Raw genomic sequence first — 56,498 nt, 5'->3', positions numbered from 1 at the left:
GTGTCCCCAATCCGCTGGAATTCGGCATCACCATCGTCGACGAGGGCGGCAAGGTCGAGCGCTTCCTGGAGAAGCCCACCTGGGGCCAGGTCTTCTCCGACACGGTCAACACCGGTATCTACGTCATGGAGCCGGAGGTCTTCGACTACGTCGAGCCCGATGTTCCCGTGGACTGGTCGGGCGATGTCTTCCCGCAGCTCATGAAGGAGGGCAAGCCCATCTTCGGCTATGTCGCCGAGGGCTACTGGGAGGACGTCGGCACCCATGAGAGCTATGTGAAGGCGCAGGCCGATGTTCTCGAGGGCAAGGTCGATGTGGAGATCGACGGCTTCGAGATCTCGCCCGGTGTCTGGGTCGCCGAAGGTGCCGAGGTCCACCCCGACGCGGTGCTCCGCGGCCCGCTCTACATCGGCGACTACGCCAAGGTCGAAGCGGACACCGAGATCCGGGAGCACACCGTCGTCGGCTCCAATGTCGTGGTGAAGAGCGGCGCCTTCCTCCACAAAGCGGTCGTGCACGACAATGTGTACGTCGGCCAGCAGAGCAATCTGCGCGGCTGTGTCATCGGGAAGAACACCGACATCATGCGCGCCGCCCGGATCGAGGACGGCGCGGTCATCGGTGATGAATGCCTGATCGGCGAGGAGTCGATCGTCCAGGGCAATGTCCGCGTCTATCCGTTCAAGACCATCGAGGCGGGCGCGTTCGTCAACACCTCGGTCATCTGGGAGTCCCGCGGACAGGCCCATCTGTTCGGCACCCGTGGTGTCTCCGGGATCCTGAACGTGGAGATCACCCCGGAGCTCGCGGTGCGGCTCGCCGGGGCGTACGCCACCACCCTCAAGAAGGGCTCCACGGTCACCACGGCGCGTGACCACTCCCGTGGTGCGCGCGCCCTGAAGCGGGCGGTGATCTCCGCCCTCCAGACCAGCGCCATCGATGTGCGGGACCTGGAGAATGTGCCGCTGCCGGTGGCCCGTCAGCAGACCGCGCGCGGCAGTGCGGGCGGCATCATGATCCGTACCTCGCCCGGGGTGCCGGACTCGGTCGACATTATGTTCTTCGACGAACGCGGCGCGGATCTGTCCGCCGCCCGGCAGCGCAAGCTCGACCGGGTCTACGCACGTCAGGAGTATCGCCGCGCCTTCCCCGGGGAGATCGGCGACCTCATCTTCCCGGCGAGCGTCTTCGACTCGTACACCGGGTCGTTGCTGCGGGCCGTGGATATCAGCGGTATCGCCGAGTCCGACCTCAAGGTCGTCGTGGACGCCTCGAACGGAAGTGCCGGTCTGGTGCTTCCGAGCCTGCTCGGCCGGCTCGGGGTGGACGCCCTGACGATCAATCCCGGTCTCAATGAGTCGCGTCCGACGGAGACCGCCGACGCCCGCCGCTCCGGTCTGGCCCGCCTCGGTGAGATCGTCGCCTCGGCCCGCGCGGCCTTCGGGGTGCGGTTCGACCCCGTCGGCGAGCGGCTCTCGCTGGTGGACGAGCGGGGCCGCATCGTGGAGGACGACCGGGCGCTGCTGGTGATGCTGGACCTGGTGGCCGCCGAGCGGCGCAGCGGGCGGGTGGCCCTGCCGGTGACCACGACCCGTATCGCCGAGCAGGTCGCGGCGTACCACGGCACCCAGGTGGAGTGGACGACCACGGCCGCGGACGACCTCACCCGGGTCGCCCGTTCGGAGACCACCGTCTTCGGCGGCGATGGCCGCGGTGGCTTCATCATCCCCGAGTTCAGCAGCGTCTTCGACGGTACGGCGGCCTTCGCCAGGCTGATCGGTCTGGTGGCGCGGACCCAGTTGACGTTGAGTCAGATCGACGCCAGGATTCCGCGTGCGCATGTGCAGCGTCGTGATCTGGCCACCCCCTGGGCGGTCAAGGGTCTGGTGATGCGGCATGTGGTGGAGGCCGCGGGCGACCGTTCCGTGGACACCACCGACGGTGTGCGTGTGGTCGAGGCGGACGGACGCTGGGTGATGGTGCTGCCGGACCCGGCCGAGGCCGTCACCCACCTGTGGGCGGAGGGCCCGGACGACGCCTCCGCGCAGGCCCTGCTGGACGAGTGGTCCGGCGTCGTGGACAGCGCGGGGCGCTGACGCGAGGCCGTTCCATCCCCTTTTCACGCGTCGGGGCGCCGCCTCCCGGCCCCGGATCCGGCACGCCGGTGGGGCCATTGGGTGACGGCGCCCACGACGTGCGACGATGTGCGGCATGTCGCAGCAGCCCCCCGTTCGGAGCACAGAATCGCCGCGCCCGCGCCCCCGGCTCGACGCGTCCATGTCGCTGCTGACCAATGTGATGGACCACAGCCTCGACGACGGTTACGCGGAGGCGGCCGCACGGCGCGGGGAGACGGGGCGTTCACGGCTGCCCCGGACACTGCGCGGCAGGCTGGGGCTGGCGTTCGGACTCGTGCTGGTGGCGGTCGTGGTGACCATCGGTGCCGCCGAGGCACGGATATCGGCTCCTACGCTGGCCAAGGAGCGGGGAGAGCTCATCGACCGTATCGAGCGGGGAAACTCGGACGCGGACAAGCTCGCCAAGAGCGTGGACAAGCTCCGCGGCGAGGTCGGGGAGAAGCAGCGGCAGGCGCTGGAGAAGCACGGCGGGGCCAAAGCCGAACTGATCGCACTGCTCGCGGGGGCGACCGAGGTGACCGGCCCCGGTCTGAAGCTGGTCGTCAATGACGCCAAGCACGCCGAGAGCGGCGGTGGGGGGCCGCGGGAGAGGCCCGACTTCTCCGACACCGGGCGGGTGCGCGACCACGATATGCAGCGCGTGGTCAATGGGTTGTGGGAGGCGGGGGCGGAAGCCGTCTCGATCAACGGACAGCGGCTGACCGCGCTGTCGGCGATCAGGGCGGCCGGGGACGCCATACTGGTCGACAACAAGCCGCTGGCGCCGCCCTATACGGTGCTCGCGGTGGGGGACGGCCAGCGGCTGAGCACCCGCTTCCAGGACAGTGCCGACGGACAGTATCTCCATGTCCTCAAGGAGAACTACGACATCCGCACCAGCATTACCGCCCAGGACAAGGTCCGGCTTCCGGCCGCGCCGAGTCTGATCGTACGTACCGCGGAACCGATAGCCGGTGGCGCAGGCAAGGGCGGCGCCGAATCCGCCGACACAGGGAAGGGCACATCGTGATCGCCGTATTGGGCCTCATCGTGGGAGTCGTGGTCGGACTTGTGGTCCGACCCGTGGTGCCGACGGTGGTCGAGCCCTATCTGCCGATCGCCGTCGTCGCGGCACTCGACGCGGTCTTCGGCGGCTTCCGCGCGATGCTGGACGGGATCTTCGATGACAAGGTCTTCGTCGTGTCGTTCCTCTCCAATGTGGTGGTGGCCGCGCTGATCGTGTTCCTGGGCGACAAGCTGGGCGTCGGAGCCCAGCTGTCCACGGGGGTTGTGGTGGTCCTCGGCATCCGGATCTTCTCCAACGCCGCCGCGATCCGGCGTCATGTGTTCCGGGCGTGAGGCGGATGACGACTGACGACACCCCCGAGAAGCCGGAGCGGCCGGAACCGCGACCGGAGCGGCCCGCGGAGTCCGAGCGGCCCGAGCCGTCCGAGCGGGCTGAACGATCCGAGCGATCCGAGCGTCGTGACGCCGAGGCCGGGAAGGATGAGCGACCGGAGCGGAACGGCAAGCCCCAGCAGCCCCATGCCCCTCGGCCGCCCCAGCGGCCGGGCGCCCCGGACCGGTCCGCCGGGGCCGCGGCCGGGCGACCGCTTCCGCCGGAGCGGCCGCACCGTGAGAGCGGAGAAGGCGAGCCCGGCGGCGCCCAGCCGCCGAGGGCCGGAGGCGAGCCGTCGTCGGCCACGTCCGGTGAAGAGCCCCGTAAGGGTGCCCATGACGCCGCGGGCCCCGGGCCCGAGCGCTCCGCCGAGGACGATGCCGACAAGCCGCTCACCGGTCGTCAGCGGCTGGTGAAGGGGCTGTGGCCGCCCCGGATGACCCGCGCCCAGCTGATCGTCGCGCTGCTCTTGTTCGGCCTCGGCCTCGGTCTGGCCATCCAGGTGCGCTCGACCAACGAGAACAGCGTGCTGCGCGGCGCCCGCCAGGAGGACCTGGTGCGGATCCTCGACGAGCTGGACGACCGCACCCAGCGGCTCCAGGACGAGAAGCGCCGGCTGGAGGGCCAGCGGACCGAGCTGGAGAACAGCTCGGACCAGGCCGAGGAGGCCCGTAAGCAGACGCTCCAGAAGGAGCAGCAGCTCGGGGTGCTCGCCGGTACGGTCGGTGCGCAGGGGCCCGGAATCACGATGACGATCAACGACTCCCGGGGGGCCGTGGAGGCCGACATGCTGTTGGACACGGTCCAGGAGCTGCGGGCCGCGGGTGCCGAGGCGATTCAGATCGGCAAGGTCCGGGTCGTCGCCAACACCTACTTCGCGGATTCCGGCGGAGGGGTGGAGATCGATGGACAGAGGGTGACGCGCCCGTACGTCGTCAAGGTGATCGGCAAGCCGGAAGATCTGGAGCCGGCGCTCAACATTCCGGGTGGTGTGGTGCAGAGTCTGGAGAAGGAGCAGGCCACTGTGGGCATCGTGCGGCAGAAGAAGATCGTTGTGGATGCCTTGCGGTCCACGAAGCGGCCTGACTACGCTCGGTCGTCATCACGGTGAGGCGGTTCGAAATGAAGGTCTCTCAGCGAGACCATGTGGACGCGGGGGGTCAACGCACCGGAAGAGTCCCGCGTGATGGAAACTGTCTGGTGGTCACGGACGTTGTGAGGGTGTCCGGACCGTCTGGTGTGTGCATCGAGGGTTTGTCCTGCCCCACGGGCGGGTCTGTTTCAGTCAAGGGGAATCGCCCGTGAAGTTGTTCGGGAAGTTGTTCGGCAAGAGTGCACGCCAGGATGGCGGCAGCAGCACCGCTCGCCACCGTGCCCCGCGTGCCGCGGAAGAGAGTGGAGGGGGGAGCGAGGAGCGGCCGCTGTTCCGGGATCAGGTCGGCGGTGCTCAGGGCGGCGACATTTCGGGCGGCCAGGGCGCGTCTTCTGTTGACCCCTCGGCGGCCGGGCGCATAGGTTTCGAAGAACCATCGACCTCGAGTGGTGGAGGGTTCGGCTTGCCTGTTTGTACGAGGTGCGGACATCGGAACGCCGAGGCCAGCCGGTTCTGCTCCAACTGCGGTGCGCCGCTGCGCGGCGGTACGCCCGAGCGCGCCTCCGAGACCACCTCGACCATCTCGATCTCCGGCCTCGAGGCGTATGACTCCGAGGTCACCGGGCAGACGCAGCTGCCGTCGCTCAGCCCCGAGGCCCAGGCCGCCGTCGAGGCGCTGCCCCTGGGATCGGCGCTGCTGGTGGTCCGCCGCGGCCCCAACTCCGGCAGCCGGTTCCTGCTGGACAGCGATGTGACCACGGCCGGCCGTCACCCGCAGAGCGACATCTTCCTGGACGACGTCACGGTCTCCCGCCGCCATGTGGAGTTCCGGCGCGGCCAGGACGGCAGCTTCACCGTCGTGGATGTCGGCAGCCTCAACGGGACGTATGTCAACCGCGAGCAGATCGACGCGCCGGTGGTCCTGGCCAGTGGTGACGAGGTGCAGATCGGGAAGTACCGGGTGGTCTTCTACCCGAGCCAGCGGGGTGCCGGCATCTGACCCGTCAGGGGAGGTCCATGCTTCAGACACCGTCGGGCGGTGCCGACACCGGCACCGCCCCCGCGGGCGGCCGGACGATGAGCATCGGCACCGTGCTGAATCTGCTGCGGGACGAGTTCCCCGAGGTCACCCTCTCCAAGATCCGCTTCTTGGAGTCGGAAGGGCTGGTGGAGCCGCGCCGCACCCCGTCCGGCTATCGCAAATTCAGCCAGAGTGATGTGGAGCGGCTCGCCCTGATCCTCCGGATGCAGCGTGATCACTATCTCCCGCTCAAGGTCATCCGGGAGCATCTGGAGGCTCTGGAGCGCGGTGAGCGGCCTCAGCTGCCCACCGGACGGCAGGGGGAGCAGCAGGGTGAGCTGCTCGACCCCACCGCCGAGGGGCTCCAGGACGGCCCTACGGCCGCCCGGCTGGGCCGCGCCGAGCTGCTGGCCGCGGCCGAGGTCAGCGAGGGGGAGCTGGCCGAATGGGAGTCCTACGGTCTGATCGCGGCCGCCGGGGACGGCGGATACGACAGCGAGGCGGTCACCGTCGCCCGGCTCATCGCCGAGCTGGGCCGTTTCGGTCTGGAGCCACGTCATCTGCGGATCATGAAAGCGTCCGCCGAGCGGGAGGCCGGGCTGGTCGAGCAGGTGGTCGCTCCTCTGCGATTGCATCGAAACCCGCAGACCAGGGCCCATGCGGAGGCCAGCGCGCGGGAGCTGGCCACCCTGTCCGTACGGCTCCATGCGGCCCTTGTGCAGACCGCTCTGCGGGCCCAGGCGCACTGAGCGGCCGGGCCCCGACTATCCAAACCGACCGCGCACGTCCTAGGGTTGCTGTGTGAACGAGCTCGACGTCGTGGGTGTCCGGGTGGAAATGCCCTCCAACCAACCGATCGTGCTCCTGCGCGAGGTGGGAGGCGACCGCTACCTCCCGATCTGGATCGGACCAGGGGAGGCGACGGCGATCGCCTTCGCCCAGCAGGGCATGGCACCGGCACGCCCGCTGACCCACGACCTCTTCAAGGACGTGCTCGAGGCGGTCGGCCAGCAGCTCACCGAGGTCCGGATCACGGATCTGCGCGAGGGGGTCTTCTACGCGGAGCTGGTGTTCGCCAGCGGTGTCGAGGTCAGCGCACGGCCCTCGGACGCCATAGCGCTCGCCCTGCGTACCGGGACGCCGATCTACGGCAGCGACGGCGTGCTGGACGACGCCGGAATCGCGATCCCGGACGAGCAGGAGGACGAGGTGGAGAAGTTCCGCGAGTTCCTCGACCAGATCTCGCCCGAGGACTTCGGCACCAGCAGCCAGTGACCTGCCGACACGACCGTGCCGACACGACTGGCCAGTGGCCGAGTTTGCCGGTTCTCGCTAGAGCATTCGAGTAGCCTTTCCCGGAAGAGGGACACGGGAAACCACCCTTAGGGTGATTATCACTCGGCGTGGCGAGTGTGGCGATCGTTGACGCACCCCGGGTGACTGCCTACCTTCAAGATGGCAGGTCGAGGACGGAGGTCGGCGTGAGAAGCACCGGCGACGGCACGGCAGCCGGCGGTCCGTTTGCGCTCCAGGGGGGCGCACCGGCCGATCCGGCACTCAAGGCTCGGGTCGCGGCACAGATCGCGCCACCCGGCGGGGCGCCAGCCGCAGGGGGGACGGAGCAGGTCGGCTACCGCGGGCCGACCGCGTGCGCGGCCGCGGGCATCACCTACCGCCAGCTGGACTACTGGGCCCGTACCGGTCTGGTGGAGCCCAGCGTACGGCCCGCCTACGGCTCGGGGAGCCAGCGGCTGTACAGCTTCCGGGACGTTGTCGTCCTGAAAATCGTCAAGCGGCTGCTGGACACCGGTGTGTCCTTGCAGAACATCCGGGCCGCCGTCCAGCACCTGCGCACCCGCGGGCTGGACGACCTCGCCCAGATGACCCTCATGAGTGACGGCGCGACCGTCTACGAATGCACCTCGCCGGATGAGGTCGTCGACCTCCTCCAGGGCGGCCAGGGTGTCTTCGGGATCGCGGTCGGCGTGGTGTGGCGGGATGTCGAGAGCGCGCTGTCCCAGCTGCACGGGGAGCGGGTGGAGACCGGCGAGACGCTGGTCGGCCACAATCCCGCCGATGAGCTGGCCCGGCGCCGTAACCGGGCGGGCTGACGCGAGGGACCCTTCGGCGCCCCGGCGGCGGACCGGGTCCCGGGGAATTGTCAGTGGCGTAGGGCAGCATCGGTAGATGTGAGGGCTGCGCCGACCATCCTGCACCTGGACATGGACGCCTTCTTCGCCGCGGCGGAGCAGGCGGCCAAGCCCAGCCTGCGCGGCAAGCCGGTGATCGTGGGCGGTCTCGGTCCGCGAGGTGTGGTGTCCACCGCGTCCTACGAGGCGCGGGTCTTCGGGGTTCATTCGGCCATGGCGATGGCGCAGGCCCGTCGGCTGTGTCCGAACGCCGCGTATCTCACCCCCCGCTTCACCTTGTACCGCCAGGTGAGTGACGCCGTGATGGCCCTGCTCCACACGTTGTCGCCGCTGGTGGAGCCGCTGAGTCTGGACGAGGCGTTCGTGGACCTGGAGGCGGGCGGCACCGAGCCCACCATCGAGGCGGCGCGGGCTGTGGCGGAGCGGCTGCGGGCCGATATCCGGGCGGGGACGGGGCTCACCGGCTCGGTGGGGCTGGCCGGGTCCAAGATGCTCGCCAAGATCGCCTCGGAGCAGGCCAAGCCCGACGGCCTGGTGGTCATCGAGCCCGGTACGGAGCGGGAGCTGCTCGACCCGATGCCGGTGCGCACGCTCCCGGGCGTCGGCCCGGCCACAGCCGAGGCGCTGCGCCGGGCCGGGATCCATACCGTGGTGGAGACCCGGGAGGCGGGCGAGGCGGAGCTGGTGCGGCTGCTGGGCAGGGCCCATGGGGCGTCGCTGTATCTGATGGCCTGCGGGCGGGATGAGCGCCCGGTGCTCGCCGAGCGCGATACCAAGTCCGTGTCCGTGGAGGACACCTTCGATGTCGATCTGACCGATCGCACCCGGGTGCAGCTGGAGGTGGCCCGGCTCGCCGACCGCTGTGTGGGGCGGCTGCGGGCGGCGGGCCACTCGGGGCGCACGATCGTGCTCAAGGTGCGGCGGTACGACTTCTCGACGATGACCCGCTCGGAGACCCTGCGCGGGCCCACCGACGACCCCGCGGTGGTGCGGGAGGCGGCGGCCCGGCTGCTGGAGGGCGTGGACACCACGGCGGGGGTGCGGCTGCTGGGCGTGGGGGTGAGCGGTCTGGCGGACTTCACCCAGGAGGATCTGTTCGCACAGGCGGCACAGGCGGCACAGGCGGCACAGGCCGCGCGGGCGGCACACGGGGCGGCGGAGGACGCGGCGGCGGACCCGGCCGGCGGGGGATCCGAAACCGCCGGAGCGGGCGCGGAGGAGGCCGCCGAGCACTCCGGCCCACCGCGCCGCTGGCTGCCGGGGACGGATATCCGGCACGGCGAGTTCGGCGCGGGATGGGTGCAGGGGAGCGGGGTGGGCCGGGTGACGGTGCGCTTCGAGACGCCCTGGTCCGAGCCGGGCCGGGTGCGGACCTTCGCCGTGGACGACCCCGCGCTGGAGCCGGGCGAGCCGCTGCCGCTGGTCGCGCCCGTGGAGGAGGGGGAGGCGGGCTCAGGCCCGCAGGACGGCCCCGGCGCCGCCGCGGCCCCGGACCAGGGCTCCGACCAGGGTCAGCCGGTGACGTCCAGTCCGTAGTGGTGGTAGAGCTGGAGCTCCTGCTCGGGCGAGAGATGGCGGCCGACCCCGAAGTCCGGGGCGTCCTTGATCAGCGCCCGGTCGTAGGGCACCCGCAGGGTGTCGCCGACCACCTCGCTCGGCTCCAGCGGTACGAACACATCGCGGCTGAACAGCCCGGTGCGTACCGCCGCCCATTCGGGCTCGCCGGTCGCGTCGTCGAGATAGACCTCGTCCACGGTGCCGATCTTGGAGCCCTCGCGGTCGAATGCCTTGCGGCCGATCAGGGTCCGCGGGTCGATATCGGTCTGCACGCTCTCTCCCACAGGTGGCAATTGTCCAGTGATAACTACAAAAAGCCACATCGCCGCGCCCGGCCACTCGAGCGGTCGGCACCCCGACCGTGCCACAGATGCGCTGGTACGCTGGCTGTGGCTGTAGACACCGCGCGGGAGAGCTCTCCGTCGATCGCTGTCGGAGGCGCCGAAGGAGCAAATCCTCCCCGGAATCTCTCAGGCACACGTACCGTGCGGGTGAGGTCACTCTGGAAAGCAGGTTGGGCCACGGGCGGGCATCGCTCCGAAACCCCTCCTCACCGACGGTGAAAGCCGGTCAGGCGGTACGCGGGCCGGTGAAGCTCTCAGGTTGATGACAGAGGGGGAGGCCGTCCGGGCACCGTGCCGTGGTGCCCCTCGTCGGTCGTTACAGACCAGGAGGCCCCCGCAGATGACCGCCAACCGCATCTCGCTCTCCGACCTGGAGCGCGGTACTCCGTTCGAGCAGCGCCACATCGGTCCCGACAGTGGGGCGCAGGCCAAGATGCTCGCCCAGGTCGGCTTCGGCTCGCTCGACGAACTGACCGAGACCGCCGTCCCGGACGTCATCAAGACCACCGAGGCGCTGGACCTGCCCCCGGCCCGCAGCGAGGCGGAGGTCCTCGCCGAGCTGCGCGGCCTCGCCGATCGCAACCAGGTGCTGCCGTCCATGATCGGCCTGGGCTACTACGGCACCTTCACCCCGCCGGTGATCCTGCGCAATGTGATGGAGAACCCGGCCTGGTACACCGCCTACACGCCGTACCAGCCGGAGATCTCCCAGGGCCGGCTGGAGGCCCTGCTCAACTTCCAGACCGCCGTCTCCGATCTGACCGGACTGCCCACCGCCGGTTCCTCGCTGCTCGACGAGGCCACCGCCGCCGCCGAGGCGATGGCGCTCTCGCGCCGGGTCGGCAAGGTCAAGGAGGGCGTCTTCCTGATCGACGCCGACTGTCTGCCGCAGACCATCGCGGTCATCCGGACCCGGGCCGAGCCCACCGGGGTCGAGGTCGTCGTCGCCGATCTGGCCCAGGGCATTCCGGACGAGGTCGCCGAGCGCGGTGTCTTCGGTGTGCTGCTCCAGTACCCGGGCACCTCCGGCGAGGTGCGGGACCCCCGCCCGGTCATCGAGCGGGCGCATGAGCTCGGTGCGATCGTCACCGTCGCCACCGATCTGCTCGCCCTCACCCTGCTCACCTCACCCGGTGAGCTGGGCGCCGACATCGCGGTCGGCAACAGCCAGCGGTTCGGCGTGCCGATGGGCTTCGGCGGCCCGCACGCCGGATTCATGGCGGTCCGCGACACCTTCGCGCGCAGCCTGCCCGGCCGTCTCGTCGGCGTATCGGTCGACGCCGACGGCGACAAGGCGTACCGGCTGGCCCTCCAGACGCGTGAGCAGCACATCCGCCGGGAGAAGGCCACCAGCAACATCTGCACCGCCCAGGTCCTGCTGGCCGTCATGGCCGGGATGTACGCGGTCTACCACGGGCCGGACGGACTGGCCGCCATAGCCCGCCGCACCCACCGCTACGCCACCGTGCTCGCCGAGGGGCTGCGGGCGGGCGGCGTCGAGGTGGTGCACGGCGCCTACTTCGACACCCTCACCGCCCGGGTGCCCGGCCGCGCCGCCGACATCGTGGCCGCGGCCCGTGAGGCCGGGGTCAATCTGCGGCAGACCGACGCCGACCATGTCGGTATCGCCTGTGACGAGACCACCGGGCGCGCCCAGCTGGCCGCCGTCTGGTCCGCCTTCGGCGTCGACGGCGGCAGCGGCGAGGGCACCGCGATCCCCACGGTCGACGAGCTGGACGCGGTCGCGGGCGAGGCGCTGCCGCGGGAGCTGCTGCGCGGCGACGGCTATCTGACCCACCCGGTCTTCCACCAGTACCGCTCCGAGACGGCGATGCTGCGCTATCTGCGGCGGCTGTCCGACCGGGACTACGCCCTGGACCGGGGCATGATCCCGCTCGGCTCCTGCACCATGAAGCTCAACGCCACGACCGAGATGGAGCCGGTCACCTGGCCCGAGTTCGGTGCCCTGCACCCCTTCGCGCCGATCGAGCAGGCCCAGGGCTATCTGACGCTCATCCGCGAGCTGGAGGAGCGGCTCGCCGCGGTCACCGGCTACGACAAGGTCTCCCTCCAGCCCAACGCCGGCTCCCAGGGCGAGCTGTCCGGGCTGCTGGCCGTGCGCGCCTATCACCGGGCCAACGGCGACACCCAGCGCACCGTCTGCCTGATCCCGTCCTCCGCGCACGGCACCAACGCGGCCAGTGCCGTGATGGCGGGCATGAAGGTCGTCGTGGTGAAGACCGGCGACGACGGCGAGGTGGACACCGACGACCTGCGCGCCAAGATCGAGCGGCACGGTGACGAACTGGCCGTCCTGATGGTCACCTACCCCTCCACCCACGGGGTTTTCGAGGAGCACATCACCGAGATCTGCGCCGCCGTGCACGACGCGGGCGGCCAGGTCTACGTGGACGGCGCCAATCTCAACGCGCTGGTCGGGCTCGCCGAGCCGGGCCGGTTCGGCGGCGATGTCTCCCACCTCAACCTGCACAAGACCTTCTGCATCCCGCACGGCGGCGGCGGGCCGGGCGTCGGCCCGGTGGCGGTGCGTGAGCACCTGGCCCCCTACCTCCCCAACCATCCGCTACAGCCCGCCGCGGGCCCGGCCACGGGCGTCGGCCCGGTCTCGGCCGCGCCGTGGGGCTCCGCGGGCATCCTGCCGATCTCCTGGGCGTATGTCCGGCTGATGGGCGGCGAGGGGCTGCGCCGCGCCACCCAGGTCGCGGTGCTGGGCGCCAACTACATCGCCAAGCGCCTCGAGCCGCACTACCCGGTGCTCTACACCGGTCCCGGCGGTCTGGTGGCCCATGAGTGCATCGTCGATCTGCGTCCGCTCACCAAGGCGACCGGCGTGAGCGTCGACGATGTGGCCAAGCGGCTGATCGACTACGGCTTCCACGCCCCGACGATGTCGTTCCCGGTGGCCGGAACGCTGATGATCGAGCCGACGGAGAGCGAGGACCTGGCGGAGCTGGACCGCTTCTGCGAGGCGATGATCGCCATCCGCGCGGAGATCGACAAGGTCGCGTCGGGCGAATGGGCCAAGGAGGACAACCCGCTGCGGAACGCGCCGCACACCGCGGCGTCGCTCGGCGGGGAGTGGGACCACGCGTACAGCCGGGAGGAAGCGGCCTTCCCGGCCGGGGTCTCGGCCGCCGACAAGTACTGGCCGCCGGTGCGCCGGATCGACGGGGCGTTCGGGGACCGCAACCTCGTCTGCTCCTGCCCGCCGCTGGAGTCCTACGAGGGCTAGATCCGGGGCTGGATATGCGAACGGGGTGCCGTCGGGCACCCCGGGATGCGGGGCCGGTTCGGCGAAGCGCGCCGGGCCGGCCCCGGTCTTTCTGCGCCGCTTCCGGTCGCGAGGGCGTCCGGTCGGCGATCAGGTGACGCCTAGGCGGCGGTCACGATGTGCTCGGAACCCCGCGGTCGGCACGGGGCGATGACCCGCCCGTCCGGCAGCAGCTCACCGGTGTCCTCGAAGAGCAGGACGCCGTTGCACAGCAGGCTCCAGCCCTGCTCCGGATGGTGCGCCACCAGATGGGCGGCCTCCCGGTCGGCTGAGTCGGCTGACGGACAGGGCGGTTGATGCTGGCACATGGCAGGGTTCTTTCGCTGCGGTGTGGTGAAGGTGCTGCGGTTCCTCGCGGCTTTCATGGCCGCCCCCCGTGGTGAGTTGGTCGGTTGCTCACAGTGTTGCCCTACGGGCGGGATTCCGCAGGGATTTAGCGGTACCGGTCTCGCTAGATAATGACGCATCACCCGACCGGACGGTTCATCGCGGCGGGACTGTTACGAGGACGCAGCGAAGCGCCCTGTGACCACCGGGTCACAGGGCGCTTCGCTCCTGGTGAAAGTGCTGGTCAGGCAGGTGTGCCCAAGAGCCGTGCCCGGGTGAGCCGCAAGGTGAGGGCGGGCAGAAGTTCCGCCGCGCGGTGGGCGCGGTGGGCGGCGATCCCGGGTGGGGCCGGGGCCAGTGGCACCAGCAGATCGCCCGCGCCCAGAGCGCCGTCGGCCGCGTCCGCCGCCGGGTTCTCATGCAGCCACAGCGTGACCATGTACATCTCCGGGATCGACAGCAGCCGCGGTTGGTACCGCACCGGCAGCGACTCCGCCTCGCGCAGGGCCAGTTCGGCCGATGCCACATACGGCCCCTCGGAGAAATGCGAGAACGCCCAGCCGTCCGCGGTGAGCACCGCCTCCGCGGCGGCCACCGTACGGCCCTCGTCACGGATCATGAAACGCCATCCATGGAGCCGGGTCCGCGGCGCTCCGGCGGGTGCGTCGATGGCGTCCAAGACATGGACGGGCAGCGGGAGTTCGGGTTCGAAGGGGCCCGGAAGGGCGGCGAGCCCCGGGGTGCGGACCTCATGGACGGCGGTGGGGGAACCGAGGGCCGTGAGGACGCTGCGCAGGGCGGGCGCGGGAGCCGGGGGCACGAGCAGCGGCATGGTGGGTGGCCTCTCACTCAGGAGACACGGTGAAGCGGCAGCGGAGCGATGGTGCAGACGACATCGACAACGCTGTCGGTGTGCGGGGGTCCTACGCGGGTCAGAGGGGGCCGGGACAAACTGTCCGGGCGTTATCTCTCCGCCTCGTAAACCGAGTTTATACGAACCATGTTCCCGGCATGTTTCCGCTAGCTGTGCGCAGTATTGCCCACAAGAGGTATTCAGGACCGCGCGGGCGTGGGGATTTTCCCCGATTCTATGCCAGATGCACGGATATGACCTGGCTTTTTGTCGTCACCGCGGTAGGCTGGATCTCGCCGGTGCATTTCCCCGGCCCATTGCGTCGTAGTTGAGAGCGTACCGGCTGGACAGTCCGCACGGGGCGTTATCGATCACATTGGTGGGCATCATCGAGCGTGGTGTACGCGGCTGAGGCCGGTGATCCACTCGAGGAAGGACGCTTCGATGGGGGAGAAGGTCGTAGCCGGTGAGTTCGACCCGTCCGGTCGGCAGCGGCAGCGCGGTCGGCTCCGGCAGTGCCTGGACGGGCTCGGCCGGCTCCTGGCGGAGAAGCGATTCGACCGCCCGCGCAATCTGATGGGGCTGGAGATCGAGCTCAATCTCGCCGGGGCCGACGGGATGCCCAGGATGATGAACGCGGAGGTTCTGGAGCGCATCGCGAGCCATGATTTCCAGACGGAACTCGGGCAGTGCAATCTTGAAGTGAACATCGTGCCCCACCGATTGCACGGGCGGGTTCTCGATCAGCTCTCCGAGGAGCTTCGAACCGGACTGTCATATGCCGACCGCAAGGCGCGGGAAGTGTCCTCCGAGATCGTGATGATCGGAATTCTCCCGACTCTCGCCGCCCGGGACCTGGGATCGGCGAACCTCTCCTACGACGACCGCTACAAACTTCTCAACGAACAGATGCTGGCCGCCCGCGGCGAGGATTTCCTCATCGACATCGAGGGCCAGGAGCGCTTCGGCTACGCCAGCGCCTCGATCGCCCCCGAGGCCGCCTGCACCTCCGTACAGCTCCATCTCCAGGTCACCCCGGGGCGGTTCGCCGCGGTGTGGAACGCGGCGCAGGCGGTGGCCGCGGTACAGATCGCGGTCGGCGCCAACTCCCCGTTCGTCTTCGGGCGGGAGGTGTGGCGGGAGTCCCGTCCGCCGCTGTTCCTCCAGGCCACCGATGTCCGTCCGCCGGAGTACGCCACCCAGGGCGTCCGGCCGCGCACCTGGTTCGGCGAGCGCTGGATCAGCGACGCCTATGAGCTGTTCGAGGAGAACCTGCGCTACTTCCCCCCGCTGCTGTCGGCCGGTCAGGACGAGGACCCGCTGCGGGTGCTGGACGAGGGCGGGGTGCCCGCCCTCCACGAACTGGTGCTGCACAACGGCACGATCTACCGCTGGAACCGGCCCGTCTACGACATCGCGGGCGGGGTGCCGCATCTGCGCGTGGAGAACCGGGTGCTGCCCGCGGGCCCCACCGTCACCGATGTCATCGCCAACGCGGCCTTCTACTACGGACTGGTGCGGGCGCTGGCCGAGGAGCCCCGCCCGGTGTGGTCGCGGCTGCCGTTCACCGCCGCCGCCAACAACTTCGACGCGGCCTGCCGCCATGGCATCGACGCGGTTCTCCAGTGGCCCAAGCCCGGCCGCTCGGCCGCCCTGGCGCGGACGCCCGCGGTCCGCCTGATACGTGAGGAGCTGTTGCCGCTGGCCGCGGCCGGACTGGACGGCTGGGGAGTCGAACCCGCCGACCGCGACCGCTACCTGGGAGTGATCGAGGAGCGCTGCAAGCTGCGGACCAACGGCGCGTCCTGGCAGGCCGCGACCTATCACCGGGCGCTGGGCAGCGGACTGGGGCGGGAGGCGGCGCTGGCCGCCATGACCCGCCGCTACTGCGCGCTGATGCGCACCGACGCACCGGTGCACACCTGGCCGACCGACCTGTCCGGCTGATCCGGGGCCGAGGGCCGGCGCGGGGTCACTTCTTGAGGGGCTGGGTGAAGCGCAGCAGGTTGCCCGCCGGGTCGCGGAACGCGCAGTCGCGGACGCCGTAGAACTGGTCCATGGGCTCCTGGAGCACCTCGCCGCCCGCGGCGCTGACGCGCTCGAAGGTGGCGTCGCAGTCGGCGGTGGCGAAGATGACGCCGCGCAGCAGGCCCTTCGCCATCAACTCGGCCATGGCCTGCTTATCGGCCGGGGAGGCGTTCGGGTCGGCGAGGGGCGGCTCCAGGACGATGTTGACATCCGGCTGCGAGGGCGCTCCGACGGTCACCCAGCGCATCCCCTCGTAGCCGACGTCATTGCGCACCTCGAGGCCGAGTACATCGCGGTAGAAGGCGATCGCCTTGTCGTGGTCGTCGACGGCGATGAAGCAACTGGAAAGAGTGATGTCCATGCCGCTCACGCTACGGCTGCGCGGCGGGGCGCGCTTCTCCGTTCCTGACCGGTCGGGTATGGATCTTGGCGATGCACGCCGGGATGGCGGCGGCGTGGTCATGGCTCCGGGCGCGGTAGGCGCTCGGGCTCTCGCCGACCAGCTGGGTGAAGCGCGAACTGAACGACCCCAGCGACGTACAGCCGACCGCGAAGCAGACCTCGGTCACCGTGAGGTCGCCGCGCCGCAGCAGCGCCTTGGCCCGCTCGATACGGCGGGTCATCAGGTAGCCGTACGGGGTCTCGCCGAAGGCGGCGCGGAAGCTGCGGGAGAAGTGGCCCGATGACATCAGGGCGCCGCGCGCCAGCGCCGGGACGTCGAGCGGCTCCGCGTAGTCGCGGTCCATCCGGTCACGGGCCCGACGCAGCCGGACGAGGTCGTCGAGATCCTGCCGTTTCACCGGATCAGTTTCCCACGGCGCCGGACGCGGGGAAACAGTTCGCCGGACCGGTCAGGATTGGAGAAGCGCCGGTCACCGGGGCGTACCTAGCCTGACGGCCATGGACTCGGCCTCGTCGGCCAGCCGGACCCTCGCCGCGATCGCGCGGGCGAACGGGAACCAGAAATACTGCACCCAGCCGGTCAGTGCGGGCCAGGCGATACCGAGACGGATGGAGAGACCATGAGCAAGGCCGAGAAGCCGGACAGCCGGTCGCCCGCGCCGCACGCCGCCGACAGCCACGACCTGATCCGCGTGCACGGGGCGCGCGAGAACAACCTCAAGGACGTCAGTATCGAGATTCCGAAGCGCCGGCTGACGGTGTTCACCGGAGTCTCCGGCTCGGGCAAGAGCTCGCTGGTGTTCAACACGATCGCCGCGGAGTCCCAGCGGTTGATCAACGAGACCTACAGCGCCTTCGTACAGGGCTTCATGCCGTCGATGGCGCGGCCCGAGGTCGACGTCCTGGACGGGCTGACCACCGCGATCACCGTCGACCAGCAGCGGATGGGAGGCGACCCCCGCTCCACGGTCGGCACCGCGACCGACGCCCACGCGATGCTGCGCATCCTCTTCAGCCGACTCGGCAAGCCGCATATCGGACCGCCGAGCGCCTACTCGTTCAACACCGCGTCCGTGCGGGCCAGGGGTGCGATCACCGTCGAGCGCGGCGCCAAGAAGACGGTGAAGGCGACCTTCAACCGCACCGGCGGTATGTGTACGCGCTGCGAAGGGCGGGGCACGGTCTCCGATATCGACCTCACCCAGCTCTACGACGACTCCAAATCGCTCGCGGAGGGCGCGTTCACCATCCCCGGCTGGAAGTCGGACAGCTTCTGGACCGTGCGGGTCTACGCCGAGTCGGGCCTGCTCGATCCGCATAAGCCGATCCGGAAGTTCACCAAGAAGGAGATGGAGGACTTCCTCTACCGGGAGCCGACCAAGGTCAAGGTCGAGGGCGTCAACCTCACCTACGAGGGGCTGATCCCCAAGATCCAGAAGTCGTTCCTCTCCAAGGACAAGGCGGCGCTCCAACCGCATATCCGGGCGTTCGTGGAGCGGGCGGTCACCTTCGCCACCTGCCCCGAGTGCGACGGCACCCGGCTCAGCGAGGGGGCCCGCTCCTCGAAGATCGAGCGGATCTCCATCGCGGACGCCTGCGCGATGGAGATCAGGGACCTGGCCGCATGGGTCCGCGGCCTCGCCGAGCCGTCGGTGGCGCCGCTGCTCACCGCGCTGCGGCACACCCTCGACTCGTTCGTGGAGATCGGACTCGGCTATCTCTCGCTCGACCGGGCGTCGGGCACGCTGTCCGGCGGGGAGGCACAGCGCGTCAAGATGGTCCGCCACCTCGGCTCCTCGCTCACCGATGTCACCTATGTCTTCGACGAGCCCACCACGGGGCTGCACCCCCATGACATCCGGCGGATGAACGAGCTGCTGGTGCGGTTGCGGGACAAGGGCAACACCGTGCTCGTCGTGGAGCACAAGCCGGAGACGATCGCGATCGCCGACCATGTCGTCGACCTCGGCCCCGGCGCCGGTACGGAGGGCGGCACCGTCTGCTTCGAGGGCACCGTCGAGGGGCTGCGGACCGGCGGCACCGTCACCGGCCGCCATTTCGACGACCGGGCCTCCCTCAAGGAGACGGTGCGGACGCCCACCGGCAGACTGGAGATCCGCGGCGCGACGGCGAACAACCTGCGCGACGTCGACGTCGACATCCCGCTCGGGGTGCTGGCCGTGATCACCGGGGTCGCGGGTTCCGGCAAGAGCTCCCTGGTGCACGGGTCGATCCCGGCCGACGAGGGTGTGGTGTCGGTCGACCAGAGCCCGATCCGTGGCTCACGGCGCAGCAATCCCGCCACGTACACCGGACTGCTCGACCCGATCCGCAAGGCGTTCGCGAAGGCCAACGAGGTGAAACCGGGGCTGTTCAGCGCCAACTCCGAGGGCGCCTGCCCCACCTGCAACGGCGCCGGGGTCATCTACACCGATCTGGCGATGATGGCCGGGATGGCCACCACCTGTGAGGACTGCGAGGGGAAGCGGTTCCAGCCCGCGGTTCTCGACTACCGGCTCGGCGGCCGTGACATCAGCGAGGTGCTCGCGATGCCGGTGACCGAGGCCGAGGAGTTCTTCGGCGCCGGGGAGGCGCGCACCCCGGCCGCGCACCGCGTCCTCCAGCGGCTCACCGACGTAGGGCTCGGCTACCTCACCATCGGCCAGCCGCTGACCACGCTGTCCGGCGGTGAGCGGCAGCGGCTCAAGCTGGCCACGCATATGGCGGAGAAGGGCGGTGTCTACCTCCTCGACGAGCCGACCGCCGGTCTGCACCTCGCCGATGTCGAGCAGCTGCTCGGTCTGCTCGACCGGCTGGTCGACGCCGGGAAGTCGGTCATCGTCGTGGAGCACCACCAGGCGGTGATGGCGCATGCCGACTGGATCATCGACCTCGGCCCCGGCGCCGGTCACGACGGCGGCACGATCGTCTTCGAGGGCACCCCCGCCGATCTCGTCGCCGCCCGCTCCACCCTCACCGGCGAGCACCTCGCGGAGTACGTCGGCGCCTGACACCGCGCGGTCCTGGCCCGCCCGCCCGGCAACCCCCGGGCTCACCGCACGTCCACCCCGGCGACCACGTATTGTCCGGTCGGGAAGGGCCGGTGAGGCCGGGGTGACCGGAGCCGTCCGGGGCGCGGACGGCGCGGGCAGCCCCGGAGGGAGTGGAGGCAGGAGTGCGGTCACAGGCGCGCGACGCGGAGCTGCCCGTGTACGGGGGCGGGCTCGCGCGGCGGACCCTGCGCAACGAGACGCTGCTGGTGCTGGCGTTGTCGCTGGGGGCGAGCGCGCTGTCCGCGCTGATCGACTTCATCGGCTCGGTGACCCGGCCCGGTGGGCTGAAGGACCAGACGGCTACCCTCAACGGCTCCGATGCCCCGGGGCGGCCCTGGCTGGACCTCGTCTGGCAGCTCTTCGGGATCAGCACCGCGCTGGTTCCGGTCGCGCTGGTGGCCCATCTGCTGCTGCGGGAGGGCGCGGGGCTGCGCGCGATCGGCTTCGACCGCACCCGGCCGCGGTTCGACCTGGGGTGGGGAGCCGTGGTCGCGGCGGGCATCGGCGGCACCGGACTGCTGCTCTACCTGGGCGCGCGGGCCGCCGGAGCCAATCTGACGGTGGTGCCCGAGGCGCTGCCCGACGTGTGGTGGAAGATCCCGGTCCTGATCGCCTCCGCGGTACAGAACGCCGTGCTGGAGGAGGTGATCGTGGTCGGCTATCTGCTGCGCAGGCTCGGGCAGTTGGGGTGGACCCCGATGGCCGCGCTGCTGGCCAGCTCGGTGCTGCGCGGCTCGTACCACCTCTACCAGGGGATCGGCGGCTTCTTCGGCAATATGGCGATGGGCGTGATCTTCGTCCTGCTCTACCGCCGGTGGGGGCGGGTCGGACCGCTGGTGGCCGCCCACGCGCTGATCGACATCGTGGCGTTCGTCGGTTACGCCCTGCTGGCGGGCCGGGTGGGCTGGCTGCCCACCCCCTGACCGGGCCCGTGCTGCCCACCCCCTGACCGCGCCCGAACGGGCGCGGTCAGGGCGCTGCGCCGGGCAGGGGCTCAGACCAGCAGCTCTCCGTCGATGACCGTGACCGCGCCGCCGGTCAGCAGGGTGCGGTCGCCGCGCAGCGCGGTGCGCACCAGTCCGGTCCGGGCCGACGCCTGGAGTCCGGTGAGCTCGGTGCGGCCGGTCCGGGCGGACCAGAACGGCGCGAGCGCCGTGTGGGCGCTGCCGGTCACCGGGTCCTCGTCGATGCCGACGGCCGGTGCGAAGACCCGTGAGACGAAGTCGTAGCCGCGGGCCGGGTCCTCGGCGGCCGCGGTCACGATCACGGCCCGTCCTGCCAGATGGGAGAGCGGCGCCAGATCGGGGGCGAGGGCGCGCACCGTCTTCTCGTCGGCCACCTCCACCAGGATGTCGCCGACGTGCGGACCGGTGTCATGGGCGGAGAGGACCTTCACCCCGAGCGCTTCGGCCAGAGCGTCCGGCACCCGCATTTCGGTCAGTTCGGCGGTCGGGAAGTCCAGAGTGATGGTGCCGGAGTCCTCGGCGGTCGCGGACAGCACCCCGCTGAGGGTGGCGAACCGGACGGTGCCGGTCGTGGTGCCCGTGGTGCCCAGGATGTGGGCGGTGGCGAGGGTGGCATGACCGCACATGCTGACCTCGGTGGTCGGGGTGAACCAGCGCAGCGCCCAGTCGGCCCCGGCCGACTCGGGCAGGGGGTGGGCGAACGCGGTCTCGGAGAGGTTGACCTCGGCGGCGATCCGCTGGAGCCGGTCGTCGTCCGGGAAGGCGTCGGTGTCGAAAAGCACGACCCCCGCCGGGTTCCCGGCGAAGGGGCGGTCGGTGAACGCGTCGACGATTCGTATGCGCATGGCTCGACCGTAGGCGGGCTCCGACGGTGATGACCATGGCCAATTTCCAGGGTGTGGCCCGGCCGGGTGATATCGGGACCTTGTCATTCGATCGGTTCCGATATATCGTCGAAGCATCGTGATGGATCGACGATGAAAGGAGCGTCACGATGCGTACCCAAGGACACCGACATGGACAGTGCGGACCCGGCGGCAGGGGCCGGGGTGAGAGCGAGGGGCGGCGTGCGGCCTTCGGCCCGTTCGGACCCCCCTTCGGCGGGCCCCCGTTCGGGGGCCGGGGCCGAGGCGGACCCGGCGGCGGGCGTGCACGGGGCCGGGCGCGGCGCGGCGATGTGCGCGCCTCGATCCTCGCCCTGCTGAAGGACCGCCCGATGCACGGTTACGAGATGATCCAGGAGATCGCCGAGCGCAGCGGAGGAGCGTGGAAGCCGAGCCCCGGCTCGGTCTACCCGACCCTTCAGCTCCTGGAGGACGAAGGGCTCATCAGCAGCGAGAGCGAGGGCGGCAAGAAGCTGTTCGCGCTCACCGAGGAGGGCCGTACCGAGGCCGAGGCCGGGGCGCGGGCCCCCTGGGAGGAGGCCGGGCGCGGCGTCGACTGGGAGGCGGCGCAGGAGATCCGGCAGGCCGGCTTCGGCTTGATGGAGGCGTTCGGGCAGGTCTGGAAGACCGGCACGTCCGAGCAGCGCAAGAAGGCCGTCGCCATCATCAACGAGTCGCGCAGGCGGATGTATCTGATCCTCGCCGAACAGGACGAGGAGGGCGGCGAGGACGGCGAGGGTGGCGGCCGCACCGCGAGCGGTGAGCGCTGATGCCGTAGGGGGGAGACGGCACGGAAAGCGCACGGGCGGGGGCCGGGGCCGAGGGGCTTCGGCCCCCGTCGGGCGTCGGGGGCGCCGGCCTCAGGCGACCAGGGCGCCCAGCTTGCGCAGTGACTCCTCCAGCGCGCCGGTCGCCGACTCCGTGAGCTTCCCGGCCATCAGGGATACCGCGCCCCCGGTGAACTGCCCGTCGATACGCACCGTGGTGGCATCGCCGTCCGGGGTGAGCGTGTAGCGCATCTGGAGGTTCACCCCCATCGGGCCCTTGCCGCGGGTGGCCAGCAGCCGGGCCGGTTCAAAGCTCTCCACGGTCCAGCTCACCTCGGCGGGAAAGCCCATGAGCTTCATGTTCTCCGCGTACGTCGTCGCCATGTCGAGGCGTTCGGGGCCGCCCTGCGGAAAGCCGGTGTGGGTGGCGTTCCAGTCCTTGTACGAGGAGAGGTCCGTGAGGGTGGCCCAGATCCGCTCGGCCGGTGCTTCGATATGTGCCTGCGCGCTGACCTCGGCCATGGGGCGGTCCCTTCCCTGTGCGGTACGTCCGCTACGCCGGGCGCCGCGGCTCGGGTGCCCCGGCGGCATCGCGCACCGTAGCCCCGGGGGCCTCAACCCTCAAGCCTGCTGGTGTGTCAGATCCGGCCTTCCGTGCGGCGGCCGCGCGGCGCGACGGCAGCGACATCCGGCGCCGGGCGGGCGGGCGCTCCAGCAGCCGGTCGACATGGTGGCGGCGCAGCCCGCGGCCCGGTTCGACCGGTATCAGCAACTGGTCACGCCGCCAGCGGGAGCGGCGCACCAGCCGGTCCGGCATGACGTCGTCGACCCAGGCGAAGGGGCGGCCCGCCGCGAACCGCAGGATCGGCGCCCACTTCCGTCCGGTCAGTAAATCCAGTACCGGCAGCTTGGGGTCGTCCGGCTGATCCTGGTAGCTGCTGAACTCCACGACCGGCAGCGTCGGCAGTTCGAGCAGTGGCGCGATGTGGCGGTTGGCCTCGTGCTCCCAGGTCGTCGCCCATACCAGGTCATAGCGGTCCGACAGCTCACCCAGCCAGTCGGCGTGGGTCGCCGAGAGCAGCACGGTGAAGTCGAGGATGTCGTATCCGGTGAACCCGTCGGCGGGCAGCACCGGGTTGAGTACGCCGTCGATGTCCAGGAACAACAGCGGCCGGTCGGTCATCGGACTCCTTCATGCGGCGTCGCGTGGCGGAATGGCGCGGTTGCCTCTGAGGGACGTCCGGTGGCCGGGCGGCGGTTGCAGTGCGGTGCACGCCGTTGTCCTCGAACCTCTCCTCCGGAAGGAGGAGATCCGGTCATTGGTGCACAACTACGGTGGGATGCCCACATGCTTCCCGGCGAGGATGCTCCGACCCCTCGGGGACTGATGGGGTGAGAGGGTGCGAAGTCGTACCCTTTCCACCGGCGCGGCCGCCGCCGGATTCGAGGACCGGCTCGGCGGGCGTCTGACCGCCGTGGTCGCGGGTGCCCGCAGAAGGGCGTTCCGCGACGGCGACAAGCACATCGACACCGCCCATCTGCTGCATTCCCTGGTCGAGTCCGACCCGCGGGTGCACGGCGCGTTCGCTGGCGGCCCGCCGCAGGTGGTGCGGCTGCTCGGCTATCTGGTGCAGCGCACCATCGGCTACGGCCTGGGGTGGAGCGGCAGGGTCGAGGAGTCCGGCGCGGGGGCGGCCGGGGCGCCGGGGCCGACGGGGGCGCGGGACGGCGGGTTGTCCGCGGCACCGGGCTGGGCCGCGCCCGGCTGGTCGCCCGCGGCGGCGGTCGCCCTGGAGGCCGCGGTCCGCCGCGCCGCGGCCCGCGGTGTGGCGAGCGCCGACGGCCCCGACCTCTTCGCCGCGCTCCTCCGTGACCGGGGCTGCCGGGCCGTGGAGGTGCTGCGCCGGTCGGGGATCGAGGTGGAGTGCCTGGTCATGAGGGTGGACGGAGAGCTCTGCCAGCAGTCAACGGGGTGACGGTCCTGACCGGAGCTGACATGATGTCCCGGTGCATGTATCGCAAGGTCGGAGTGGGAATCAGGAACGGAACGCGGCGTTGGGGCTCGCCCTGGCGTCGGCGCTCGCGTTCGGCGGGTCGGGGGTGGCCGCCAAACCGCTGATCGAGGCGGGGCTCGAACCGCTCCAGGTCACCTGGTTGCGGGTGATGGGCGCCGCTCTCGTCATGCTGCCCCTGGCCTGGCACCACCGTCGTCTGCTCATCCGGCGCCCCGCCCTGCTGGTCGGGTTCGGCCTGCTGGCCGTCGCGGGGGTGCAGGCGTTCTTCTTCGCGGCGCTCTCGCGCATCCCCGTCGGCGTCGCCCTCCTCGTCGAATACCTCGCGCCCGCACTGGTGCTGGGGTGGGTCCGGTTCGTCCAGCGCCGTCCGGTCAGCCGGGCCGCGGCGGTCGGTGTGGTGCTGGCCGTCGGGGGACTGGCGTGTGTGGTGGAGGTGTGGTCCGGGCTGAGCTTCGACGCCGTCGGACTGATGCTCGCCCTCGGCGCGGCCTGCTGCCAGGTCGGCTACTTCGTCCTCTCCGACCACGGCAGCGACGGTCAGGACCAGGCCGACCCTCTCGGTGTCATCGCCTACGGGCTCCTCATCGGCGCCGCGATGCTGACCGTCGTCGGGCGTCCCTGGCAGATGGACTGGTCGGTGCTGACCGGCCGCGCGGACCTCGGCGGCGCGCGGGTGCCGGCGGTGCTGCTGCTCGCCTGGATCGTGCTGGTCGCCACGGTCGTCGCCTATCTCACCGGCGTCCTCGCGGTGCGTCGGCTCTCCCCGCAGGTCGCCGGGGTGGTCGCCTGCCTCGAGGCGGTCATCGCGACCGTGCTCGCGTGGGTGCTGCTTGACGAACACCTGGGGGCCGTCCAGGTCATGGGCGGTGTGGTGGTACTGGCGGGCGCGCTGATCGCCCAGACCTCAGCCCCCAAGGCGGCCTCCGCGGAACCGGTGGCGGCGTCCGCCGCGCTGCCGGACGCCGCCGTGGCGGACGCCGACCGGGGGTAGTACGCGGCGTCGCGGTGGCGTGGGCGGGGGTGTGCGGTCCGTTGAGGCTCGGCTCGTGGGCCAGCGCCGGGAGTCCAGCGCCCGCGCCGGTGACGGCGGTACCGCTGGTGGTGTGCGACGTGCCCTCGGACCTGGCCGCGGCGGATGCCGACCGGAGGGTGGTTGGCCGGTGGGCGGTGTGTGGTCCGGCGGTCCGGGGGCTCCGGCGGTCCCCCTCGGCGGGCTGCCGTCCGCACTTGGGCCGCGGGATGGCCTGCGGGCTGGCGCCGAGAACCCCGCGCGGGGCGGTTCGGGGCGGTGCCCCGTCCACCTCGGCGTTGGGGCGTCGGTTCGGCCACTCCGCCCGCCGTCCCACGATGTGGCCTGCTCGGAGCCATGGTTGGGGCGTGGGTTAGCATCCGGTTATGCGACTCACTGTGCTGCCCCCTCCCGCCGTCTGACGCGGGCGGCCGCCGCCATGGCGATGGAGCCGGGCCCGGGGAATGATCCCCGGCCGACCGGTCCGTCTCGGCGTGCGATGCCACCGAGGGCTCCGGCAGACGACATCCGCGCCCGCTGACGATCACATCCGATCCGGCGGAGCGCTCCTCACCCATCCGGTCTGCCGGTTCACCATCGGCCCGCGACGACGCCCGGACCACCGGGCGCGTCCCGGCTGCCCGCATACGGAATGACGCGATCCGATTCATGTCTTCCGCGGGAGAACTCCTCGTGCTGCAAACTCTTTCACCGTCCTCTGCCCTGCCCGTGGGCCGGGGGCTGGTCTACGTCACCGTCGCCGCCACCGCCTGGGGCACCGCGGGTGCCGCCGCCGCGCTGCTCTACGGCGAGAGCGGGCTCGGGCCCATGGCCCTGACCTTCTGGCGGGCGCTCGGCGGGTGCGTCCTGCTGCTGGCCGTCCGCACGCTACGGGCGTGTCGCCGAAACGGGCGGGCCGCGCCGCGCCCGGCCGCGCCGCGCCCGGCCGAGTCGCCACGGCGCCGGGCGGTGCGGATCCTGGTCACCGGGATCGGGCTGACGGTCTTCCAGGGCGCCTACTTCGCGGCCGTCGAGGCGACCGGACTCGCCGTGGGGACCGTGGTGACCCTCGGCGCCGCGCCGGTGATGGTGGCCCTGGCCGGGCGGCTGACCATGGGCGAACGCCTGGGCACCGGCGGCGTGCTGGCCGTCGCGGGCGCGCTCACCGGGCTGCTGGTGCTGGTGTTCGGCGGTGACGGGGCGGGGACCGTCCGGCCCGCGGGTGTCGCTCTGGCGCTGCTGTCCGCCGCCGGATACTCCGTCACCACCCTCTACACCCGCCACCTCGGCAGCCGGGGCGCCGTCGATCCGTACCGCACCACCTTGGCGTCGTTCGCCGTCTGCGCGGTGCTGCTGCTGCCGTTCGCCGCGGCGGAGGGGCTGTGGCCGCAGTCGCAGGGTCTGGCCCGCACGCTGGTGTTGATGGTCTACATCGCGGCGGTGCCCACCGCCCTCGCGTACGGGCTGTACTTCGCGGGGCTCGCCGTGCTCCGCGCCACCACGGTCACGGTGATCACGCTCATCGAACCGGTGACGGCCGCGGTCATCGCCGTGGCGTTGCTGGGGGAGCGGCTGACCGTCGCGACCGTGGCCGGTACGGCCGTGCTGCTCGGCGCCGTCGCCGCGCTGGCCGTGGCCGAGGCGCGAGCCACCGTCCCGGCGGGCTACTCGCCCCGGCGCGTGGGAGCCATGGTCACCGCGCGCCGGAGGTGATGGTCCAGCACCGCCGCGTCGGCGGGGGCGGCGCGCCGGGCCAGCCCCTCCGCCGTGCGCCGACGCGCCGACTCCGGTTTGTGGCTGCCGTACTTGAACTTCGCCCGCACCTCGGACACCGTCAGCCGCAGCCCGCGGATCCCCGGCAGCAGCCGTCCGTACGGGGCCTCGCCGGGGGCGACCGGCCCGTGGTCGCCCCCGGGCTGGAAGTGCCGGAGCTGGGCCCGCAGCAGCGCCGCCTTCTCCTCCGGGTCGTCCACGATATGCGCGGTGCAGCGAAGTTGGACGGCGGCGTAGAAGCTGGTGGGCGTCCCGTGCTCGGGCGGCACCCCGTCGGGCGCCTGCCACGGGGCGGGGATGTAGGCGTAGTCGTCGACCACGCTCAGCAGCACCGTGGGGTTCGCCTCCAGCGCGGACCACAGCGGGTTGGGGCGGGCGAGATGGGTGGCCGCCTCTCCGCGCTCCGCGTCGTAGGCGAAGTGCAGCGGCTGTACGAACGGGGGCTCTCCGGGCGGGCCGTTGACCGCGAGCTGGCCGAAGTCGTGTGCGGCCAGCCAGGTCTGCCATTCGGCGTCGTCGTGCGGGGCGTCCCAGGGGTGGATGAGCATGCGCCGGACTCCTTCTGGCGGCGGTCAGTGCCGGATGAGATAGCCGGGCACGGGCGTGTCGGGCGCGAGGTCGTCGGCGGGCACCGGCGTGCCGTAGGTGCGGGCGACGGGCAGCACACCGCTCCAGTAGGGGAGTGCCAGGTCCTCGGGGTCGTCGCCGGGGCCGCCGGTGCGGATCTTGGCGGAGACCTCGGCCAGGTCGAGGCGGAGGACGGCGGTGGCGGCCAGCTCCTTGGCGTTGGCGCGGCGGGAGTCGGCGGCGCGGCCGGGCAGGACATGGTCCACCAGCGCGTCGAGGGCGGCGGCGCGCTCGGCGGGGTCGACGACCGGACGGGCGGTGCCGTACACCACCACCGAGCGGTAGTTGATGGAGTGGTGGAACGCCGAGCGGGCCAGCACCAGACCGTCCACATGGGTCACGGTGAGACATACCGGCAGCCCCGGCTCCTCGCCGTCGGGCCGCTCCTCCGCCGCGGTCCGCAGGGGACGGGAGCCGGTCGAACCGTGGACGTAGAGGCTCTCACCGACCCGCCCGTAGAGGGTCGGCAGTACGACGGGTCCGCCGTCGCGTATGAAGCCCAGGTGGCAGACGTAGCCCTCGTCGAGGATGGCGTGCACCACCTCGCGGTCGTACGAGGCGCGTTCGCGGGCGCGGGTCGGCACGGTCCGGTCGGTGGCTTCGTAGGCGTCCGGAGACATGGCCGGGGAGGTGTCGGAAGAGCTGGCCGCGGTCATTTGCGTCCTCCATTGTACTAGTGCAAAATAGTGTTTGTGCTAGGAGAATATCCGGTCAAGGGCCGGGGCGCAGCCGAGATCGCGGCCAGTGTGGAGCGCGCGGTCGGGACCGGTGAGCTGCCACCGGGCCAACTGCTGCCGCCGCTCAGGCAGTTGGCGGAGCGGCTGGGGGTCAATCCCAATACGGTCGCGGCCGCATACCGCGTACTGCGGGAACGGGGTGTGATCGAGACCGCGGGCCGCCGGGGGAGCCGGGTGCGCCGGCGTCCCGCCAGCACACCCCGCGAATGGATCCGGGTCGAGGCCGCGGGCGCGCGTGATCTGTCCACGGGCAACCCCGACCCCGCGCTTCTGCCTCCGCTCGGCGCGTCGCTCGCGGCGGCCGCGGCGCGCGCGGCCGAGCGGCCGACGCTCTACGGCGCGCCGGACGTCGCCCCCGGACTCGCCGAGCGGGCCCGCGCCGCGCTCGACGCGGACGGTGTGCCGGACGGGCCCGTGGCCGTCACCTCCGGCTCGCTCGACGCCATCGAGCGGGTGCTCACCGCGCACTTGCGGCCCGGTGACGTGGTCGCGGTCGAGGACCCCGGCTGGGGAAGTCTGCTCGACATCATCCCGGCGCTGGGCCTCGTGGCCGTCCCCGTCGGGGTCGACGACGACGGGCCGCTGCCCGGTCCGGTCGAGCGGGCGCTGCGCCAGGGGGCACGGGCGCTCGTCGTCACCGACCGGGCGCAGAACCCGACCGGTGCGGCGATCGGGGCCGCGCGCGCCCGGGAGCTGCGGGACGTCCTCGCCGCTCACCCCCAGGTGCTGCTGATCGAGGACGACCACGGCCACGGCATCGTGGACCTGCCACTGCACCCGCTCGCGGGCGGCACCGAGCACTGGGTGCTGGTCCGCTCCACCGCCAAGGCGTACGGTCCCGATCTGCGGCTCGCCGTGCTGACCGGCGACGACGTCACCCTGGACCGGGTGCGCGGCCGTCAGCGGCTGGGCCCGGGCTGGGTCAGCCACCTGCTCCAGGAAGCGGTGGTCGAGCTGTGGCGCGGTGAGGTGGTGGACCCCCGCGCCGTCGCGGCGTCGTACGGCGTGCGGCGCGAGGCGCTGGTGCGCGCCCTGCGCGAGCGCGGGATCGCCGCCCACGGCCGTAGCGGGATGAATGTGTGGGTGCCGGTCGCCGATGAGACCGGCGCGGTGGCCCGGCTGCTCCAGGCGGGCTGGGCGGTCGCGCCCGGGGCGCGCTTCCGCGTGGCGTCGCCCCAGGGGGTGCGGCTGACGGTGTCCCCGCTGGAGATGGGGGAGATCGGTCCCATCGCCGACGCGCTGGCGGCGGCGACAGGACCGGCCCCGGCGGGCCGTTTTGACTGAGCGGACGACAGCCCGGCCGTGCGGATCACACCCGCGGGACCCGCGTAGTCCCCCCGCGCGGACCTGCGCCGTGCGGACCTGCCCCGCGCAGGCCCGCCGTGCCGACCGGCCCCGCGCAGACCAGCCCTGCGGACCGGCGCCGTGCGGCCCGGCCACACGAAGTCCCGCCGTGAGGACCGGCTCCGCGAACACCCGCCGTGCGGATCGGATCCGGCGCCGCGCGGACCGGCCACACGAAGGGCTGCCGTGCGGACGGGCCCCGCGGACCCCCGTCCGCGTAGTCCCGCCGCGCGGCGCCGTCTTCAGGCCTTCGTGGGCTTCGGGCGGGTTCCGCGCGGCCTGCTCTGGGTGAGTGCCGCGCCCGCGAGTACCACCAGTGCGCCCACCGGGGTGTTCCAGGTGAGGTGTTCACCGAGGATCGCCACACCGGCGGCGGTGGCGATCACCGGGACGAAGTAGGTCACCATCATGGCGGTTGTCGGCCCGACCTCCGCCACCAGGCCGTACTGGATCAGGAACGCCACTCCGGTGCCCAGCGCGCCGAGGGCGAGCACCGACAGCAGCGGCAGCGTGGGGAACGAACCCGGTGTCGGCGCGAACACCGGGGCGACCACGGCGAGTTGTACCGTGCCCAGCAGCAGCTGGGTGCCGGACATCGACAGGTGGGAGGCGCCTGTCCCGGCCAGCGTGCGGCGGACGTACTGCCAGCCCACCGCGTAGCTCGCGGAGGCGACGAGCGCCAGTACGGTGCCCAGCGGGTCCTGCCCGGAGAACCCCTGCCAGGCGCCGAGTACGATCAACACGCCGATGAAACCGAGTCCGAGGCCCGCGACCCGCTGCCGGGTCGGCCGGTCGTCGGAGACCACGACCACGGCGAGCAGCATGGCCCACAGGGGCGATGCCGCGTTGCAGATGCCCGCCAGGGTCGAGGGGATGGTCAGCTCGGCGTAGGCGAACAGCGAGAACGGAAGGGCGTTGAGAAAGAAGGCGGACACCGCCAGATGCCCCCACACCCGTATGCCACGCGGCAGCCGCTCCCGCTTCACCGCCAGGACGGCGAACAGGACGGTCGTGCCGAACAGCATCCGACCCAGCGTGACGTAGAGCGGTGCGAACGCCTCGTTGCCGACCTTGATGAACAGAAAGCTGAAGCCCCAGATCAGCGAGAGCACACCGAACCGGATCCGCCAGTCGAGCAGGGGGCGGCGCGGGGCGGGGGAGGGGGCCGGGACCACCGGGGCAGGAGTGGTGGTCGGGGCGGGCGCTGTGGTCATGGCAACACCATGAGGGACGCGAACCTCTTAGAACAAGCGAGATTTAGTGCCAGGCATCGCGTAGCATTACTTACATGTTGAACCTGGATCGCCTACGGACCCTCCACGCCGTGGCCCGCCACGGCTCCGTGAGCGGCGCGGCCGAAGGGCTGCACGTCACCACCTCCGCCGTCTCCCAGCAGCTGTCGAAGCTGGAGCGGGAGACCGGGCAGCAGCTCCTCGCCAAGAACGGCCGCGGAGTGCGCCTCACCGACGCCGGAAGACTTCTCTCCGACCATGCGGCGCGCATCCTCTCCCAGGTGGAGCTGGCCCAGTCGGATCTGGAGGCCCAGCGCGGACACGCGGTGGGCGAGCTGTTGCTCGGCGCCTTCCCCACCGCCGTCCGCGGCCTCTTCTCCGAGGCGCTGTCCCGGATGCGTACCGAGCACCCCCAGCTGCGCGCCCGGTTGCAGGAGATGGAGCCGGATGAGTCGGTGCCCGCGGTGGTGCGCGGGGATATCGATGTCGCGGTGGTCCTGGACTGGTACAACAAGCCGCTGCCGATGCCCGACGGGCTGGTCAAGGCGCCGCTGATGGACGATCCGGTGGATGTGGCGATGCCCGCGGACCACCCCTTCGCCGACCGTTTCTCGGTCGAGCCGGAGGACTTCGTCGAGGACGAGTGGATCTCCTGGCCGCAGGGCGGGTTCTGCTACGACTGGCTGATGGTGACCCTGCGCAGCAAGGGCATCGAGCCCCGCATCCGGCACACCGCACGCGAGCACCACACCCAGCTGGCGCTGATCGCCGCCGGGCTGGGGGTCGCCGTGGTGCCGCGGCTGGGCCGTGGCCCGGTGCCGCCCGGGGTGCGGATGGTCCCGGTCAGCCCGCCCACGATGCTGCGCCACATCTACGCGGTCTGGCGGGCCGACGCCGATCGCAGGCCCTCGATCCGGGCGGCCGTCGAGGTGCTGCGCTCGGTGGGGGAGAAGATCTCCGACTGACCGCGCGGCGGGCGGCGCGGCCCCGGGTGCCGGAGCTCCGCTCCGCCCTCGCTCAGCCCCCGGTCAGCGCCCGGTCGCCGGAAGCGCTCCCCGGCCGGTCGCCGGGCCGGGCAGCTTGCGGAAGTCCCACGAGACGATCGTGTCCGGGACCAGCCGCAGCCAGGCGTGGCGCCCGTCGTACGGCATGGCGTCCAGCCCGAAGTACTTCGCGGCGAACAGCCGCTCCGGCGTGTTGAGTTCGGGACACGGCGCGCCGGAGCGCGGGGCCTCACCGACGGCCACCGCCTCTCCGGACAGCTCCGCACCGCGCAGCTCCCCGTAGTCGTGCCCGTCGTCGATGACCACGGCGATCCGGGGATCGCGGCGCGCCTGGGCCCAGCGGCGGCTACGGGTGAGGGAGTACAGCCACAGCGCGGTGCCGTCCCAGCCGAACCAGAGCGCGCTCACGTGCGGCCGCCCGTCCGCGCCCACCGTCGCCACCCGGCATACGCGCTGCTCGGCGAGGAAGGTGTCCAGCTCGTTCCGGGTCATCATGATGCGGCGGCCCCGCCGCTGGGTGACGGCCATCCGTTCGGCACCTCCCTGGCTGATGTGGTGCGGCACAGGATGGAGGCTCTTCCTTCCACAAGCAAGGGCCGCTAGCCTCCCGCGCCGTGACCCCACCCCCATCCGAACCACCTCGACGGGCAACCGGGTTGGCCGGGCTGCTGCGGCCCGGACACTGTGCGCTGCTGACCGTGGAGTGCCAGCGCGGAGTCGTCGGCCCGGACAGCGCACTGCCCGAACTGGCCACCGCGGCGCGGGAGTCAGGAGCGCTCGGGCGTGTCGCCCACCTGGTGTCGGCCGCCCACGACACGGGCGTACAGGTACTGCACGCGGTGGCCGAGCGGCGCGCCGACGGACGCGGTGCGAGCCGCAACGCCCGGCTGTTCCGGGCCGCCGAACGGCTGCCGGTCCAGCAGCTCACCGGGAGCGACGCGGTGCGCGTCGCCGAACCGGTCCCGGTCGCGGCCGAGGACCTGGTGGTACGGCGGCTGCACGGGCTGTCGCCGATCGCGGGCACCGAAGTGGACGCGCTGCTCCGCAATCTGGGCTGCCGCACCCTGGTCATCTGCGGGGTGTCGGCCAATGTCGCGATCCCCAACGCCGTCTTCGACGCGGTCAATCTGGGCTATGCGGCGGTGGTGCCGGAGGACGCGATCGCCGGGGTGCCCGCCTCGTACACCCCGGCGATGGTCCGCCACACCCTCTCCCTCGTGGCCGCCGTCACCACGGCCGACGAGGTGATCTCCCACTGGAGAGGGTGAGCCCGTCCGGCGGAGGAGCCGTCAGGACATCCGGATGGAGCTTCCCTCCACCTTGATCTGCGCGCCGGGCAGCGGCTTGGTGGCCGGACCGCCCTTCACACTGCCGTCGGTGATGTCGAACTTGCTCTGGTGGCACGGGCAGTTGATGGTCCCGCCGGTCACATCGCCGACCGAACAGCCCGCATGGGTGCAGACCGACGAGAACGCCTTGAACTCACCGGCCTTGGGCTGGGTCACCACGACCTTGTGGTCCTTGAAGACCATGCCCCCGCCCTCCGGGATCTGGGAGGTCTTGGCCAGCTCCATGCCGCCGCCTCCGCCGGAGCCGTCCGCCCCGCCGCTGTCCCCGGCGCCGGACTTGCCGCCCTGCGACGGCTGCCCGGCGCCCGCGTCCTGAGCACTGCCCCCGTCCTGCTTGTCCGACCCGCCGTCGTCGCTGCCGCACGCCGTGAGCGCGGCGGCGAGTCCGGCGGCCCCGGCGGCCGAGACGACGGCACGACGGGTGGATCCCCGCCCGGTGATGGCCGGCTGCGTCATGGTGGTGCCTCCTGTCAGGGGGACGATTCGCCCTTCCATACGGAGACGCCGGTCCTCTTGTTCAGATGGCGCGGTGCGTTCGGCCGGTGCTCAGTGGGCCAGCGCTTTCCGGAGGAAGTCCAGCTGGAAGCCGAGAAGGTGCTCGGTGACCGCCTCGTCGGTCGGCAGATGGCCCGCGGAGGGCAGCGGCAGCACGCTGTGCGGACGCCCGGCGGCGAGCAGTTCCGCGGAGAACCGCAGCATATGGGCGGGGGCCACATTGTCGTCCGCGAGCCCGTGGATCAGCAGCAGCGGGCGGCGCAGCTTATGGGCGTGGCCGAGCAGGGAGTTACGGGCGTAGTTCTCCGGCTCCTCGTCCGGGTGACCGAGGAACCGCTCCTCCCAGTGGGTGTCGTACAGCCGCCGGTCGGTCGGCGCGGCGCCCGCGACGGCGGCGTGGACCACATCCGGATGGTGCAGTACGGCCGCCGCGGCCAGCGCGCCGCCGAACGACCAGCCGCGCATCGCGACGCGCCCGAGGTCCAGGTCAGGACAGTGCCGGGCGGCCGCGTCCAGCGCGTCGAACTGGTCCTGGAGCACCGGGCCGAACCGGTCGCCGCGGATCGCCTTCTCCCACGCCGGACCGCGCCCCGGGGTGCCCCGGCCATCGGTGACCAGTACCGCGAAGCCGTGCTCGGCGAACCACTGCGACACACAGGCCCACCAGCCGCGGGCGGGCACCGCCAGCTGGACCCCCGCTCCGGCGTACGGATCGAGCAGCACCGGCAGTTTCCGCGCGCCCGGCTCGTACCAGGACGGCAGGTACAGCGCGGCGCGCAGGGCGCGCTCACCGAGCCGCAGCCGCCGCGGCGCGACCGGCAGCCCCGGCTCCTTCGCGTACGAGGCGATCCGGCCGACCGGCGCGCCGTCCCGCAGCACCGTCACCGACCCGCCGTCGGAGGTGAGGCTCGCCAGCACCGTCGTCCGGCCGCCCGCCGCGCCGTGGTGCGTCCCCGGCTCCCGGCTGAGCCGGACGAACCCGGTTTCGGGGTCGTACGACCACAGATGGCGCTCGGTCGGTTCCTCGCTCGCGGTGAACAGCACCCGCTCCCCGGTCACCCCGGCCACCTCGTGGACCTGGAGCCCCGGCGGGGACAGCGCCGCGCCGATCCGCAGCCCGCGCGTGTCGTCCCGCTCCACCACCCCGACCGACACGCCGGAGTCGGTACGGGCCGGAGTGCCGGGGACCAGCTGCACCCAGGCCGGATCGCGCCGCTCGTCCAGCAGCCGGGTCGCCCCGGTGGCCGCGTCCACCGCCAGGGTGCGCACGGTGCGCTGGTCCCGGCTCTGCACGGTGACCATCGGACCGTGGACGTCCCAGCGCGCGTCGACGACGTACTCGAAGGCCGCGCGGTCCCAGTCGACCTCGGTCCGCCGTCCGTCGACCGTCACCAGGTGCAGCGTCACCTCCGCGTTGGCCGTGCCCGCCGCCGGATAGCGCAGCGCGCGGGGCCGCCGGGACGGATCCGACGGATCGGTGAGATAGCGGATCCCCACCGCCCTCGGATCGGTCCGCGCGAGGAGCAGGGCGCTGCCGTCCGGTGCCCACCAGTGGCCGCGCGACCGCCCGATGGACTCGGCGGAGACATGGTCGGACAGCCCGTACGTCACCTCGGGCTCCTCCGGAACGGCCAGCGGGCGGTCCCCGTGACCGTCGAGACCGACGATGTGCAGCGCGCCGCCCGTCACATAGGCGATCAGCCCTCCGTCGGGGGAGGGACGGGGGTCGGTCACCGGGCCCGCGGCCGTCACCGGGAACGGCGCGCCGCCGTCGGTGCGCACCGCCCACAGCGCCCCGCCCAGGGCGAACACCGCGACTCGCAGCTCACGGTCGGCCGCGTAGCCGACCGCACCCTCGGAGCGCTCCCGGGCCCGCTCCCGCCGGGCGCGTTCGGCCGCCGGGACCGCGCCGCCGCCCGCCAGCCGCCGTGGATCCGCCAGCAGCCGTTCTTCCCCGTCCGGGCCCGCACCGCCGGTCTCCCACAGCCACAGCAGGCTCATCGGATCGGTGCCGCCACCGGTGCGCACGAACAGGACACGCTCGCCGTCCGGCGACACGCCGAAATGCCGTGGCACACCGAGGGCGAAGCGGCGGGTGCGGGCCAGCAGCCGCGGGAAACCGCGCACGGCCGCGGCGGTTCGGGAGCCATCCATGCGGGGACCATGCCATGCCCGAAAACGCGTTGCGCCCCTCAGTAGCCTGGGGAAATGCTTCCTGAAGTCACCGCCACCCGGTATGTCACGCCGTTGCGTGAGGGCGGGTCACTGCCCGGCATCGTCGAGGCCGACGACCTGGGCACCTATGTCATGAAGTTCACCGGAGCGGGGCAGGGCCGCAAGACCCTCGTCGCCGAGGTCATCTGCGGTCAGCTGGGCCGCCGCCTGGGCCTGCGCGTTCCGGACCTGGTACGGATCCAGCTGGATCCGGTGATCGGTCTGAGCGAACCGGACCAGGAGGTGCAGGAGCTGCTCAAGGCCAGCGGCGGGCTCAACCTGGGCATGGACTACCTCCCCGGTTCGCTCGGCTTCGACCCGCTGGCCTTCGAGGTGGGCCCGGCCGAGGCCGGACAGGTGGTCTGGTTCGACGCGCTCGTCGGCAATGTGGACCGCTCCTGGCGCAACCCCAACCTGCTGGTCTGGCACGGCCGGCTGTGGCTCATCGACCACGGCGCCACCATGATCTGGCACCACAGCTGGCGCGGTCTCGAGGCCGCTGCCGCCAAGCCCTACGACGCCTCCGAGCATGTCCTGACCCCCTTCGGCCCGGATATCGCCGCGGCCGCCGCAGCGCTCGCCCCGCGGATCACCGAGGAGCTGCTCACCGAGGTGGTGGCCGACGTCCCCGACGAATGGCTGGTGGACGAGCCGGGTTTCGACGGCCCCGGCGCGGTGCGCCGCGCCTATGTCGAGGTGCTGCTCGAGCGCGCCGCGACCGTGGGCGAGAAGATCACCGTTGGCGAACGCGCCGGGACAGGGCCCTCCCGGGCCCCGGACTGGCTGCGGGTGTGGGTCGACGGAAAGGCGAGTAAGTGAGCGGGCTGCACAACGGCCGGGATGTCTTCGAGTACGCGGTGATGCGGGTGGTGCCCCGGGTCGAGCGCGGCGAGCAGATCAACGCGGGGGTGGTCGTCTACTGCCGTGCGCGGTCCTTCGTGACCGCCCGGATCCACCTGGACGAGGCCCGGCTGCTGGCACTCGACCCCTCGGCGGACGTGGCGGGCGTACGCGCCGCGCTGTGCGCCGTGGAGGGCGTGTGCAGCGGGGGTGAGCGGGCCGGACAGGCGGCGGGCGACGACGCGGGACGGCGCTTCCGCTGGCTGGTCGCCCCGCGCTCCACGGTCGTCCAGCCCGGTCCGGTGCACACCGGGCTGACGGTGGACCCGGAGGCGGAGGCCGAGCGGCTGCTCGAGCTGCTGGTGCGCTGACCGGCGCACCCGGGTGCCCGCGGCTGAGCCGGGGTATGAGCCCGGAGGTGAGCCAGCCCATAAAGGAGGGTCGTTGACAGGCGGGGGCGGTCCTCATAGCGTCTCGTCTGCTGAAGCGACTAAGCGGTTGCTCACCGCCGGGACCGCGGAGGGTGAGCCGCTACCGAGGCGAGGAGAACCCGCATGTCCACCACCGAGCAGCGCGTTGCCATCGTGACGGGCGCGGCCCGCGGCATCGGCGCGGCGACCGCCGTGCGCCTGGCCGAGGAGGGGCGCGCCGTCGCCGTGCTCGACCTCGACGAGGCGTCCTGCGCGGGGACCGTGGAGCAGATCACCAAGGCGGGCGGCAAGGCCATCGCCGTGGGCTGCGACGTATCCGACGCCGCACAGGTGGAGGCGGCGGTCGGGCGGGTCGCCGAGGAGCTCGGCGCGCCGACGATCCTGGTCAACAACGCCGGTGTGCTCCGCGACAACCTGCTCTTCAAGATGAGCGACACCGACTGGGACACGGTCATCTCCGTCCATCTGCGGGGCGCGTTCCTGATGTCGCGGGCCTGCCAGAAGCACATGGTGGACGCCGGGTTCGGCCGGGTGGTCAACCTCTCCAGCAGCTCGGCGCTCGGCAACCGCGGTCAGGTCAACTACTCCGCCGCCAAGGCCGGTCTCCAGGGCTTCACCAAGACCCTCGCCATCGAGCTGGGCAAGTTCGGGGTCACCGCCAACGCCGTGGCGCCCGGTTTCATCGCCACCGATATGACCGCCGCCACCGCCGAGCGCGTCGGAATGGGCTTCGAGGACTTCCAGCAGGCCGCCGCCAGCCAGATCCCGGTGGCCCGGGTCGGCCACCCGGAGGACATCGCCAACGCCATCGCCTTCTTCACCGGTGACGCCGCCGGATTCGTTTCCGGCCAGGTCCTGTACGTGGCCGGCGGCCCGCTCAACTGACGGGAGTCGTGGACAACATGACCACAGAGATCAAGGCCAGCGGCCGGACGGCACTGGTCACCGGGGCCAGCCGCGGTATCGGATACGCCATCGCCGAGGCGCTGGTGGCGCGCGGCGACCGGGTGTGCATCACCGGCCGCAACGAGGACTCGCTCAAGGAGGCGGTGGAGCGGCTCGGCGCCGACCGGGTCATCGCCGTCCCCGGCAAGGCCCATGACGAGGCCCACCAGGCGCTGGCCGTCGAGCGCACGATGGAGGCGTTCGGCCGGATCGACCACCTCGTCAACAACGCCGGGACCAATCCGGTCTACTCGCCCATCGCCGATCTCGACCTCGGGGTGATACGCAAGGTCTTCGAGACCAATGTGGTCTCGGCGCTCGGCTTCGCCCAGCGCACCTGGAAGGCGTGGCAGAAGGAGAACGGCGGCTCGATCGTCAACATCGCCTCGGTCGCCGGACTGTCGCCCGCGCCGTTCGTCGCCGCGTACGGGGTGAGCAAGGCCGCGATGATCAATCTCTCGGTGCAGCTCGCCCATGAGTTCGCGCCCGGGGTGCGGGTCAATACGATCGCCCCCGCCGTGGTGAAGACCAAGTTCGCCACCGCGCTCTACGAGGGGCGTGAGGAGGAGGTCGCCGCGCGGTATCCGCTGGGACGGCTCGGGATGCCCGAGGACATCGGTGGTGCGGCCGCGTTCCTCACCTCCGACCAGGCGGCCTGGGTCACCGGGCAGACACTGGTGGTGGACGGCGGGATCTACCTCCACGCCGGAACCGGCTGACCGCGCACCGGATCCGGCCGTCCCCCCGTGCCGGCCGGATCCGGTGCCCCTCCCCGCCGCCCCGGGAGCGGACTCCGGGTGAGGCGTTGTCGGTGGCCGCCGGTAGGTTCTGTGTCCTGAACGGAACACCGACCGGAGGTTGTTGACGTGCCCTACGAGCTGCCCGAGTCCTGGCGCGGCGTCCTCGGCGAAGAGCTGGAGAAGCCCTACTTCAAGGAGCTCACCGAGTTCGTCGAGGAGGAGCGGGCCGGGGGTCCGGTCTACCCGCCGCGCGAGGAGGTCTTCGCCGCGCTGGAGGCCACCCCGTACGACCAGGTGAAGGTGCTGGTCCTCGGGCAGGACCCGTACCACGGCGAGGGCCAGGGGCACGGTCTGTGCTTCTCGGTGCGGCCCGGTGTGAAGACCCCGCCGTCGCTGCGGAACATCTACAAGGAGATGAGGGAGGAGCTGGGCCACCCCGTCCCGGACAACGGCTATCTGATGCCGTGGGCCCAGCAGGGTGTGCTGCTGCTCAACGCGGTGCTGACGGTCCGCGCCGGTGAGGCCAACTCCCACAAGAGCAAGGGCTGGGAGAAGTTCACCGACGCGGTGATCCGCGCGGTGGCCTCCCGTCCCGACCCGGCCGTCTTCGTGCTGTGGGGCAACTACGCCCAGAAGAAGCTGCCGCTGATCGACGAGGAGCGCCATGTGGTGGTGAAGGGGGCCCACCCCTCCCCGCTGTCGGCGAAGAAGTTCTTCGGCTCGCGCCCCTTCACCCAGATCGACGAGGCGGTGAAGGCCCAGGGGCACACCCCGATCGACTGGCGGATCCCGGACCTGGCCGCCCAGGGCTGAGCCCGGTCAGTCCGCCAGCTCGTAGTCGAGGGCGTAGACGATCTCCTTGACGCCGTGCGGGGCGGTGAAGGAACCCCGGCCGGTGAGCCCGGTCAGCTCACCGCTGCCGGAGCCGGGCACCACCTCGAACGAGCAGTGCACGGTGCCGTCCTCGCCGAACGTGCCGCGCTGTGCCAGTACGAAGCCGCCCCGGCGGCCGTCGAGTTCACCGTCCACCAGTTCGTGGCCGGTGAAGGAGCCGGTCTTCTCGGTGGTGTACACGATCGAGTACTGGCACACGGTGACCGGTGCGGTGATGGCGCCGGTGTAGCCGTTGGTGACCTGGGCGCGGGCGATCCTCGCACCGTCCGCGGCCTGCCCGGTCTCGGTCTCCTGCCAGTCGGCGAAGGTGAAGTGGCCGGTGGCGTGCGTGCTCATGGCGGGTCCTTTCGGCGGGGCCTCGGCCGCGGGTGGCGCGGGCCGTGGCGACCACGATGTCCGCCGTACCTGACATCTTTTGTCAGGTACGGCGGCACAATGGGAGCCATGCGCGCCGACCGTCTGCTCTCCCTGCTCCTGCTGCTCCAGCACCGGGGCCGGATGACCGCGCCGGAGATCGCCGCCGAGCTGGAGGTCTCGGTCCGCACCGTCTACCGCGATGTGGAGGCGCTGGGCGCCAGCGGGGTGCCCGTCTACGCCGACCGTGGCCCGGCCGGCGGCTACCGTCTGCTCGACGGCTACCGCACCCGGCTCACCGGGCTCACCGGCGACGAGGCCGACTCGCTCTTCCTGGCCGGGATGCCGGGTCCGGCCGCCGAACTGGGCCTCGGCGCCGACCTCACCACCGCCCAGCTCAAACTGCGCGCCGCGCTCCCGGCCGGTCTCGAGGAGCGGTCGCGCCGCATCCAGGAGCGGTTCCACCTCGACGCCCCCGGCTGGTTCCGGGACGCCGAACCGGTGCCCCACCTCGGCGCGGCCGCCGAGGCCGTGTGGGAGCGCCGGGTGCTGCGGGTGCACTACCGGCGCTGGCGCGGTGAGGTACGGCGCGATCTGCACGGTCTGGGCCTCGTCCTCAAGGGCGGTATCTGGTACCTGGTGGCGCGCGCGGACGACAGTGTGCGCAGCTACCGGGTCTCGCGCGTACTGGACGCCGAGCTGCTGGACGAACAATTCGAGCGCCCGGCCGGATTCGACCTCGCGGCCCACTGGCGGGAGGTGTCCCGGCGGCTGGAGGCGTCCCGCTTCCAGGGCGAGGCCGAACTGCTGCTGACCGAGCGGGGGCGGAAGCTGCTGCCGATGCAGTTCGGCGCGATCGGCGCGGCGGCGGTGGCCGCGGCCGGGCCGCCGGACGAGGCGGGGCGGGCGCGGGTCACGCTGCCCGTGGAGTCGCTGCCGGTGGCCGTCCACGACATGCTGCGGATGGGCACCGAGGCCGAGGTGCTGGGGCCGCCGGAGCTGCGGGAGGCTGTGGCCGCTGCCGTCGGGGAACTGGCCCGGCGCTACCGGCCGCCGGACCCGCGCCCGGGCTGAGACCCCGGTCCGGCCCCCGGGCTGAGACGCCGGTCCGGCGTTCGGGCTGAGACCTTGCCGGAGCGGCTGGCGCCGTCGCTGTGGTGGCTGGGGCCGTCGGAGCTGCGGGAGGCTGTGGCCGCTGCGGTCGGGGAACTGGCCCGGCGCTACCGGCCGCCGGACCCGCGCCCGGGCTGAGACCCCGGACCGGCCCCCGGGCTGAGACCCCGGTCCGGCGTTCGGGCTGAGACCTTGCCGGAGCGGCTGGCGCCGTCGCTGTGGTGGCTGGGGCCGCCGGAGCTGCGGGAGGCTGTGGCCGCTGCGGTCGGGGAACTGGCCCGGCGCTACCGGCCGCCGGACCCGCGCCCGGACTGAGGCCCCGGACCGGCCCCCGGGCTGAGACCCCGCCGGAGGCGACCGGTTGGGGTGGTGGCCACTCGGGCGGACCGCGACACGCCCGGCGCCCCGGCGCGGGCGGTTAGCGTCACCGTGAGCACCCTGGGCGACGGAGCGGGAGGCCGCGATGGCGGAGGCGCAGCGCACGGCCCCGGAAGGCGACGCCGTACTGACCCGGATCGGGCAAGCCGTGATGCTCCACCGGGGCGGCGACCGGGAGGAGGCGCGCCACCGGCTGGCCCTGCTGTGGCAGGAGCTCGGCCGCGACGGGGAGCCGTTCCACCGCTGCGCCCTCGCCCACTACCTTGCCGACACCCAGGACGACCCCGCCGATGAGCTGATCTGGGACCTGCTGGCGCTCGCCGCCGCCGACGGGCTGACCGGTGCGCGGGACGCGGACGCCGGGGCGGGGGAGCGGCGGCCCGGCGCGGCCGCGGTGCGCGCCCTCTACCCCTCCCTCCACCTCAACCTCGCGGTCGACTACGTGAAGCTGGGCCGGGAGGACGCGGCACGCGGTCAGCTGGCCCTGGCGCGAGCCAGCGCGGGCGCGCTCGGCGACGATCCGCACGGCGACGGCGTACGGGCGGCGATCTCCCGGCTCACCCTGCGGCTGGAGGGAAGCGGTCTGAGCGAGCGCTGATCACCGCGCGCACAAGGCCCACTCGCGGGTGACCCCGTCGATCCGCTCGAGCATGGTGCGTTCCTACGCGACGCGCGGCGGTGCGGACCGTTCGGCAGAGGTCATGCCTTCGGCACCATGCCGCGCAGCAACTCCTCGGCGCCGGTCCGCAGTTCCGCGCGGCCGGGCGGGTCGGCGTGGTCCACCCCCGCCGCGCATCCGAACATCAGCCCCTCGCACCAGGCGGTCAGTGAACGGCCGTGGCGGCGTGGCTCGGTGGACCCCGCGGCCGCCACCATCCCCTCCAGCAGCTGCCGGAAGCCCCGGCCCGCGGCGTCGTAGTACTCCCGGAGCTCCGGTCGCCGGGTGGCCTCGAGCGCCAGCTCGTAGCGGGCCACCAGCAGGTCGCGCTGCTGGGTCAGCGAGCGGTACAGGGCGAGGGAGAGGGCGTCGGCCAGGACGGCGACCGGATCCGCCGCCGTGCCGTGCGCCCGGTCCGGGCCGCCGGAGGGCGGGGGCATCTCCTCGGGGGCGAGGAGCCGCCCCTCCCGCTCCGCGAGCCGCCGTACCGCCGCCTTCAGCAGGGCGGCGCGGGTGCGGGCGTGGTTGGAGGTCGAGCCCTGCGGCAGTCCGGCCGCCTCGTCCACCGCGCGGTGCGTCAGCCCCCGCATCCCGCGCTCGGCCAGCAGCGCGAGGGCGGTGTCGGCGATCAGTTCGGCGCGGGACCCCGGTCGGGGCCGCCCGGACCGGGATCCGGTGGTGGCGGCGGGTCGATCAGCGGTCATGGCACCCAACCTACCTCTGGGACTACAGGTGTAGTAACTTCGGTGTCACTACACCCGTAGTGACTGGAGGAGTCATGCGCCACGCCCGTGCCGTCGTCATCGGCGGCGGAATCGGCGGTCTCACCGCCGCCGCGGCCCTGCACCGCCGCGACTGGTCCGTCACCGTCCTGGAGCGCGCGACCACCCTGGAACCGGTCGGCGCCGGGATCGGGCTCGCCCCCAACGCCCAGCGCGCCCTGGAGACGATCGGCCTCGGCGACGACGTCCGCGCGCTCGCCGCCTGGCAGGGCGACGGTGGGCTCCGCACCCCCACGGGCCGCTGGCTCTCCCGGACCGACAGCGCCGTGATGACCGAGCGGTTCGGCGGGCCGATGGTCCTCCTTCACCGCGCCACCCTCGCCGGGCTGCTGGCCTCCCGGCTGCCCGCGGGATGTCTGCGCACCGGCTCCGCCGCCGAGCTTGCCGACCCCGGCACCCCCAGCCGTCCCGCCCTGGTCAGCACCGATGACGATGTGCTGGAGGCCGAGCTCGTCATCGCGGCCGACGGGGTCCACTCGGGCGCCCGGCGCACCCTCTTCCCCCGCCACCCCGGGCCCGAGTACACCGGACTCACCGCCTGGCGCATGGTCATACCCCCGCCCGAGAGCGCCTTCGCGCCCCATGAGACCTGGGGCAGGGGACGGCTGTGGGGCACCCAGCCGATGAAGGACGGCCGGATCTACGCCTACGGCGCGGCCGTCGCCCCGCCCGGCGGCCGGGCACCGGACGACGAACGGGCCGAGCTGGTCCGGCTGTTCGGCGACTGGCACCGGCCGGTCCCCGAGATCCTGGCGGCCGTCGCCCCGCAGGACATCCTGCGCCATGACATCTGGCATATGACCCGTCCGCTGCCCGCCTACCACCGCGGCCGGGTGGCCCTGCTCGGGGACGCCGCCCACCCGATGGCCCCCACCATGGGGCAGGGCGGCAACCAGGCCATCGAGGACGCCGTCGTCCTCGCCCACCACCTGGGACCCGGGAGCGCGGACCTGTCGGCCGGCCTGACCGCCTACACCGCCGACCGGCTGCCCCGCACCATGGACGTGGTGCGCCGCTCCGACCGCGCGGCGCGCATGATCACCTTGACCGGCGCCGCCGCCGTGGCCCTGCGCAACACCGCCATCACCACCGTCGGCAGGCTCCGGCCCAACCTGGTGCTGCGCGCCTTCGACGGCGTCGCCGACTGGCGGCCGCCACGCGCGACGTATCCTTCGGGGTCAGGCGCGGGGGCACAGGCGGCGGAAGCCCAACCCCGGCACGCGCGACCGGACGGCGGGACGGACCAGGAGGCACTGTGAGGGTCGGCTGCATCGGCCTCGGCGATATCGCGCGGAAGGCGTACCTGCCCGTGCTGATGAGCCGCCCCGGCCTCGAACCGCATCTGCACACCCGCACCGCCACCACCCTTGAGCGGGTGGGTGATATCCACCGGGTGCCCGACGCCCAGCGCCACACCGATCTGGACTCCCTGCTCGCGACGGGCCTGGACGCGGCGTTCGTCCACGCGCCCACGGCCGTCCACGCCGACCTCGTCACCCGGCTGATCGAGGCCGGGGTGCCGACCTACGTCGACAAGCCGCTCGCCTACCATCTCGCCGACAGCGAACGGCTGGTGCGGCTCGCCGAGGAGCGCGGGGTGAGCCTGATGGTCGGCTTCAACCGGCGCTACGCCCCCGGGTACGCCCAGTGTCTGGACCACCCGCGTGATCTGATCCTGATGCAGAAGAACCGCGTCGGGCTCGCCGAGGACCCGCGCACCCTGGTCCTGGACGACTTCATCCATGTCGTCGACACCCTGCGCTTCCTGGCGCCAGGACCCGCCGACCACATCGACGTCCGGGCCAGGATCCGTGACGGGCTGATGCACCATGTGGTGCTCCAGCTGTCCGGTGAGGGATTCACCGCGCTCGGGGTGATGAACCGGATGAGCGGTTCCGCCGAAGAGCTGCTGGAGGTCTCCGGCCAGGACACCAAGCGCCAGGTGGTCAACCTCGCCGAGGTCGTCGACCACAAGGGCCAGCCGAGTGTGCGCCGCCGCGGCGACTGGGTGCCGGTCGCCCGGCAGCGCGGTATCGAGCAGATCACCGACGCCTTCCTCGACGCCGTGCGCGAGGGTGTCCTGCTGACCGCAGAGGACGCCCTGCGCACCCATGAGCTGTGCGAACGGGTCATCAGGGACGCGATGGAGTGCGCTCCGAGGACCTCCTGAGCACCACCCGCAGCCCCTCGTACCCGCCGTAGAGCACCAGCGCGGCCATCGCCCCGTACACGATCCACGGTCCGGTACGGACGTACGGACTGGTGCCCTGGCCCAGCGGCACCGTGTACACCGTGGCCGCGCTGGCGTCGGTGCCCATCCGGTCGCCGACCGGCTCACCGCGCGGCCCGTAGGCCGCGCTCACCCCGGTCAGCGTGGCATGCACCATCGGCCGCCAGGTCTCCGCGGCCCGCAGCGCGGCCAGCGAGGCATGCTGCTCGGGTGCCCAGCTCCGCTGGAACGTCGAGGTGGCCGACTGCACCACCAGCACCTGGGCGCCGTCCCGCACCAGCGAGCGGCTCATATCGGGGAACGCGGACTCGAAACACACCAGCGGTCCGATCCGCAGACCGTCGGGCAGCCGCATCACCACCTGTTCGGTGCCGCGTCTGCGGTCCTCGCCCGCGGCCTTGCCCACCGACGTGGCCCAGCCCAGCAGCGGCCGCGCCGGGATGTACTCGCCGAACGGGACCAGCCGCATCTTGTCGTAGCGGTCGCCGGTGGGGCCCTCGGGGCCGATCAGCACCGAACTCTTGTAGATCCCGGGCCGGTCGCTGCGCCGGGCGTCCACGTTCACCAGCAGATCGGCGTCGACCGCGCGGGAGAGCGCGGCCAGTTCGCGGCTCAGCGCCGGGCGCTGGTCCAGATCCTGGCCGACGCTGCTCTCGCCCCACACCACAAGATCCGGATGGTCCCCGGCCAGCCGCCGGGTCAGCTCCGCACTGCGCTCGAAACGGGGCAGCGGACCGTGGATCACGCCCGGCTGCACCACCGCGATCCGCGCCGTACCCGACTCCCCGGCCACCGGCGCCCAGGCCCATACCGCGCCCGCCGCGGCCCCGCACGCGGTGATCGCGGCCACCGCCACCGTGCGCGCCCGGGGAACGGCGATCAGCGCGGTCAGCGCCACGTTCACCAGCACCAGCAGGAAGCCGATCAGCCAGACCCCGCCCACCGAGGCGAACCGCAGCGCTGCCGGGACCTGCCACTGGCTCGCGCCGAGCAGCCCCCAGGGGCCACCCAGGTACTCCCAGGACCGTACGAGCTCGACCATCAGCCACGCCGACGGCACCAGCGCCAGGGCCGCCGCCACCCGGCCGGGACCCGGCCGCCCGTGCAGCAGCCGGTGGGTCAGCCAGCCCCACGGCGCCCACAACAGCCCCAGCAGGGTGGCCAGCACCACGATGAACACATGCAGACTCGGCATCAGCCAGTGGTGCACCGCGAGCAGGAAGCCCGTCCCGCCGAGCCAGCCGTCCAGCAGCGCCCGGCGGCCGGTGGGCGCCGTGCGGACGAGCAGCAGCCAGGGCACCAGCGCGGCGTACGCCAGCCACCACAGCGACGGTGCGGGAAACGCCAGCGCGGGCAGCGCGCCCGCCGCCAGGGCCATCCCACCGCGCCACCACCGCGAGGCGAGCCGACGCCTCCACCGGTCCCCGCCGCCGATCGACCAGCGCACTCCGGACACCCCCCTCCGCACGGACTTCCTCCCGGCCCTCGACCAGGCCGGTGACCAGTGTGCGGCAGTATCCCGATCATCGATAGGGCACATCGGCGCCCGCGTCGGTCCACCGGCTCTCATACCGCTTCCGGCAGGTCTTGTTCGGCCCAGATCAGCTTGCCGCCCTCGGTGTACCGGGTGCCCCAGCGGCGGGTCATCTGCGCGACCAGGAACAGCCCGCGGCCGCCCTCGTCGGTGGTGCGCGCATGGCGCAGCCGCGGTGAGGTGTTGCTGGTGTCGGCCACCTCGCAGATCAGCATGTCGTGCTGGATCAGCCGCAGCCGGATGGGCCCGGCGCCGTGCCGGATGGCGTTGGTGACCAGCTCGCTGACGATCAGCTCGGTGGTGGGCACCAGCGCGTCCAGCCGCCATTCGGCGAGCTGACGCACCGCGAGGGAGCGGGCGTTGGCCACCACGGCCGGGTCCGAGGGCAGATCCCAGGAGACGACATGGCCCGGGCCCAGCGCGCGGGTACGGGCCAGCAGCAGCGCCACGTCATCGCTCTGCTGGCCGGTCATCAGGGTGTCCACCACGGTCGAGCAGAGCTCCTCCAGGGGCATCCCGGGCTGGCCGAGGGTGTTCCTCAGCCGCCCGAGACCGATGTCGATGTCCTGGTCGCAGCTCTCGATCAGGCCGTCGGTGTAGAGCGCGATCAGGCTCCCCGCGGGCAGCTCCAGCTCCGCGGACTCGAACGGCAGCGAGCCCAGGCCCAGCGGGGGACCGGCGGGCAGCGGCGGGAAGGACACCTCGCCGCCGGGGTCCACCACCGCCGGGGTGGGGTGGCCCGCCCGCGCCATCGTGCAGCGCCCGGTGACCGGGTCGTAGACCGCGTACAGACAGGTGGCGCCCAGCACCGCGGCGGAGATGCCCTCCTGCCCGGCCTCACCGGCCTGTTCGGCCTCCTCGTCGGTGAGCCGGATGACCAGGTCGTCCAGATGGGCCAGCAACTCCTCGGGGGGCAGATCCATATCGGCGAGGGTGTGCACGGCGGTGCGCAGCCGCCCCATCGTGGCCGCCGCGTTGATGCCGTGTCCGACCACATCGCCGACCACCAGCGCCACCCGCGCCCCGGACAGCGGGATGACATCGAACCAGTCGCCGCCGACGCCGTCGCGCGCGTCCGTGGGCAGATAGCGCGAGGCCACGTCGATGGCCCGGCCACCGGACAGGGCGTGCGGCAGCAGACTGCGCTGGAGCGCCAGCGCGGCGTTGTGCTCCCGGGTGTACCGCCGGGCGTTGTCCACGCACAGCCCCGCCCGCGACACCAGCTCCTCGGCGAGCAGCAGATCGTCCTCCTCGAACGGCTCCGGATGCCGGGAGCGGATGAACGAGGCCACGCCGAGGATGGTGCCGCGCGCACCGATCGGCGCCACCATCAGCGAACGCATCCCGAACTCGCGGACCTTCGCGGTGCGCGCCGGATCGTCCCCGCTCCACGCCCCGATCGAGGCGTCCATCGCCGGGTCCAGCAGGGCCTCCCCGGAGAAGAAACAGCAGGCGAACGGGGACGCGGGGGAGATGGCCACGGCGTCCCCGGGCTCCGCGATGGACTCCGGGCACCCCTCGCGGATGGAGCTCTGGCCCGCGCGGCGGAAGGCGGGCAGGGTCTCACCGGGCTCCGACAGCGGCTCCTCACCGCGCAGCACCGACTCCAGCAGATCGACGGTGACGAAGTCGGCGAGCGAGGGCACCGCGAACTCGGCCAGCTCCTGGGCGGTGTCCCTCACGTCCAGGGTGCTGCCGATCCGGGCACTCGCCTCGTTGAGCAGGGCCAGCCGCTCGCGCGCCCGCCAGCGGTCGGTGACGTCCATGCCCATGTAGCACACGCCCACCACATTGCCGTCGGCGCCGTCGAGGCGGAAGAACGACGTGGAGTAGGCGTGCTCGCGGTGCGGCTCCGCCAGCGTCCAGCCCCGGTACTCGAAGTCGACGACCGGGTCGCCGGTCTTGAGCACCTGCCGCATCTGCGCCTCGATGGCCTCGGTGTCCAGGCCGGGGAGCATGCTGTTGGCGATCCGGCGGCCCAGCCGCTCGGCGCGCGGCACCCCGCCGTAGCGCTCCAGAGTGTCGTTCATCCATACGTACCGCAGGTCGGGGCTGAGCACGGCCATCCCGATCGGGGCCCGGGTGAGGAACGCGGTGAGCAGCGAACCGCTCACCGCCCAGGCCGGGACCTTGCCCATGTCGATCGCGGAGACAAGCCAGCACCGTCCGCCGTCCGGCCCCAGCATCGAGCAGACCCGCAGCCCCACATCGATCCGGCGGCCGTCCCGGTGGCGGATCTCCTCCATCCCGCCCCAGCTGCCGCCGGTACGGCATCGCTCGGCGATGACCAGGGCCTTCCCGGTGTCCTCCGGTGTCGCCAGCAGTGTGGTGGCCGGCCGCCCCATCACCTCGGCCGACGGATAGCCGAGCAGCTCCTCCGCCGCGGCGGTCCAGCCGATGACGGCCCCCGTCGCATCGATCAGCGCCGTCGCCGCATCCGCCATGTCGAAGGGGACATGGGTCTCGGTCGGCGCGATTCCCTCGGGGATGGCCATCGCACCCGTCCCATCTGCGGATACATTTCCCTTAATACTATGACTTCTGCCCCTTCTGGTCCCGGTGCTCACCTTCGACGGCGCCGACCCGGTGGCCGACGGCGGAAGTGAGGTGAGGCTTACCTGGGTCAATAGCCCGGAATCCCTACCTCCGGAATCTCTTGACAACGTTCAGGTGTGCGATTCAGGATCTCCCCGTGAACTTGTCAGACAGCCAGACAGGTGAGGGCTCGCTCCGTCGCGTCAGTGCGATGGAAGCGGTGCTCACCCATCTCCGGAGCGCCATCGAGCGCGGCGACTACGCGGTGGGGGACAAACTCCCCTCCGAGGCGGAGCTGTGCCGGCGCCTGGAGGTCAGCCGTCCGGTGCTCCGCGAGGCGCTGCGGGCCCTCCAGACCATGGGGCTCACCGCGTCGCGCACCGGCAAGGGCACCTTCGTCATCTCCAGCGGCCCGGTGGAGGACCCCACCTTCGGCGACTACGCCGCCAGCGACCTGATGGAGGTACGGCGGCATATCGAGATCCCGGTCGCCGGGTACGCGGCGGTGCGCCGCTCCGCCGAGGACCTCGACCACCTCTCCCATCTGCTGGAGCGGATGGAGCGGGAAACGGACACCACCGCCTGGGTGGCGATGGACACCCTCTTCCACCTCGCCGTGGCCCAGGCGGCCCGCAACCCGGTCTTCCGCAGGGTCATCGAGGAGATCCGCGATGCCCTGGCCCGGCAGTCGGCGTTCCTGAACGAGCTCGGCGGCCGACGCGAGCAGTCGAACCGGGAGCACCGGGCGATCATCGAGGCGCTCGCCGACGGTTCCGAGCAGGACGCGGTGGAGGCCATGGCCCACCACCTGGAACGGGTCGAGACCACGCTGACCTCCATCGTGCGGCCCGCCGAGGCGGACGGCCCCACCACCCCCGAGGCGCCGTAACCCCCCGGTACCGCACCGAGCCCCCGAGTCCCGGACGCCCTCGAGCTTCCGAGCCCCCCACGCACCGAACGCGTCGAACACAACGAACCCACCCCGGTACCGAACGCACGAGCGCACCACGGAAGGCGGACAGCAGGCGTGAGCGAGCAGTCCCTCCGGCAAGAAGTACGCCACCAACCCCCCACCGAGCCGCCCCCGCAGCATGTGGACGCGGGCGACGCCGGGTACAGCAAGTCCCTCAAGGCCCGGCACGTCAACATGATCGCCATCGGCGGCGCCATCGGCACCGGGCTCTTCCTCGGCGCGGGCGGGCGGCTAAAGGACGCCGGACCCTCCCTCGCCGTGGCCTACGCCGTCTGCGGCATCTTCGCCTTCCTGGTGGTGCGGGCCCTGGGCGAGCTGGTGCTGCACCGGCCGTCCTCCGGCGCGTTCGTCTCCTACGCCCGGGAGTTCCTCGGGGAGAAGGGCGCCTTCGTCGCCGGGTGGATGTACTTCCTCAACTGGGCCACCACCGGGATCGCCGACATCACGGCCGTCGCCACCTACACCCACTACTGGGGAATGTTCACCGATGTACCCCAGTGGGTGATCGCCCTCATCGCGCTCTCCGTGGTGCTCTCGGTCAACCTCATCTCCGTGAAGATCTTCGGTGAGCTGGAGTTCTGGTTCGCCATCATCAAGGTCGGCGCCCTGGTCGCCTTCATGGCGATCGGCATCTTCCTGCTGGTCACCCGCGAGCAGGTGGCCGGGAACACCCCCGGTCCGAGCCTGATCACCGACCACGGCGGGGTGTTCCCGCACGGTGCGCTGCCGATGCTGCTGGTCATCCAGGGCGTGGTGTTCGCCTACGCCTCCGTCGAGCTCGTGGGCGTCGCGGCGGGCGAGACCGAGAACCCCGAGAAGATCATGCCCAAGGCGATCAACTCCATCATGTGGCGGGTCGCCCTGTTCTACGTCGGCTCCGTGGTGCTGCTCTCCCTGCTGATGCCCTCCGGTTCCTACTCCGGCGACGAGAGCCCCTTCGTCACCGTGCTGTCCAAGCTGGGGGTACCGGCGGCGGGCGGAGTGATGAACCTCGTGGTGCTCACCGCAGCCATGTCCAGTCTCAACTCCGGTCTCTACTCCACCGGCCGGATCCTGCGCTCGATGGCCATGTCCGGCTCCGCGCCCAAGTTCACCGGCGCGATGAGCCGTACCCATGTGCCCTACGGCGGCATCCTCCTCACCGCCTTCTTCTGTGTGCTGGGCGTCGGCCTCAACTACGTGGTGCCCAGCGACGCGTTCGAGATCGTGCTCAACTTCGCCGCGCTCGGCATCCTCGCCACCTGGGGCATGATCATGCTCTGCCATCTGCTCTTCTGGCGGCGAACCCGGACCGGTCAGCTGTCGCGTCCCGGCTACCGGCTGCCCGGCTCCCCGTACACCGAGATCGTCACCCTGGGCTTCCTCGCCTCCGTCCTGGTCCTGATGTGGGCGGACGGCGGCGCCAGCCGGATCACCGTGATGGCGCTCCCGGCGATCGTGGCGGCCCTGGTCCTCGGCTGGTTCGCGGTACGCCGCGGGATGCGCGGCTCCCGGTGAACCACCCGTCCAGAACCTGGAGTTCCCCGGCCGGGGCCATCCGGCCGGGGCACCTCCCGTCACCCACCACCGCGACCACGAAAGCACTGTGATGACCACCCCCCTCGGGCTGCCGAACGACACCGTACGCCGTGTCCCCGCCGGGCCCCCCGCCGTCCGTGAACCCCGCCATGTGCCGCTGGCGCATCTCGTGCGCGGCGGGATCGTCGAAGGCGTGCACCACGGTTCGGCGGTGGTCCTGGGGCCCGACGGCCACACCGCCTTCGCGACCGGTGACACCGAGGTGGCGTGCTATCCGCGCTCCGCGCTCAAGCCGGTCCAGGCGGTCGCGCTGGTCCGGGCCGGGCTGCCGCTGGACGGCGCACCGCTCGCGCTCACCGCCGCCAGCCACTCCGGTCAGGAGTGCCACCAGAGCGGCGCGCGGCGGATCCTGGAGCGGGCCGGACTGACCGAGGACGCGCTGCGCAACGTCCCCGACCTGCCCTACGGGGCGGCCGAGCGCGAGGCATGGCTGCGCGCCGGACACGGGCCCACCCGGCTCGCCCAGAACTGCTCCGGCAAACACGCGGCGATGCTGCTGACCGCCCGGCTCAACGACTGGCCGCTGGAGAACTACCTCGACCCGGCCCACCCCCTCCAGCGGCTGATCGCCGACACCGTGGAGGACCTGACCGGACAGCGGGTCGCCGGGGCCACCGTCGACGGCTGCGGCGCACCGCTGTTCTCCGTCTCCCTGCGCGGCCTCGCGCGGGCCGCCGCGCGGATCGCCACCGCCGCCCCGGACACCGCCGAGGGCCGGGTGGCGGCAGCTCTGCGCGCCCACCCCGAGACGCTGTCCGGCGCCGGACGCGATGTCGCCCGGCTGATGGCCGCCGTGCCCGGACTGATCGCCAAGGACGGCTTCGAAGGCGTCCAGATGGCCGCGCTGCCCGACGGCCACGCCCTCGCCGTGAAGATCTCCGACGGCGCCGACCGGGCCCGGATGCCGGTCACCGCCGCGCTGCTCGCCCGCTGCGGCGTCGACCCCGAGGCGCTCACCGAGTTCGCCACCGCTCCGGTGATCGGCGGCGGCGCCACCGTCGGCCGGCTGCACGCCGTCGACGCCCTCACCCCGCCCACCGGCTGACCCGGCCCCACCGTCGTCCCCGTCCCACCGCCACACGAGGAAGCACCGGACCACCATGACCTCCACCGCCGGCCACCGCCGCGAACACGACCTGCTCGGCGACCGCGAGGTCCCCGCCGACGCCTACTGGGGCATCCACACCCTGCGCGCCTCGGAGAACTTCCCCGTCACCGGCACCCCGATCGCCACCTATCCCCACCTCATCAACGCCCTGGCCGCCGTGAAGGAGGCCGCGGCCCGCGCCAACGAGGACCTCGGACTGCTCCCTCCGGCCAAGGCCGACGCCATCGCCGCCGCCTGCGAGGAGATACGCCGGGGACGGCTGCACGACCAGTTCACCGTCGATGTGATCCAGGGCGGCGCCGGGACCTCGACCAATATGAACGCCAACGAGGTGATCGCCAACCGGGCCCTGGAGATGCTCGGCCACGCCAAGGGCGACTACGGCCACCTCCACCCCAACGAGGACGTCAACCTCAGCCAGTCCACCAACGACGTCTACCCGACCGCCGTCAAGGTCGCCACCATCATCGCCGTGCGTGAACTCCACGCCGCCATGGAGACGTTGCGCGGGACGTTCGCCGCCAAGGCCGAGGAGTTCCGCGACATCCTCAAGATGGGCCGCACCCAGCTGCAGGACGCGGTGCCGATGACCCTCGGCCAGGAGTTCTCCGCCTATGCCGTGATGCTGGAGGAGGACCAGAGCCGCCTGCTGGAGGCCGCCGGTCTGGTGCACGAGATCAACCTCGGCGCCACCGCGATCGGCACCGGCCTCAACGCGCCCGCGGGCTATGCCGAAGCCGCCCGCGGCCACCTCGAGGCCCTCACCGGACTCCCGCTCGTCACCGCCGCCAACCTGGTCGAGGCCACCCAGGACTGCGGTGCCTTCGTCCAGCTGTCCGGAGTCCTCAAGCGCATCGCGGTCAAGCTCTCCAAGAGCTGCAACGACCTGCGGCTGCTCTCCTCCGGGCCGCGCGCCGGACTGGGCGAGATCAACCTCCCCCCGATGCAGGCCGGTTCGAGCATCATGCCCGGCAAGGTCAACCCGGTCATCCCCGAGGTCGTCAATCAGGTGGCGTTCGAGGTGATCGGCAACGATGTGGCCATCACCATGGCCGCCGAGGCAGGACAGCTCCAGCTGAACGCCTTCGAGCCGATCATCCTGCACTCCCTCTCGGAGAGCATCACCCACCTCCGCGCGGCCTGCCTCGTCCTCGCCGAGCGCTGTGTCGCGGGCATCACCGCCAACACCGCGCGACTGCGCGCCACCGTGGAGAACTCCATCGGCCTGGTCACCGCCCTCAACCCGCATATCGGCTACGGCGCGGCCACCAGCATCGCCAAGGAGGCCCTGGCCACCGGCCGCGGGGTGGCCGAACTCGTCCTGGAGAAGGGCCTGCTGCCGCCGGACCGGCTCGCCGCCCTGCTGCGCCCGGAGGAGGTCGCCGGACAGCACTGAGACCGCCTCCGGTCCGCGATCACTCCTGGGCGCTCCGCAGCCGGACCACCGCCGGAGCCACGCTCAGCGGCAGCAGATCCCGGGGCCGGTCCGGCCGGGTCACCTCCAGCCGGATCCCGTCGGCGATGCGGTACGGGCGGTGCGCCAGCACCGCCCCCAGCCGACGGCGCAGCCGGGACATCGCGGCCCGTACGGTCACCATGCGCGTCGGATCGCCGAACAGGTCCTGGGCGAGCTGCGCCGCCGTACGCCCCTCGGGATGGGCGGCCAGCACCAGCAGCACTTCGGCGTGGCGGGCGCTCAGTTGATGGGTCCAGGTGCCCGCGGGGCCGGAGAAGGTCAGTGACCAGTGGTGCGGATGGCGGACGTCCAGCAGCAGACGGCCCGCCGCGGCGGGGGCGCCGTCCTCGTCGTACTCACCTTCCAGGACCCGCAACAGATGCCCGCCCGGCAGGGGTTCGACCCCGCAGGTGCCCAGCGCGGGCAGCCACACCGGCCCGTCCGCCGCCGCCTTCGGCAGCAGCAGCCGACGGTCCTGGGGGTTCACCCCGGTGACCCCGGCGACCCAGCCGTGCGGATCGACCGCGACGGCCTTGCCCCGGATCCGGGCGAGCACCGGCGCGGCGACCGCGCGCAGCCGGTCCAGCTCCCGGCTGTGGGCCAGCCGCAGTTCGCCCTCGGCCCACCGGGCGGTCGCGGTGACCAGGGAGAGCACGGTCGGATGGGCGGTGGGGGCCGGTCCGCTGATGTCGATGACGCCCAGCAGCCGCCCGTCCCGGGGGTCGCGCACCGGGGCGGCGGCGCAGCTCCAGGTATGGAAGGCGCGGACGAAGTGCTCCGCGGAGTGCACCCGGACCGGGGCGCGGACGGCGAGCGCGGTGCCGATCCCGGTCGTACCGGTGACCTCCTCGGCCCACTGCGAGCCCTCGATCAGCGCGATACCGTCGGCGTGACGGCGGATGCCGCGATGGCCGTCGATCCACAGGACCCGCCCCTCGGCATCAGCGATGATCATGAGATGACCGGCCGCCTCGGCCGCCTCCAGCAGCCCGCTGTGCAGTGTGGGCAGCACATCGGTCAACCGGGTCTGCTGCCGCCGCCGCTCCAGTTCGTCCAGGCTGAGCGCGCGTGGAGGGCCCCCGCGGTCCGGATCGAGCCCCAGCCGCAGCATCCGGTCCCAGGACTGGCCGATCACCGGGCGCGCGGGCAGGGGGAGTTGGCCGCGGCTCAGCGCGGCGTCCCGCATGACCGCCATCAGACGGGCCGATTCGGCCGGACTCAGCGCGGCCAGAGGATTGGCGTGGCGCGGGTGCTGGATTCGCATGGGTTGCGGCCTTTCGTTACACCGCGGGCCGCCACGGCGGCGGGCGGCGTGTCCGCCTGACGCCGGGTGCCATGGTGCAGCCTCAAGTCCGTGCTGAACAGGGCTTCGTTCTCTCCGCGATTGTAAGGTGGCCGCCACCGCGGACGGCACCGTACGCGGGGCGGATCCGGCCCCGGCGCGGAGCCTGGCGGCCGGGAACGGCCCGGAGCGGCAGGCGAGATCGTCCGGATGAGTGACCGGCCCGGCGCGCGGAGGCGATCCGGGAACGACGCGGGGGCCGCCGCCGTTCAGGGGGTGCGGACCGCCGCGGATCCCGCCAAGTGGACAGATGGCAACCACGGGGTGACGCGTCGTAAGCTGTGGGTCATCGGCTGCTGGGAGGTCATGGTGTCGCAAGGGGGGCCCGCTCGGGCGATGCTCACCGCCCTGCTGGCGAAGCTCTATCCGGAGGTGCGGTCGGTGAGGCGGGTGCTCGACACCGCCGATATCCCGGCCGGAATGGTGGACTTCGGCGGGGGCGCGTTCGATGTGTGGCACGCGGTGCTGCGCGAGGCGGACAACCGGGGCAAGCTGGAGGGGCTGCTCACGGTCGCCGTCAGCGAGTTCCCGGAGAACGCCGAACTGAGGGCGGCCC

At 72.1% G+C, this 56,498-nt stretch carries 53 protein-coding genes and 1 riboswitch (2 of these 54 cut by a window edge); of the genes, 34 read left to right on the top strand and 19 right to left on the bottom strand.

The genetic code is table 11. The features are described from left to right. From AB0C66_RS27100 to AB0C66_RS27060, 9 genes are all read left to right on the top strand, one after another. Positions 1-2,096, top strand: the 3' portion of a protein-coding gene (locus AB0C66_RS27100) for a mannose-1-phosphate guanyltransferase (RefSeq protein WP_362443846.1). The gene continues 400 nt to the left of window position 1, outside the view; only the last 2,096 of its 2,496 coding nucleotides appear in the window; its start codon lies beyond the left edge, outside the window; the stop codon is at positions 2,094-2,096. A gap of 115 nt (positions 2,097-2,211) precedes the next feature. Beyond that, positions 2,212-3,147 (top strand): DUF881 domain-containing protein, encoded by a 936-nt coding sequence (locus AB0C66_RS27095; protein ID WP_362443843.1) that lies wholly within the window; start codon positions 2,212-2,214, stop codon positions 3,145-3,147. Further along, on the top strand, positions 3,144-3,476 hold the full coding sequence (locus tag AB0C66_RS27090; RefSeq protein WP_014058688.1) for a small basic family protein: 333 nt from the start codon (positions 3,144-3,146) through the stop codon (positions 3,474-3,476). The genes AB0C66_RS27095 and AB0C66_RS27090 overlap by 4 nt, the downstream gene beginning before the upstream one ends. 5 nt (positions 3,477-3,481) lie before the next feature. Continuing rightward, entirely contained in the window at positions 3,482-4,627 is a 1,146-nt protein-coding gene (locus tag AB0C66_RS27085) for a DUF881 domain-containing protein (protein WP_362443840.1), read from the top strand. A gap of 130 nt (positions 4,628-4,757) precedes the next feature. After that, complete coding sequence (locus AB0C66_RS27080; RefSeq protein ID WP_362443838.1) at positions 4,758-5,609, top strand: FHA domain-containing protein; 852 nt, start codon at positions 4,758-4,760, stop codon at positions 5,607-5,609. A 17-nt stretch (positions 5,610-5,626) separates the two neighbouring features. Then, positions 5,627-6,379: a MerR family transcriptional regulator gene (locus AB0C66_RS27075; RefSeq protein ID WP_362443835.1), complete on the top strand. Its 753-nt coding sequence runs from the start codon at positions 5,627-5,629 to the stop codon at positions 6,377-6,379. Between the two features lie 52 nt (positions 6,380-6,431). Then, complete coding sequence (locus tag AB0C66_RS27070) at positions 6,432-6,905, top strand: bifunctional nuclease family protein (RefSeq protein WP_014058684.1); 474 nt, start codon at positions 6,432-6,434, stop codon at positions 6,903-6,905. Between the two features lie 206 nt (positions 6,906-7,111). Beyond that, complete coding sequence (locus AB0C66_RS27065; protein ID WP_362443833.1) at positions 7,112-7,741, top strand: MerR family transcriptional regulator; 630 nt, start codon at positions 7,112-7,114, stop codon at positions 7,739-7,741. 78 nt (positions 7,742-7,819) lie between these two features. Then, the gene (locus AB0C66_RS27060; protein WP_362443830.1) at positions 7,820-9,316 is read left to right on the top strand and encodes a DNA polymerase IV; all 1,497 of its coding nucleotides are present in this window, start codon (positions 7,820-7,822) and stop codon (positions 9,314-9,316) included. Here AB0C66_RS27060 and AB0C66_RS27055 read toward each other — a convergent pair. Further along, the gene (locus AB0C66_RS27055) at positions 9,292-9,621 is read right to left on the bottom strand and encodes a PRC-barrel domain-containing protein (protein WP_216345389.1); all 330 of its coding nucleotides are present in this window, start codon (positions 9,619-9,621) and stop codon (positions 9,292-9,294) included. The two genes, AB0C66_RS27060 and AB0C66_RS27055, sit on opposite strands and share 25 nt — an antisense overlap. Before the next feature lie 113 nt (positions 9,622-9,734). Continuing rightward, positions 9,735-9,833, top strand: a riboswitch (glycine riboswitch). Positions 9,834-10,021: 188 nt separating this feature from the next. Between AB0C66_RS27055 and gcvP the strand changes: the two genes are divergently transcribed. Next, entirely contained in the window at positions 10,022-12,934 is a 2,913-nt protein-coding gene (gcvP, locus tag AB0C66_RS27050) for an aminomethyl-transferring glycine dehydrogenase (protein ID WP_362443827.1), read from the top strand. 140 nt (positions 12,935-13,074) lie between these two features. Here gcvP and AB0C66_RS27045 read toward each other — a convergent pair whose 3' ends face one another. Together AB0C66_RS27045 and AB0C66_RS27040 are read right to left on the bottom strand one after the other, a co-directional pair. Continuing rightward, positions 13,075-13,281, bottom strand: a complete 207-nt coding sequence (locus AB0C66_RS27045) for a DUF5999 family protein (RefSeq protein WP_043236576.1) — start codon at positions 13,279-13,281, stop codon at positions 13,075-13,077. 263 nt (positions 13,282-13,544) lie between these two features. Further along, positions 13,545-14,132, bottom strand: a complete 588-nt coding sequence (locus AB0C66_RS27040) for a hypothetical protein (protein ID WP_362443824.1) — start codon at positions 14,130-14,132, stop codon at positions 13,545-13,547. Between the two features lie 465 nt (positions 14,133-14,597). Between AB0C66_RS27040 and AB0C66_RS27035 the strand changes: the two genes are divergently transcribed. Next, a complete protein-coding gene (locus AB0C66_RS27035) occupies positions 14,598-16,100 on the top strand; it encodes a glutamate--cysteine ligase (RefSeq protein ID WP_362443821.1) in 1,503 nt (500 codons plus the stop codon). A 25-nt stretch (positions 16,101-16,125) separates the two neighbouring features. On the opposite strand, the gene AB0C66_RS27030 is transcribed toward AB0C66_RS27035, so the two are convergent. Together AB0C66_RS27030 and AB0C66_RS27025 are read right to left on the bottom strand one after the other, a co-directional pair. Continuing rightward, the gene (locus tag AB0C66_RS27030; RefSeq protein ID WP_362443818.1) at positions 16,126-16,542 is read right to left on the bottom strand and encodes a VOC family protein; all 417 of its coding nucleotides are present in this window, start codon (positions 16,540-16,542) and stop codon (positions 16,126-16,128) included. A gap of 10 nt (positions 16,543-16,552) precedes the next feature. Beyond that, positions 16,553-16,981 (bottom strand): helix-turn-helix transcriptional regulator, encoded by a 429-nt coding sequence (locus AB0C66_RS27025; protein ID WP_362443815.1) that lies wholly within the window; start codon positions 16,979-16,981, stop codon positions 16,553-16,555. A 222-nt stretch (positions 16,982-17,203) separates the two neighbouring features. Here AB0C66_RS27025 and AB0C66_RS27020 point away from each other — a divergent pair, with 222 nt between their 5' ends. Continuing rightward, positions 17,204-19,594 carry an excinuclease ABC subunit UvrA gene (locus AB0C66_RS27020; RefSeq protein WP_362443812.1) on the top strand — a complete coding sequence of 797 codons (2,391 nt, stop codon included), beginning with the start codon at positions 17,204-17,206 and terminating at the stop codon, positions 19,592-19,594. 152 nt (positions 19,595-19,746) lie between these two features. Beyond that, positions 19,747-20,559 (top strand): CPBP family intramembrane glutamic endopeptidase, encoded by an 813-nt coding sequence (locus AB0C66_RS27015; protein ID WP_362443809.1) that lies wholly within the window; start codon positions 19,747-19,749, stop codon positions 20,557-20,559. A gap of 71 nt (positions 20,560-20,630) precedes the next feature. Here the strand turns inward: AB0C66_RS27015 and AB0C66_RS27010 are convergent, their stop codons facing one another. Beyond that, on the bottom strand, positions 20,631-21,446 hold the full coding sequence (locus AB0C66_RS27010) for a PhzF family phenazine biosynthesis protein (protein ID WP_362443806.1): 816 nt from the start codon (positions 21,444-21,446) through the stop codon (positions 20,631-20,633). 149 nt (positions 21,447-21,595) lie between these two features. Between AB0C66_RS27010 and AB0C66_RS27005 the strand changes: the two genes are divergently transcribed. Next, entirely contained in the window at positions 21,596-22,255 is a 660-nt protein-coding gene (locus AB0C66_RS27005; protein ID WP_362443804.1) for a PadR family transcriptional regulator, read from the top strand. A gap of 90 nt (positions 22,256-22,345) precedes the next feature. Here AB0C66_RS27005 and AB0C66_RS27000 read toward each other — a convergent pair whose 3' ends face one another. Continuing rightward, the gene (locus tag AB0C66_RS27000; protein ID WP_362443801.1) at positions 22,346-22,774 is read right to left on the bottom strand and encodes an SRPBCC family protein; all 429 of its coding nucleotides are present in this window, start codon (positions 22,772-22,774) and stop codon (positions 22,346-22,348) included. 31 nt (positions 22,775-22,805) lie between these two features. Beyond that, on the bottom strand, positions 22,806-23,435 hold the full coding sequence (locus AB0C66_RS26995) for an HAD domain-containing protein (protein ID WP_362443798.1): 630 nt from the start codon (positions 23,433-23,435) through the stop codon (positions 22,806-22,808). 217 nt (positions 23,436-23,652) lie between these two features. Between AB0C66_RS26995 and AB0C66_RS26990 the strand changes: the two genes are divergently transcribed. The 3 genes from AB0C66_RS26990 to AB0C66_RS26980 all read left to right on the top strand — a co-directional run bounded on the left by AB0C66_RS26990 (position 23,653) and on the right by AB0C66_RS26980 (position 26,989). Further along, positions 23,653-24,228: a peptidase gene (locus AB0C66_RS26990; protein ID WP_362443795.1), complete on the top strand. Its 576-nt coding sequence runs from the start codon at positions 23,653-23,655 to the stop codon at positions 24,226-24,228. A gap of 31 nt (positions 24,229-24,259) precedes the next feature. Continuing rightward, positions 24,260-25,258: an EamA family transporter gene (locus AB0C66_RS26985; RefSeq protein ID WP_362443791.1), complete on the top strand. Its 999-nt coding sequence runs from the start codon at positions 24,260-24,262 to the stop codon at positions 25,256-25,258. Positions 25,259-25,945: 687 nt separating this feature from the next. Next, the gene (locus AB0C66_RS26980; RefSeq protein WP_362443788.1) at positions 25,946-26,989 is read left to right on the top strand and encodes an EamA family transporter; all 1,044 of its coding nucleotides are present in this window, start codon (positions 25,946-25,948) and stop codon (positions 26,987-26,989) included. On the opposite strand, the gene AB0C66_RS26975 is transcribed toward AB0C66_RS26980, so the two are convergent. Both AB0C66_RS26975 and AB0C66_RS26970 read right to left on the bottom strand, forming a co-directional pair. Then, entirely contained in the window at positions 26,941-27,597 is a 657-nt protein-coding gene (locus AB0C66_RS26975; RefSeq protein ID WP_362443785.1) for an FMN-binding negative transcriptional regulator, read from the bottom strand. The genes AB0C66_RS26980 and AB0C66_RS26975 overlap by 49 nt on opposite strands. Positions 27,598-27,621: 24 nt before the next feature. Then, positions 27,622-28,332: a pyridoxamine 5'-phosphate oxidase family protein gene (locus AB0C66_RS26970; protein WP_362443782.1), complete on the bottom strand. Its 711-nt coding sequence runs from the start codon at positions 28,330-28,332 to the stop codon at positions 27,622-27,624. 36 nt (positions 28,333-28,368) lie between these two features. Between AB0C66_RS26970 and AB0C66_RS26965 the strand changes: the two genes are divergently transcribed. Continuing rightward, entirely contained in the window at positions 28,369-29,697 is a 1,329-nt protein-coding gene (locus AB0C66_RS26965) for an aminotransferase class I/II-fold pyridoxal phosphate-dependent enzyme (protein ID WP_362443779.1), read from the top strand. Positions 29,698-29,999: 302 nt separating this feature from the next. Here AB0C66_RS26965 and AB0C66_RS26960 read toward each other — a convergent pair whose 3' ends face one another. After that, the gene (locus AB0C66_RS26960; protein ID WP_362443777.1) at positions 30,000-30,971 is read right to left on the bottom strand and encodes a DMT family transporter; all 972 of its coding nucleotides are present in this window, start codon (positions 30,969-30,971) and stop codon (positions 30,000-30,002) included. A gap of 74 nt (positions 30,972-31,045) precedes the next feature. Between AB0C66_RS26960 and AB0C66_RS26955 the strand changes: the two genes are divergently transcribed. Then, positions 31,046-31,954 (top strand): LysR family transcriptional regulator, encoded by a 909-nt coding sequence (locus AB0C66_RS26955; protein ID WP_362443774.1) that lies wholly within the window; start codon positions 31,046-31,048, stop codon positions 31,952-31,954. A 63-nt stretch (positions 31,955-32,017) separates the two neighbouring features. Here the strand turns inward: AB0C66_RS26955 and AB0C66_RS26950 are convergent, their stop codons facing one another. Beyond that, positions 32,018-32,521 carry a pyridoxamine 5'-phosphate oxidase family protein gene (locus AB0C66_RS26950; protein ID WP_362443771.1) on the bottom strand — a complete coding sequence of 168 codons (504 nt, stop codon included), beginning with the start codon at positions 32,519-32,521 and terminating at the stop codon, positions 32,018-32,020. Positions 32,522-32,649: 128 nt separating this feature from the next. Between AB0C66_RS26950 and AB0C66_RS26945 the strand changes: the two genes are divergently transcribed. Beyond that, entirely contained in the window at positions 32,650-33,261 is a 612-nt protein-coding gene (locus AB0C66_RS26945; protein ID WP_362443866.1) for an isochorismatase family protein, read from the top strand. A gap of 21 nt (positions 33,262-33,282) precedes the next feature. Here the strand turns inward: AB0C66_RS26945 and AB0C66_RS26940 are convergent, their stop codons facing one another. Then, positions 33,283-33,798 (bottom strand): Rieske (2Fe-2S) protein, encoded by a 516-nt coding sequence (locus tag AB0C66_RS26940; RefSeq protein WP_362443768.1) that lies wholly within the window; start codon positions 33,796-33,798, stop codon positions 33,283-33,285. Positions 33,799-33,888: 90 nt separating this feature from the next. Beyond that, entirely contained in the window at positions 33,889-35,991 is a 2,103-nt protein-coding gene (locus AB0C66_RS26935) for an alpha/beta fold hydrolase (protein WP_362443765.1), read from the bottom strand. Between the two features lie 54 nt (positions 35,992-36,045). Here AB0C66_RS26935 and AB0C66_RS26930 point away from each other — a divergent pair, with 54 nt between their 5' ends. From AB0C66_RS26930 to ung, 5 genes are all read left to right on the top strand, one after another. After that, positions 36,046-36,870 (top strand): HipA family kinase, encoded by an 825-nt coding sequence (locus AB0C66_RS26930; protein WP_362443762.1) that lies wholly within the window; start codon positions 36,046-36,048, stop codon positions 36,868-36,870. After that, on the top strand, positions 36,867-37,262 hold the full coding sequence (locus AB0C66_RS26925) for a DUF3037 domain-containing protein (RefSeq protein WP_362443759.1): 396 nt from the start codon (positions 36,867-36,869) through the stop codon (positions 37,260-37,262). The genes AB0C66_RS26930 and AB0C66_RS26925 overlap by 4 nt, the downstream gene beginning before the upstream one ends. Positions 37,263-37,445: 183 nt before the next feature. Then, entirely contained in the window at positions 37,446-38,207 is a 762-nt protein-coding gene (fabG, locus tag AB0C66_RS26920; RefSeq protein WP_362443756.1) for a 3-oxoacyl-ACP reductase FabG, read from the top strand. 17 nt (positions 38,208-38,224) lie between these two features. After that, entirely contained in the window at positions 38,225-38,986 is a 762-nt protein-coding gene (locus AB0C66_RS26915) for an SDR family oxidoreductase (protein WP_362443753.1), read from the top strand. A 147-nt stretch (positions 38,987-39,133) separates the two neighbouring features. Further along, positions 39,134-39,820, top strand: coding sequence for a uracil-DNA glycosylase (gene ung, locus AB0C66_RS26910; RefSeq protein ID WP_362443750.1), 687 nt, complete (start codon positions 39,134-39,136; stop codon positions 39,818-39,820). 6 nt (positions 39,821-39,826) lie between these two features. Here ung and AB0C66_RS26905 read toward each other — a convergent pair whose 3' ends face one another. Beyond that, positions 39,827-40,237, bottom strand: coding sequence for a DUF3224 domain-containing protein (locus tag AB0C66_RS26905; protein WP_362443748.1), 411 nt, complete (start codon positions 40,235-40,237; stop codon positions 39,827-39,829). Positions 40,238-40,336: 99 nt separating this feature from the next. Here AB0C66_RS26905 and AB0C66_RS26900 point away from each other — a divergent pair, with 99 nt between their 5' ends. Both AB0C66_RS26900 and AB0C66_RS26895 read left to right on the top strand, forming a co-directional pair. Continuing rightward, a complete protein-coding gene (locus AB0C66_RS26900; RefSeq protein WP_362443745.1) occupies positions 40,337-41,329 on the top strand; it encodes a WYL domain-containing protein in 993 nt (330 codons plus the stop codon). Between the two features lie 502 nt (positions 41,330-41,831). Then, positions 41,832-42,344: a hypothetical protein gene (locus AB0C66_RS26895; protein WP_362443742.1), complete on the top strand. Its 513-nt coding sequence runs from the start codon at positions 41,832-41,834 to the stop codon at positions 42,342-42,344. A gap of 101 nt (positions 42,345-42,445) precedes the next feature. On the opposite strand, the gene AB0C66_RS26890 is transcribed toward AB0C66_RS26895, so the two are convergent. Next, positions 42,446-43,108 carry a TetR family transcriptional regulator gene (locus AB0C66_RS26890; RefSeq protein WP_362443739.1) on the bottom strand — a complete coding sequence of 221 codons (663 nt, stop codon included), beginning with the start codon at positions 43,106-43,108 and terminating at the stop codon, positions 42,446-42,448. A 74-nt stretch (positions 43,109-43,182) separates the two neighbouring features. Here AB0C66_RS26890 and AB0C66_RS26885 point away from each other — a divergent pair, with 74 nt between their 5' ends. Together AB0C66_RS26885 and AB0C66_RS26880 are read left to right on the top strand one after the other, a co-directional pair. Beyond that, on the top strand, positions 43,183-44,445 hold the full coding sequence (locus tag AB0C66_RS26885) for an FAD-dependent monooxygenase (RefSeq protein ID WP_362443736.1): 1,263 nt from the start codon (positions 43,183-43,185) through the stop codon (positions 44,443-44,445). Continuing rightward, positions 44,442-45,356 carry a Gfo/Idh/MocA family oxidoreductase gene (locus tag AB0C66_RS26880; protein WP_362443733.1) on the top strand — a complete coding sequence of 305 codons (915 nt, stop codon included), beginning with the start codon at positions 44,442-44,444 and terminating at the stop codon, positions 45,354-45,356. The genes AB0C66_RS26885 and AB0C66_RS26880 overlap by 4 nt, the downstream gene beginning before the upstream one ends. Here the strand turns inward: AB0C66_RS26880 and lnt are convergent. After that, positions 45,319-46,794: an apolipoprotein N-acyltransferase gene (gene lnt / locus AB0C66_RS26875; RefSeq protein WP_362443863.1), complete on the bottom strand. Its 1,476-nt coding sequence runs from the start codon at positions 46,792-46,794 to the stop codon at positions 45,319-45,321. The genes AB0C66_RS26880 and lnt overlap by 38 nt on opposite strands. A gap of 188 nt (positions 46,795-46,982) precedes the next feature. Next, on the bottom strand, positions 46,983-49,445 hold the full coding sequence (locus AB0C66_RS26870; protein WP_362443730.1) for a SpoIIE family protein phosphatase: 2,463 nt from the start codon (positions 49,443-49,445) through the stop codon (positions 46,983-46,985). A 197-nt stretch (positions 49,446-49,642) separates the two neighbouring features. Between AB0C66_RS26870 and AB0C66_RS26865 the strand changes: the two genes are divergently transcribed. From AB0C66_RS26865 to aspA, 4 genes are all read left to right on the top strand, one after another. After that, on the top strand, positions 49,643-50,374 hold the full coding sequence (locus AB0C66_RS26865; protein WP_362443727.1) for a FadR/GntR family transcriptional regulator: 732 nt from the start codon (positions 49,643-49,645) through the stop codon (positions 50,372-50,374). A gap of 138 nt (positions 50,375-50,512) precedes the next feature. Continuing rightward, complete coding sequence (locus tag AB0C66_RS26860) at positions 50,513-51,955, top strand: amino acid permease (RefSeq protein WP_362443724.1); 1,443 nt, start codon at positions 50,513-50,515, stop codon at positions 51,953-51,955. Positions 51,956-52,046: 91 nt separating this feature from the next. Then, the gene (locus tag AB0C66_RS26855; protein WP_362443721.1) at positions 52,047-53,081 is read left to right on the top strand and encodes an asparaginase; all 1,035 of its coding nucleotides are present in this window, start codon (positions 52,047-52,049) and stop codon (positions 53,079-53,081) included. Between the two features lie 55 nt (positions 53,082-53,136). Beyond that, complete coding sequence (gene aspA, locus AB0C66_RS26850; RefSeq protein WP_362443718.1) at positions 53,137-54,540, top strand: aspartate ammonia-lyase; 1,404 nt, start codon at positions 53,137-53,139, stop codon at positions 54,538-54,540. A gap of 19 nt (positions 54,541-54,559) precedes the next feature. Here aspA and AB0C66_RS26845 read toward each other — a convergent pair whose 3' ends face one another. Next, positions 54,560-55,864 carry a GAF domain-containing protein gene (locus AB0C66_RS26845; protein WP_362443715.1) on the bottom strand — a complete coding sequence of 435 codons (1,305 nt, stop codon included), beginning with the start codon at positions 55,862-55,864 and terminating at the stop codon, positions 54,560-54,562. A gap of 342 nt (positions 55,865-56,206) precedes the next feature. Here AB0C66_RS26845 and AB0C66_RS26840 point away from each other — a divergent pair, with 342 nt between their 5' ends. Then, positions 56,207-56,498, top strand: the start of a protein-coding gene (locus AB0C66_RS26840; protein ID WP_362443712.1) for a trypsin-like peptidase domain-containing protein. The gene runs 728 nt beyond the window's last position; the window shows 292 of its 1,020 coding nt (coding positions 1-292); the start codon lies at positions 56,207-56,209; the stop codon falls past the right edge of the window.

Source organism: Streptomyces sp. NPDC048636 (assembly GCF_040650655.1).
Lineage (GTDB): Bacteria > Actinomycetota > Actinomycetes > Streptomycetales > Streptomycetaceae > Streptomyces.
The sequence above is the reverse complement of the archived record's forward strand: the minus strand, read 5'-3'. Positions and strand labels throughout refer to the sequence as shown.

Coding starts and splice junctions, on each gene's coding strand:
- AB0C66_RS27095 (WP_362443843.1), top strand. CDS start 2,212: ATGTCGCAGCAGCCCCCCGTTCGGAGCACAGAATCGCCGCGCCCGCGC.
- AB0C66_RS27085 (WP_362443840.1), top strand. CDS start 3,482: ATGACGACTGACGACACCCCCGAGAAGCCGGAGCGGCCGGAACCGCGA.
- AB0C66_RS27075 (WP_362443835.1), top strand. CDS start 5,627: ATGCTTCAGACACCGTCGGGCGGTGCCGACACCGGCACCGCCCCCGCG.
- gcvP (WP_362443827.1), top strand. CDS start 10,022: ATGACCGCCAACCGCATCTCGCTCTCCGACCTGGAGCGCGGTACTCCG.
- AB0C66_RS27045 (WP_043236576.1), bottom strand. CDS start 13,281: ATGTGCCAGCATCAACCGCCCTGTCCGTCAGCCGACTCAGCCGACCGG.
- AB0C66_RS27040 (WP_362443824.1), bottom strand. CDS start 14,132: ATGCCGCTGCTCGTGCCCCCGGCTCCCGCGCCCGCCCTGCGCAGCGTC.
- AB0C66_RS27035 (WP_362443821.1), top strand. CDS start 14,598: ATGGGGGAGAAGGTCGTAGCCGGTGAGTTCGACCCGTCCGGTCGGCAG.
- AB0C66_RS27030 (WP_362443818.1), bottom strand. CDS start 16,542: ATGGACATCACTCTTTCCAGTTGCTTCATCGCCGTCGACGACCACGAC.
- AB0C66_RS27020 (WP_362443812.1), top strand. CDS start 17,204: ATGAGCAAGGCCGAGAAGCCGGACAGCCGGTCGCCCGCGCCGCACGCC.
- AB0C66_RS27010 (WP_362443806.1), bottom strand. CDS start 21,446: ATGCGCATACGAATCGTCGACGCGTTCACCGACCGCCCCTTCGCCGGG.
- AB0C66_RS27005 (WP_362443804.1), top strand. CDS start 21,596: ATGCGTACCCAAGGACACCGACATGGACAGTGCGGACCCGGCGGCAGG.
- AB0C66_RS27000 (WP_362443801.1), bottom strand. CDS start 22,774: ATGGCCGAGGTCAGCGCGCAGGCACATATCGAAGCACCGGCCGAGCGG.
- AB0C66_RS26995 (WP_362443798.1), bottom strand. CDS start 23,435: ATGACCGACCGGCCGCTGTTGTTCCTGGACATCGACGGCGTACTCAAC.
- AB0C66_RS26980 (WP_362443788.1), top strand. CDS start 25,946: ATGTCTTCCGCGGGAGAACTCCTCGTGCTGCAAACTCTTTCACCGTCC.
- AB0C66_RS26975 (WP_362443785.1), bottom strand. CDS start 27,597: ATGCTCATCCACCCCTGGGACGCCCCGCACGACGACGCCGAATGGCAG.
- AB0C66_RS26970 (WP_362443782.1), bottom strand. CDS start 28,332: ATGACCGCGGCCAGCTCTTCCGACACCTCCCCGGCCATGTCTCCGGAC.
- AB0C66_RS26960 (WP_362443777.1), bottom strand. CDS start 30,971: ATGACCACAGCGCCCGCCCCGACCACCACTCCTGCCCCGGTGGTCCCG.
- AB0C66_RS26955 (WP_362443774.1), top strand. CDS start 31,046: ATGTTGAACCTGGATCGCCTACGGACCCTCCACGCCGTGGCCCGCCAC.
- AB0C66_RS26950 (WP_362443771.1), bottom strand. CDS start 32,521: ATGGCCGTCACCCAGCGGCGGGGCCGCCGCATCATGATGACCCGGAAC.
- AB0C66_RS26940 (WP_362443768.1), bottom strand. CDS start 33,798: ATGACGCAGCCGGCCATCACCGGGCGGGGATCCACCCGTCGTGCCGTC.
- AB0C66_RS26935 (WP_362443765.1), bottom strand. CDS start 35,991: ATGGATGGCTCCCGAACCGCCGCGGCCGTGCGCGGTTTCCCGCGGCTG.
- AB0C66_RS26930 (WP_362443762.1), top strand. CDS start 36,046: ATGCTTCCTGAAGTCACCGCCACCCGGTATGTCACGCCGTTGCGTGAG.
- fabG (WP_362443756.1), top strand. CDS start 37,446: ATGTCCACCACCGAGCAGCGCGTTGCCATCGTGACGGGCGCGGCCCGC.
- AB0C66_RS26915 (WP_362443753.1), top strand. CDS start 38,225: ATGACCACAGAGATCAAGGCCAGCGGCCGGACGGCACTGGTCACCGGG.
- AB0C66_RS26905 (WP_362443748.1), bottom strand. CDS start 40,237: ATGAGCACGCACGCCACCGGCCACTTCACCTTCGCCGACTGGCAGGAG.
- AB0C66_RS26900 (WP_362443745.1), top strand. CDS start 40,337: ATGGGAGCCATGCGCGCCGACCGTCTGCTCTCCCTGCTCCTGCTGCTC.
- AB0C66_RS26895 (WP_362443742.1), top strand. CDS start 41,832: ATGGCGGAGGCGCAGCGCACGGCCCCGGAAGGCGACGCCGTACTGACC.
- AB0C66_RS26890 (WP_362443739.1), bottom strand. CDS start 43,108: ATGACCGCTGATCGACCCGCCGCCACCACCGGATCCCGGTCCGGGCGG.
- AB0C66_RS26885 (WP_362443736.1), top strand. CDS start 43,183: ATGCGCCACGCCCGTGCCGTCGTCATCGGCGGCGGAATCGGCGGTCTC.
- lnt (WP_362443863.1), bottom strand. CDS start 46,794: ATGGCCCTGGCGGCGGGCGCGCTGCCCGCGCTGGCGTTTCCCGCACCG.
- AB0C66_RS26870 (WP_362443730.1), bottom strand. CDS start 49,445: ATGGCCATCCCCGAGGGAATCGCGCCGACCGAGACCCATGTCCCCTTC.
- AB0C66_RS26855 (WP_362443721.1), top strand. CDS start 52,047: ATGACCACCCCCCTCGGGCTGCCGAACGACACCGTACGCCGTGTCCCC.
- aspA (WP_362443718.1), top strand. CDS start 53,137: ATGACCTCCACCGCCGGCCACCGCCGCGAACACGACCTGCTCGGCGAC.
- AB0C66_RS26845 (WP_362443715.1), bottom strand. CDS start 55,864: ATGCGAATCCAGCACCCGCGCCACGCCAATCCTCTGGCCGCGCTGAGT.